Origin of the sequence: Yersinia sp. Marseille-Q3913 (assembly GCF_963892745.1) — a bacterium.
Classification (GTDB): domain Bacteria; phylum Pseudomonadota; class Gammaproteobacteria; order Enterobacterales; family Enterobacteriaceae; genus Yersinia; species Yersinia bercovieri.
In genome coordinates this window covers 57672-105674 of the sequence record NZ_CAWQAF010000006.1, presented here as the reverse complement: position 1 = coordinate 105674, position 48003 = coordinate 57672, and the positions used below count along the sequence as shown (strand labels likewise).

Genomic DNA, 48003 nt, shown 5'->3' with positions numbered 1-48003 from the left:
CGCGAATCAGACAACAACTGCGCGCAAAGTGCCGCTCTCCCCGCCTTAAGTTCGCTTACCGACGGCAATCAATATGTCAATTACACCCGCAGTTACACCTATGACCGTGCCGGTAACCTGCTGAAAATACAACATACCGGGGCCAGCCAGTACAGTACCCACATCACCCTTTCCGATACCAGCAACCACGGCATTCAACAGCAGGATGGCCTCACCGCCACTGATATCCGCAGTCAATTTGATGCCGCCGGGAATCAGCGGCAGTTACAGCCTGGCCAGCCGCTGCAATGGGATGCGCGCAACCAATTACAGCAGGTCACCACCGTGAAGCGAGGTGCGGAAAACAGCGCCAGTGATGACTATGAAAGCTACCTCTATGGCAGCGATGGTATGCGAGTCGTCAAGCAAAGCATTCAGCACACCAATAACACCGCTCAAACCACAACAGTTACCTACCTGCCAGGTCTGGAACTGCGCACTCAGTACAATGGTCAACAACTTACCGAAGATTTTCAGGTCATTACCCTCGGTGCCGCCGGCCGCGCACAGGTGCGAGTGCTGCTGTGGGAACACGGCAAACCGGAGGGCATTGATAACGGGCAGTTACGTTACAGTTTCGATAATCAGATTGGCTCCAGTTTATTAGAGCTGGACAATAATGGCGATATTATCAGTCAGGAGGAGTATTACCCGTTTGGCGGTACTGCGGTATTTTCTGCCCGCAATACCATGGAAGCGAAATATAAAACCGTGCGCTATTCCAGTAAAGAGCGCGATGCCACCGGCCTCTACTATTATGGTCACCGTTATTACCAGCCTTGGCTGGGCAGATGGTTAAGCGCCGACCCGGCAGGGACCATTGATGGACTGAATTTATATCGGATGGTGAGGAATAATCCAGTTACGTTGATGGATGAAGATGGGTTAATGGGAATTAATCTACAAGATGAATTCAATAAATCATCAGTTAATGGAGTTATTGCCCCTATGACTGGCGGTGCCATTTTCAATGACAGTTGGAAAAATTTAGAACTTAGCGTTGCTGTTAGTTATTTTAATTTATATTTAGAAGCCAGACAGACTGGAGCAGCAAGAGATTGGTTAAAAAGCATGCCTAAAGAACTAAAGCTTTCTAAACAAGCAAAACACAACTGGAAGCATGCGAAAAAAGGTAACGCATTTTCAGGTATGATTGATGCTAGAAATAAAGAGATTTATTTAATTCCTGCAACATCAAGAAATGAAAGAAAAGGTGGGGCCGGTCAAATACCTTGGGAATATAGCGAACTAAAAAAACAATGGTTTTATAGAGATAAACATCTTGCAAAAAACAATGAGAAGCCTTATTCAAACAAAAAATTAAGAAATTTAGATCATGGGCGAGCTGCTTTTTACTTAGAGGGAGAGGGAAAACCAGCGTCAAATAAAAAAAGTGCATTTGAAAATTGGATAGACACTCAGACTATATCGTCTCATTGGCTAGGCTTCTTTGTTCACTCGGATAGTGATGGAAATATGAAGCTAAACTTCAAATCTGCTCAGTTAAATTCACCAAATATTATTTTACCCAAATACAAAGCAGATGATATCTTCAGTAACAAAGAAGATATGAGCGGTATAAATATTTCCATTAATGATGATTCATTGAATCAAAATGAGCAAAAAGAGTATGTATCACAACTCCCTAGCAATATAAAAGAGATGGTTAAAATGGCAATGCACGAACTATCTTTATCAAAAAAAATTAATAAATCCAAATTCTTTATGTAATTAAAATTAATAAAGGAAAATAAAATGACTAACGCATTTAATCCCATTATTTATAACAACACCCCCACCAACGCCAGTGATGCACCCGATGAGATGATCACCCGTAATCGCTATAACGCACTCGAGTGAGTGACAGCCCTCCGTTATGTACTGTATTAATTGATTGGGAGTACAGATCGTGATTACGTTTTAAGTCGATGATATTTATGGTTTTGGTTGTCAGGGTTTTAAAAGCCGTAAATATCTCCTTTGGCTATATAACATCATAACAGTCCATAAAAGACATCTTTAAAAGAGCCATTAAAAATATCCTTTAATGGCTCATCAACGACCTTAAGCCGTGCCACCCACTGTCAGATTATCCAGCTTCAAGGTCGGTTGGCCGACCCCCACGGGCAGGCTTTGACCCTCTTTGCCGCAGACGCCGACGCCTTTATCCAGCGCCAGATCGTTGCCGACCATCGAGATCTGCTGCATCGCTTCAATACCGGAGCCAATCAAGGTCGCGCCCTTTACCGCGCGGGTGATTTTACCCTTTTCGATTAAGTAAGCTTCAGAGGTTGAGAACACGAATTTGCCGGAGGTGATATCCACCTGACCACCACCAAAGTTTGGCGCGTAGAGGCCATATTCCACACTGGCGATAATCTCTTCTGGTGTCGATTTGCCCGCTAACATATAAGTATTGGTCATACGCGGCATCGGTAAATGCGCGTAAGATTCGCGGCGACCATTACCTGTTGGGGCAACCCCCATTAGGCGCGCGTTCAACTTATCCTGCATATAGCCTTTCAGAATGCCGTTTTCGATCAATACGTTGTATTGGCCCGGCACACCTTCGTCGTCAATAGCCAGTGAACCACGGCGGCCTTGCATGGTGCCATCGTCCACCACGGTACACAGCTCGGAGGCGACCAGCTTACCCATTTGCCCGCTAAAGACAGAACTACCACGGCGGTTGAAATCGCCCTCTAAGCCATGACCAACCGCTTCATGCAACAGCACACCCGGCCAGCCGGCACCTAATACCACTGGCATGGCACCGGCAGGGGCAGCTATGGCGGAAAGGTTAACTAGCGCCATTCTGACCGCTTCATTGGCAAAGTTATCCGCGCGCACTTCGCCGTCATCGGTTTCCAGGAAGTAGTCATAGCCGAAACGACCACCGCCACCGCTGGCACCGCGTTCGCGTTTGCCGTTCTCTTCCACCAAGACGCTGACTGACAAGCGCACCAATGGGCGCACATCGGCGGCCAGCGTGCCATCAGTGGCAGCCACCAGCACCTGCTCATAGATGCCAGTTAAGCTAGCGCTCACTTCCTGCACCCGCTTATCGGCGGCGCGAGCGACTTTATCGACGCGATGCAACAGCGCGATTTTATCCTCCCGCGACAAGCTTTGCAGGGGGTCCAGCAGCGGATAGAGTGGCTGATAGGCAATTTCACCCAAGGTATGCACTTTGCCATTGCCAATATCGCGCACAATGCTGCGCGCAGCATGGGCACTTTGTTGCAAAGCATTCAGAGTAATTTGGTCTGCATACGCAAAACCGGTTTTTTCACCACTGACCGCACGCACACCCACGCCCTGATCAATATTGTAAGAGCCATCTTTGATGATGCTGTCTTCCAACACCCATGCCTCGTGGTAGCTGGACTGGAAATACAGGTCAGCATAATCGAGGCGGCGTTCAGCCAACTGCCCCAACACTGAGAACAAGTCCTGATGGTTCAGCTTGTTAGCAGCGAGTAATTGCTCACTGACAAACGAGAGGCTCATAGTTTTCACTCTTTAATTAGATGATGGTTTATGCGATGACGGCACCAGCGGCGCTAAAAAGCGATTGTGCTGCAATACCGGCATTTGATTACGGATAGTTTTCAAACCTGTGGTTTCAATTTTTACTTTTAAGGCAGCCACCGCATCGGGGTTCTGCCCCAATATTTTGCCCCAGGCATCGACCGCCATAGTGTGGCCCCAAGTACGACGGGTAGCACCGTGCCGCCCTACCTGGGCTGCAGCCAAAATCACGCACTGGTTTTCAATCGCCCGTGCGCGCAATAATATTTCCCAGTGAGCTTCACCGGTCATTTTGGTAAAGGCCGCCGGGACGGTAATAATCTCCGCGCCCTGCGCCCGTAAAGCCTGGAATAAGCCGGGGAAACGCAAGTCATAGCACACCGTCATACCTAAGCGGCCTACCGGGGTGTCCACCACCGTGGTTTCCTGCCCTGCCTGATAGGTATCTGATTCACGATAACGGCCATGCATATCGTTGATATCCACATCAAACATATGAATTTTATCATAGCGAGCTTTTAGCTCACCTTGGTCATCAAACAGCAAGCTACTGGTGGTGATAAGGTCCGGTGACTCACGGCTTATCATCGGCATAGAACCGATTTGGATCCAGACACCATAGCGGCGCGCCATCTCACGCACTTCTTGTTGCAATGGCCCGTCGTTGTGCTGCTCTGCATGGTGGCGATAAGAGGCGGCATTGGCAAATAACAGTGCATTTTCCGGCGTCAGAACCAGCTTAATACCCGAGTTTAACTGTTTGATCTGCTGCTCAATTTGAGCCAAATTATCACGGGTATTTTCACCACTGCATAACTGCAATAATGCAACATTGGCATTTTTCATGGCGCCTTACTCTCCTTTAACTGGCGTAATACTTCATGGATGGTCGGTTGATCCAAACTACCGGTGATCTGGTAGCGAATTAACGAAACCTTGCTCCATAATGGGCCTAAAATCTTCGAAGCGGCGAATACTGCAGCCCCCACCACCGGGTTGATGGCAAAGGCGGTGGCGACACCGACGGTCGCCGAAATCTCTGGCGTGATAACCGCTTCCATGGCGATCTGGCGTTTAACCAAGTCCACATTACCGCTCATGGCAATGTCGGCGGCTAATCCATCCACCACTAAATCATTGGTGTGCATGACGCCATTTTTGATATTGGCGGTGCCGCGAATAGAATCAAACGCGAAGTCACGACTAAACGTATCACTAAAGTCGAGCTGGAGCTTACGTAATAGTGCGTCGAAGCTGACCAGCCGCAGTAGCTGGCCTGCGCGCCCGCCGCCAAGATCCGTCAACAGCCCTCGCCCCAATCTACTCTTTAACGTCCCGTTTAGGCTATTAATCTGTGGCTGCCACGGCACCCCACGCCAGTTTAGATCGGCATTGATATCAAATGAGGCATCTTTTATTGGTGTCGTCAGACCAAAGAACGAGATGGTGTCATCGATTTTTGGCCCCGTCAGTGCAACATTGAGCGCAGTCTTATCGCCAGAGCTATCTTGTTGCCACTGCCCGGTTATTTTGGCCCGCCCATTACCCGCTTCAATCAGACCATTGGTCAGCATCAAAATATCGCCTTTGGGTGTCAGATCCGCATTAATCCGCCCGATATTTTGCCCCAAAATCCAGCAAGCTTTACAACGCAATTGCAGTGCTGGCCAATCGCGGAACGAGATTTTACTGGGGCTTTCTGGCGGCTGCAATGCCGCTTGCGCTAACGGATCTTGCGCCTCGCTCGCCGTCCATTGAGGGTTGTAATAGAGATAATCAATATCGGCGTGCCATGGCCCATGCTCTTCCATCAGCAGGCTACCCTCGACCTCCTCGCCTTTTGCCGTGACTTTGGTGCCGGTGATCAGTGGTTCGATCAGCAGTGTCAGTTGATGCCAGGCCTGCCCACCGACCAGTAATTGTGGCGTTTCTAATATCAGCCGCTTAGGGAGAGTGACATTGGAACTGCCGCCCTTGATTTTAGGTTGCGCAGATGAGGCAAATGGCGCAGTCACTGTTGCCAAATCCGGTGCCAGCAAGGCCAGCCAGCGCTCACCATCCAATGGCGGTAATTTGAGCACCAAACCTTTTTCATCCGGCAAAGGCGGAGCTTTTTTGCTATCCGTTTCCTGCTTAGCGCTTTGCCAAATAGCACGCGCCAGCTCAACATTATCTTTTAGCAGCAACCATTGGCTATTGAAATGGTTATCACTCCCCGCGCTGCCCGATAGCGTAAATGAGTCCAGTCCGCCGATGGCCTGCACATGAAGCGGTAGCGCCTGACCATTTGATTTATCTAGCGGCGGAGGTAAGTGACTACTCACTTTCTTTAGATCCGCAGTGACATCTATTTTGTAATCCGGCTTGCCATTTTTAGGTAATTGCACCACCACCTTGCCCTGCCAATTGGCACTACCACTGAGCAATTTCGCCACATCGTCCGGCACCCCCGGTAATTTAGCCGGTAGCCAGTCGCCATTTAGCCCAACATTCACCAAAAAGTTCTTTGGCTGCTCTTCGGTGGTGAAATCAACTGTTAGCGGCTGCCCGAACCAGTTGGCTGATAAGCTATCGCTATCGAGATTGCCATCATTGAAGCGGAACTTGCCGCTGATATTCTCCAGTTGGCTTTTCAGCGGCTTCACCAACAGGGTGTTATTCCTCAGTGTCACTTCGCCACTGGCGTGCGTGATACGGCCCTCTTCCAACGGAATGTCCAGGTGTAAGCGCCCACTAACCTTACCCCCCACCTGTAACTCCTCCAGTGTTTCAGCAACCGAATCATTGAGCGGCGTCTTGATAAAGTAGTCGTGAACATCGCGCCCTTCGCCAACCACCTCGGCATCAACATAGAGTTTTTCTTTCAGATAATCGGGAATGATGGCGCTGATATTGCTGCCAGTGACATTACCCAACATTGTATGGGGGGCGTCCATCCACAGACCTTCATTGAGGAAATTCAGGTCGATGGCTAAATTCTCTAATGCAGGCCAATCCGGTTGGAACTGGAAGGTGGCGTTACGCAGCGGCACATAGACCTGGAACTGGCCCTCTTTATGTTTATAAGGGAAATCATGAGGGTTGCCGTTATAAACCAGTGTGGCGTTGTCGACCTGCCCGCCCTGTAACGCCTCGGTCAGATAATCCACCAGCTTCTTGCCCATCAGGTGTTCAGGGAAGTAACGCCAGGCATCAGTGGCATCATACAGACGGATACCGGTCAGGATTTTAAGCCAGGGTTGCCCTTTATCAGGTTGTTGATAGTGAAAACTGCCATTGCCCCACAGCGATTTAGCCCTAACATCCAGTTGGTCACTCCACAGCTCCCAACCTTTATCATCAATCCGCCAGTTCACGGTGCCGCTGGCCTGACTCACTTCCAATGGCGCACGGAACATATCGCCATAAGGCAAGGTACTGTTTTTAAGATTAATCTCCAGCTGACCTTGCTCAGCAGAACCGCTTAATGCACCGGCGAAGTTATTTACGCCCGGCAGCAGTTCCCAGTGTTGCCAGCTGATATCGTGCCATTTGGCCTGAAAACGGCTCTTTTGCGGCTGGCTGATAGGAATGTCTAATGCCAGCGCATCAACCATGCCTTGCGGGCGCAAATCTGCCCAGCGATTCATTAATTCAGGGGTAAACAGTGACAGTGTGGGTAATAGCGGCCCTACACGTTCAAGCTGAATATTGGTGGCGCGAATGCGTAATTCTTGGGATTGGTCTGGGCCAATGAATTGAGTATTTTCAGGTAGCCATAGCGCCGAGAGTTGCCCTTTTGGCCAAGATTGCCCATCGGTTTTCAGGCTCAATTGCGGCGCATCAATTTGCCAGCCATTGCCCTGACGGCGGCCTTCCAACACAAAATTGTCTACCGCTAGCTGATGGCTTTCGTTACCGGTCGTCCAATTGGCTTGCCCCTCACTGAGCAGAACATTGCCACTGTAGATCTCGCCACTTTTAATGCTCAGCCAAGCCGCCAAGCTGAATTCAGCACTCTCCAGCCCGGTATTATTGTGCAACCAGCGGCTAATCCAAGGTTTTAGGTCGATATTATCGGCCTGCATATAAACCGTACCATTATTTAAAATTCCCTGATTATCATGTAGATCCATCCGCACCATCACCACGCCGTGCTGCCCATTAATGGTCGAAAGGCTAATTTGCCCCTCGGCGCGGTGCCGGTTACGGGAGTTAAGCCAGGTCAGTTGCGGGATCTCTAATTCGGCACGGGGGCCAGAGGGAGTGAGGAAGGAAACACGGCTGTTGCGCAGGTCGAAATGGTCCAACTGGCGCAGGAGTATATCGGTGATATTACCGGTTTCAAGATTGCGGCTGCTGTTTTGCTGCGCATCCAGCGTGGTATTCAGGTCAAGCTGCAACTGATAAAAGGTCATATCGCGAAACTGCCAGCGCCAGTGTAGCAATGACTGCCATACATCGAGCGCAAGGGTCACCCGTTGCACCTGCCAGTTGGCTTGCGGCAATTTAGCGCTAATATCGCGCAATTCCAGCGTCGGGCCAAAGGTTTCCCATGTCCCCTGCATGAACCCCACCTCCAGTGGGATCCCGCTTATGGACTGAACTTTGGCCACGATTTGCGGACGATAATCGTTGATGAGAGGCAGCATCATGCGTAGCCCACTGACCAACAGCGCCACCACAACAATTATTGTGGCGCCTGTCGCGAACATTATCCTGGGCAGTCGCCTCACACATCTCTCCTTGCCATCCGCTGCAGAGCTAGCAGCAGATCTTAATCGCATTCATCCCATGTAAGGCTAGAGGGCTCTTACATCATCACCACGTCAAACTGTTCTTGGTTATACAGTGGTTCAATCTGAACTTTGACCTGCTTGCCGACGAAAATTTCCACCTCGGCCAGTGCATGGGACTCTTCGCCTTTCAGCGCTTCTCCCACCGCTGGGGAAGCATAGACCAGGAAGCGATCAGAGTCATAAGCGTGGTGAACACGCACAATTTCGCGCAAGATTTCGTAGCACACGGTTTCCACTGATTTCACCGTTCCACGGCCACGGCAAGTCGGGCACTCATTGCATAAGACGTGCTCAATGCTCTCCCGCGTGCGCTTGCGCGTCATTTCGACTAAGCCTAGCTGAGAGAAACCATTAATACTGGTTTTTACCCGATCTTTACTCAGGGCCTGTTCCAGTGAATGCAATACACGCCGACGATGTTCTTCGTTGCTCATATCAATGAAATCAATGATGATAATCCCCCCCAGATTACGCATCCGCAGCTGGCGGGCGATAGCCTGAGTGGCCTCAATATTGGTATTGAAAATGGTTTCGTCAAGATTGCGGTGACCAACAAATGCACCGGTGTTGATATCCACGGTGGTCATGGCTTCTGTCTGGTCAATAATCAGGTAACCGCCTGATTTTAATTCAACTTTACGTTCTAATGAGCGCTGAATTTCGTTTTCGACATCGTAGAGATCGAAGATCGGTTGCTTACCGGCGTACAACTCCAGTTTTTCGGTCATTTCCGGAATATATTCGCTGGTAAACTCCACCAGCAAATCGTAAGTCAGTTTGGAGTCGACGCGAATTTTATCCAGCGCCGCTCCGGCAAAGTCGCGTAACACGCGCTGCGCCAGTGCCATCTCGCCATACAGCTTATATTTGGTGATATTGCGTTTTTTGCGCTCCTGAACCTTCGTCCACAAGCGTTTGAGAAACGCAGCATCAGCCGATAACTCCTCTTCGCCAATGCCTTCAGCAGCAGTGCGGATGATAAAACCGCCTTGCTCGTCGCAATAGGCTGCCACGGTTTTTTTCAACCGCTCGCGCTCAACTTCACTCTCAATGCGCTGGGAAACACCGACATGGGCGGCTCCCGGCATCAACACCAAATAGCGCGACGGCAAGGTGATATCGGTGGTTAAACGTGCGCCTTTAGTACCGAGGGGATCTTTCACCACCTGCACCATTAAATCCTGCCCCTGACGAACCAGTTCAGCGATATCGCGCACATTGAAATTTTTCTGCTCATCCCCGGCCACGCATTCGGTGTGGGGCATGATATCGGAAGCATGGAGGAAGGCGGCCTTCTCCAGACCTATATCGACAAAAGCGGCTTGCATCCCCGGTAACACCCGGCTGACTCGGCCTTTGTAGATATTGCCAACAATCCCTCGTTTGGCTTCACGCTCGATATGTATCTCTTGCAGGATGCCACCATCAATGTAGGCAACCCGCGTTTCAGACGGTGTAATATTAACCAGTAATTCAGCTGTCATGTATTCCTCTCACATTACGTAGCGCAATGAAATTACTTAGTAATTCATGGGTTTCTACCAACGGCAGACCGACCACAGCATGATAACTGCCGGTGATGGATCTGACGAAACAACCACCTTTCCCCTGAATACCGTAAGCGCCCGCTTTGTCCATGGGTTCACCGGTAGCAATATAATTACTGATTTCCAACTGGGATAACACACGAAATGTCACATCTGTCACAACCATGGCAGATAACATATCTTGCTGATCAGCCAGCGACACTGCCGTGATTACCTGATGTTGCTGCCCAGACAATGCACTCAGTATTTGCTGGGCATGTGCGGTATTCCGTGGTTTTTCTAAAACTTGCCCATTGAGCACCACGATGGTATCTGCCCCTAATACCGGCAGATCCTGTGGCGCGACCTCCACCCCTGCACGAGCTTTATCCTGCGCGAGACGCTGGACGTACTCTTGTGCGCCCTCTTCTGGCTGACGTTGCTCTTCAACCTCTGTTTTCAGCACCTCAAACGGGACATCAAGCAGGGCTAATAATTCACGGCGACGCGGAGAACCAGAAGCAAGATACAGGGCGGTCATGAGTCTTAAGTCCTTATTGCACCGCAAATTGGCGGCGAATTTTACGCATTAACAAAAATAGCCAAGGCCAAAGAATACCGTTAACTACACTACTCCAGAATACTTCTGGGCGGAATGAGACATTAATGACTAAAAACTCAGACCAAAACACCACCACATCCATGGTTAGCGAAAGCAGCATCACGATAAGTGCTTGTTGCCACAGCGCCATATTGCGAAATAGCTGAAACTTAAACGCCACTAGATAAGCGATGATACTCAGTGCCAGCGCCCGCACCCCAAGTGTGGAACCCAAAATAAGATCCATAATCAGCCCGAGTACAAAGCCGGTGCCAACATTCACACGGTGCGGTAGTGCCATCACCCAATAAATTAAAACCAACGCCAGCCATGAAGGGCGGAACATATAAATTTGTTCAGGCCATGGCATAATTTGCAGCACCATGGCAATCAGGAAAGATAACCAGATAACCCAACGCCCATTGCTACTGTAACGGTTCATGGCGAGACTCCCGGCGCAGTGATTGCGGTGGGTGCCGCCGCAGAAGGTGCGGGTGGCCCCATGGCATCAGCGGCGGGTAGCACTTGCGACATCATGGGCGCAAGACGTTCGTTTGCCACACGGCGGACTTCATCTGGCGGCAATGGCAGATCACCATTACGGTCAGCGCCCCACAAGAGCAACAGGTAACGTAAACGTTGTAGATCAGCCGTCGGGCGCGCCTGAATGACAGTATAGGCGCGCTGGTTGTCAACTTTGACCGAAGAGACCACCGCCACCGGGTAGCCTTCTGGGAAGCGGCCGCCCAAACCGGACGTCACTAACACATCACCAACGCGAATATCTGTATTGCTGGGGAGGTGTTCCAGTAATAAGTCATCGGTACAACCACTCCCTGCGGCAATAACCCGAATATCATTTCGTAACACCTGAATAGGTAACGCATGGGAGGCATCGCAAATCAATAATACGCGACTAGTTAATTTACTCACCGCGACAACCTGGCCGACGACACCCCGGTCACTGATAACCGGCTGGCCTTCGTACACGCCATTGTTAGAACCTTTATCGATAACCACTTGGTCACTATAGGGATCTGTCCCGCTGGACATCACCTGAGTCACCATTTTTTGTTCGTCCTGACGCAGCGGAGAACCCAGCAATTCACGTAAGCGGTTATTTTCCTGCTTAAATTGCCCGAGTAGCTGTAGGTCAGTGTTTTTCAGTAATAACTCTTGGCGCAACGCACGATTTTCCAGCTCAAGCTGCTCGCGAGTCGCCAGAGTTTCAGAAACATTGTCGAGAACTTTGCGTGGCCCATTGGCCAGAAAATAGAAAGGGCTTACTGCGGTGTCCATATAGGTGCGCACTTTAACAAACGTACCCAATCGGCTATCAGCGATAACCAAAATAATGGCGGCAAGTACGGCAAAGAACAACCGCAGTTGCAGGGATGGACCCCGGCTAAAAATCGGCTTCATAAATTATGCGTATTCCTCGACGACATGAGGAAGAAGCGCCAAATCTAAACCTATCCCCGACTTAACGTGGATATGGGTTCCTCGATCTGGCGTTTCTCCTTTTGGCTGACTATTCTTCGCTGAACAAATCGCCGCCATGCATGTCGATCATTTCCAACGCTTTACCACCGCCGCGTGCGACGCAGGTCAATGGATCTTCGGCGACCACCACTGGGATACCGGTCTCTTCCATCAGCAGGCGATCCAGGTTACGCAGCAATGCGCCACCACCGGTCAATACCATACCGCGCTCAGAGATGTCAGATGCCAGTTCTGGCGGACACTGTTCCAGAGCAACCATGACCGCGCTAACAATACCGGTTAGCGGCTCTTGCAGTGCTTCGAGGATCTCATTGGAGTTCAGGGTAAAGCCACGAGGTACACCTTCAGCAAGGTTACGGCCACGAACTTCAATTTCCAGAACTTCATCACCTGGATAAGCAGAACCGATGCTGTGCTTGATACGTTCGGCAGTCGCTTCACCAATCAATGAACCATAGTTACGACGCACATAATTAATGATGGCTTCATCAAAGCGGTCACCACCGATACGAACAGAAGAGGAGTAAACCACGCCGTTCAGAGAGATAACGGCCACTTCTGTGGTCCCGCCACCAATATCCACAACCATCGAACCTGTTGCTTCAGAGACCGGCAGACCAGCACCAATTGCTGCAGCCATGGGTTCTTCAATCAGGAACACTTCACGAGCGCCAGCGCCCTGAGCAGATTCACGGATCGCACGGCGCTCAACCTGAGTAGCCCCGACCGGTACACACACCAGTACGCGCGGACTTGGGCGCATAAAGCTGTTGCTATGAACTTGCTTAATAAAGTGTTGCAGCATCTTTTCGGTCACAAAGAAATCGGCGATAACACCATCTTTCATTGGGCGAATAGCTGCGATATTACCGGGGGTGCGCCCTAGCATCTGCTTGGCTTCATGGCCCACAGCTGCAACGCTCTTTGGTGAACCGGCACGATCCTGGCGAATAGCAACCACTGAAGGTTCATTCAGTACAATGCCTTGTCCTTTAACATAAATAAGGGTATTGGCGGTACCCAAGTCGATGGACAAGTCGTTGGAAAACATGCCACGAAATTTCTTAAACATAACGAAAGGATAATCCTGCAAGCTGGGGGCGGAAAATAAAATCCGCCTACTTTACCAACCACACGAACCAGCGACAAGGCGCAAAAACGTCCCGATTCGGTGAAAAAGTAGCTGCGTTATTGCGATATCGTTCCATTCAGAGTCCATATTGTTTGAAAAGGTTGAATAAAACCTTGGCACAACACGGATTCTGCGCAACGACCGGCGTAACACAGCACATAAAATCTAACATTTAACCTGATTCTCGCTGGAAGTAAGCGCCCACCAACGATTTACGGAAATGACCAACACATTCTACGTTAATTTTTGCTCAACGATCAGGCTAAACATAGCCTAATACGAATATTTTTTCTTTCCGGGAATCAAAGGCGTCGGTGGAGCAAAAAAATTGCCCTGTCCACCATAAATACCTTTCTCTTTCAGAGTTTGCCACTCTTCACGGGTAAGCACTTCCGCGGCAAAAACTTTTGCATGTGCGCCGGCACAAGCACCGGTAAGACTTTCTACAAACAACTGATTTTCATAACGTAAATTAATATTTCTGACTAATCCCGGATGAAGCTTAATCATCTCAATCCGTAGAGACTTAATATAAGAGGTGCTGACAACCGTCAATCCGGCCTGCGACACCATCACCTTGCAGCCCACACCAAGCAATAAACGTATCATCGGGCGGATGCGGTCGATATGTTGACACACATCAGCCTCTGCAAGTTCAAAGATAATCCGCGTTCTATCCGATTTTTTGCATTGTAATAGTGTATCCCGCAGCCAACGCTGGAAAGGACGCTGCAATAATGAATCAACGCAGATAGAAAATGCCAGAGTTTCGTCCGGCCATAAAGATAATAAAGGAATTATCCGATCAATTTTTTGGCGGTCATAACGCTCAGCTAAACCGAACAGTTGCACCAAGGGGGTAAATTCAGCCGCCAGCAGCTCCTGCTTACCATCAAATATACGACTGATGACTTCACGATGATGAATCTTGCCGTCAACAGTAATCACCGGGCGTTGATAGAGCCTTGGCCCCCCGCTCGCCAATGTTTGTTCTAATAAAGTACGCCATTTGACACTGCCACGCCCTCTCTCCGCCACTTGAGTATCGAATACATACCAACCATTCCCGCCATACATCGCCGCATTTCTGGTCGCTTGCCTGGCATTATCCATAATCTGTTCGGTAGACTCGCCACTGCGGTACGCCACAATCCCAATATGCAGCAGTGATTCACGGTCAATAATATGAGGCTCAGGTAAGGTCCCGACCGCATGGACCAGTTGCGCGGCCATGACATCGGCATATTTTAGGGTTTTATGCGGCAGTAATATGGCGATCTCATTTTGATGGTAACGCGCCAGTAACGCCGAGGGGTGACGGGCAACAAAGGTAGAAAGCATGTTAATCAGCGAATGCATCAACTCCTGTACTTGCTGATGATCATCCGTTTCATTTAAGCGGTCAAAATCTGGCAGTTGTACCATCATCACCACCCCGTGAGCACCAGACTCTTCCAGTTGCGTGGTCAGCTGATTATCAAAGAATTGGCGATTACTGAAACCGGTCTTGGCATCCTGCGCCGCAAAGGTGCGAATCAAGGTATCAACACGGTTGCGCTCTGCCCTCACCTCTGTCAGCTCAGCTAATAGATGATCAATGGCGCGGCTGGCACTGGGGGGCCATTCGTGGCCTTCGCTGCGAATCGCGTGTTCACGTTCGCCATTGAGAATGCGTTTTGCTCGCCACTCTAGCTTCTCCTGGCCGGCAGTCTGTTCGCGCAGCCACCGAAAACTCAACCATAGTGTGAGCGCGATCACCAGCACTGCCAGCGACAAAATTGCCACCGCATAAAGAGAGCGGGCATAGCTATTTAGGGGGTCGATATAGGTAAAATACATCGATGCACCCGGTTGATGCAGCATAGGTATAACCCGCGTGCGGTGCTGACTATTGCTATCCCAAGGTGTATAGGTGGCGGGGAGTTTGAGATGGTACAACGTACTGGTTTCGTTCCGGACACTCACCTCCACGACACCAATCGTTCGCATCATAATAGGTAGCCATTCGCGCGCGTGTTCAGCCGATTGCAGCAGCAGCGACTGATCATAAGCCGTCACAATACCTTGGAGACGATGCTCCATTTTTTTCTGACACAGATAGAAGAAACTTGCCGTGCTACCCAGTAGCACCAAACACATGCCCAATACGACCAGCAGTGTCACAAACGCAGAAAGTTTGGTTGTAAATCGCATCCCTTAGCCTTGCGAAGCGCATTATGAAGTAGAAAACTCAATTCCCTTGAGGAAAATACTATATGACAAAAACAGCTCATAAAACTGATTTTTTACTTCATAATGCGACAATAGCCCAATAACTCCGCCCTTTTTCCTGAAATTCGGGGGTTCCTCTTTCAAGGATAGTCATAGTCAAAATCAATGGCCTGATTTTTGTCCTTGATCAGGCTGGAAGGTTGATGTTGCCGCTATATTGGCCCACTCTTAACTTATCCTTTTTCTGTTTTCTGGAGTGCGATATGCGAGCGCTTGTTCTTGAGCAAACTGAAGGCCGTACCACCGCAGAAGTGCGTGAAATCTCCCCCTCACAGTTGCCGGCCGGTAATGTCACAGTTGATGTCAATTGGTCCAGCCTGAATTATAAAGATGCACTGGCCATCACGGGCCAAGGGAAGATCATTCGTGAATTCCCGATGGTTCCCGGTATTGATTTCGCAGGCACCGTTCACAGTAGCGAAGATCCGCGTTTTCACGTGGGTCAATCCGTGTTGCTGACAGGCTGGGGAGTTGGCGAAAACCATTGGGGTGGTTTGGCGGAGCAAGCGCGTGTGAATGGCGACTGGCTAGTACCCATGCCTGAAGGGCTGGAACCCCGTAAAGCGATGATTATCGGCACTGCGGGATTTACTGCAATGTTGTGCGTCATGGCGCTGGAAGAGGGTGGCGTCACACCTGAAAGCGGTGAAGTGGTCGTCACTGGTGCTAGTGGTGGCGTAGGTAGCACCGCGGTAGCCCTGCTTTCTGAGCTGGGCTACCAGATTGCCGCGATTTCGGGCCGTGACAGCAACAGCGAATACCTGAAAAGTTTGGGTGCGCGTCGGGTATTATCCCGCAATGAGTATCTTGATGCTTCGCGCCCGCTGGAAAAACAGCTATGGGCAGGTGCTATTGACACCGTTGGTGACAAATTGCTGGCTAAAGTGCTGGCGCAGATGAACTACAACGGCACTGTTGCGGCATGTGGGCTAGCGGGCGGTTATACCCTGCCGACCACCGTGATGCCATTTATTCTGCGTAATGTGTGCTTGCAAGGGGTAGATTCAGTGATGACCCCACAACCGCGCCGCCAGCAGGCCTGGCAGCGGCTGCTGAAGATCTTACCTGAAAGCTTCTACCAACAAGCATCACAATCCATCACGTTAGCCGATGCGCCGACCATCGCCGCTCGCTTGCTAGCGAATGAAGTCACGGGCCGAACCTTGGTTAAAGTGCGCTGATTAACTCGTTTTCTCATCAGCATCAGCACCGTAACACCGTTTTTCTATCAATAACGCCGGGGGGATGACTCTCCCGGTTTATCTCCTCCCCCCATTGTAATTATTTTTAAATTTTTCTTTGCTCTCTCGCACTTATCGCCATAAGCCGCCATGATTAATATCACCACAATCAATATGACACGCTGTTCGATGGAGTAACTCTATGCGCAACGTTTTCGCCAAAAATCACACTTCTCGTACCAATAATTCGCCGCGCAAATTGACGGAAGCGGACGTCACCCCTGAGAACATCTTTTACCAGCGCCGCAAGGTATTGCAGGCATTGGGAATTACTGCCGCCACGCTGGCGCTACCCACCTCAGCACAGGCCGATTTGCTAGCATGGTTTAAGGGCAATAACCGCCCCAAAGCCCCTTCGGGCAAGCCATTGGAGTTTACCCAATCCGCCGCCTATCACCCCAATCTGGCGATGACGCCGGAAGACAAGGTGACGGGCTACAATAATTTCTATGAATTCGGTTTGGATAAAGCCGATCCCGCCGCCAATGCCGGCACCCTGAAAACAGAAGGCTGGCAAATCAAAATCGACGGTGAAGTGGCTAAGCCTATGACGCTGGATATGGATGATCTGATGAAGCGCTTCCCACTGGAGGAGCGCATTTATCGTATGCGCTGCGTTGAAGCCTGGTCAATGGTGGTGCCGTGGATTGGTTTTGAACTGGGGAAACTGCTAAAGCTGGTTGAACCGACCAGTAATGCGCGCTACGTCGCATTCCAGACCCTCTATGCCCCAGACCAGATGCCAGGGCAGGAAGACCGCTTTATTGGCGGCGGCCTCAAATATCCCTATGTCGAAGGGCTACGACTGGATGAGGCGATGCACCCGCTAGCCTTCATGACACTGGGTGTTTATGGCAAAGCACTACCACCGCAAAATGGCGCACCACTGCGGCTGATTACGCCGTGGAAATATGGTTTTAAAGGGATAAAATCCATTGTTCATATTCGCCTGACCAATGATCAGCCCCCTACAACCTGGAATCTGAGTGCCCCAGGCGAGTATGGCTTTTATGCCAATGTGAACCCACATGTGGATCATCCGCGCTGGTCACAGGCCACTGAGCGCTTTATTGGTTCTGGCGGCATTCTTGATGTTCAGCGCCAGCCGACACTGCTGTTTAATGGCTATGCCGATCAAGTGGCATCACTCTATCGTGGGTTGGATCTGAGGAAAAACTTCTGATGCGCCTCAGCCTACAACACATTAAGTGGCTCAAGGTAGCTATCTGGCTGGCAGCAGCGCTGCCTTTCCTGTGGCTGGTCTTATCTGTCGACCAAGGCTGGTTCAGTGCTGATCCCGCCAAGGATATTCAGCATTTTACCGGGCGTATGACTCTTAAACTACTATTGGCGACACTGCTGGTCACGCCGCTGGCGCGCTATGGCAAACAACCGCTGCTAATCCGCTGCCGTCGCCTATTGGGCTTATGGTGCTTTGCCTGGGGCACACTGCATTTAGTCAGTTATTCCGTGCTGGAACTGGGGCTAAGCAACATTAGCCTGCTCGGTCGTGAACTGGTCACCCGCCCCTACCTAACCTTGGGTATCATTAGTTGGTTAGTGTTGCTGTCACTGGCAGCCACCTCCACCCTGTGGGCGCAACGAAAAATGGGACCCAACTGGCAAAAACTGCATAATTTGGTGTATGTTGTCGCCATTCTTGCGCCGATTCATTATCTTTGGTCGCTCAAAACCCTGTCGCCACTCCCCATTATTTACGCAGTGACGGCCGCAATATTACTGGTGCTGCGTTACAAAAAATTTCGCCAATGGTTGCGCTAAAAACGGGTGCTTATTGGTGGCGAATGCACAGTTCAGATTCTTTTCTATTGAATATCTTCGCTGATAAGACCAGTATTTAGCTGCTAATTGCTACGATATCATTATAATGCCCGACCTTAGTACCGATCGCAGTGTCAAATTCATCGTAAAAAGGTGACAAATCGGTAACATCAGGTTATTTTTTACGATGATGTACTTATTGCCGGAGATACCAGCACAATGTCGGATAAGTTTCACATTTTGCTTCTGAATGGCCCTAACTTGAATCTGCTTGGAACGCGTGAACCGGAAAAGTACGGTTCGACCACGTTGGCTGAGATTGTCAGCCAGTTAGAGACGCAAGCTCAGGAAGTGGATGTCGCGCTTTCCCATTTGCAGTCAAATGCAGAACATGTGCTGATCGAGAGAATCCACCAGGCGCGGGGTAATACCGATTTTATCCTGATCAACCCGGCAGCGTTTACGCATACCAGCGTAGCACTGCGCGATGCATTGCTAGGCGTGGAGATCCCGTTTATCGAGATCCATCTGTCTAATGTGCACGCCAGGGAGCCGTTCCGTCATCACTCATATCTCTCTGATATCGCGGTTGGCGTCATCTGCGGACTTGGCGCGGACGGCTACAACTTTGCTTTACAGGCAGCGGTAAATCGCTTGTCAAAATCCAACTAATTGCCACACAAAAAGAGTACGGAATCACACTCATGGATATTCGTAAGATTAAGAAACTGATCGAACTGGTTGAAGAGTCCGGCATTTCAGAGCTGGAAATCTCAGAAGGCGAAGAGTCAGTACGTATCAGTCGTGCTCCCGCCACACCAAACTACCCAATGATGCAACAGCCGTATGCGTTTGCAGCACCACAGCAGCCAGCTCTGGCCGCCGCTGTCGCGCCAGCACCTGCTGCTGAAGCCGCAACACCGGCAGCTATCAGCGGCCATATCGTGCGCTCCCCAATGGTCGGTACTTTCTACCGCACCCCGAGCCCGGATGCTAAAGCCTTCATTGAAGTAGGTCAGAAAGTTTCTGCTGGTGACACTCTTTGCATCGTTGAAGCGATGAAAATGATGAACCAAATCGAAGCAGATAAATCCGGTACTGTAAAAGCCATTCTGGTTGAAAACGGTCAACCGGTTGAATTCGACGAGCCTCTTGTCGTCATCGAGTAACGAGGCGTTCCATGCTTGATAAAATCGTAATCGCTAACCGTGGTGAGATTGCGCTGCGTATCCTGCGAGCTTGTAAAGAGCTGGGGATCAAAACTGTCGCAGTTCACTCCACGGCAGATCGTGATCTTAAACATGTGTTATTGGCTGACGAGACTGTCTGTATCGGTCCCGCGCCTTCTGTTAAAAGCTATCTGAACATCCCGGCAATCATTTCTGCTGCTGAGATCACCGGCGCGGTGGCTATTCACCCCGGCTATGGTTTCCTGTCTGAAAATGCTGATTTTGCCGAACAGGTAGAACGTTCAGGTTTCATCTTTATCGGGCCACGTGCCGAAACCATTCGCCTGATGGGCGATAAAGTTTCCGCTATCAGCGCGATGAAGAAAGCAGGTGTTCCTTGCGTACCCGGCTCTGACGGCCCACTGACCGACGACACCACCAAGAACAAAGCCTTTGCCAAACGTATCGGTTATCCGGTCATCATCAAGGCATCTGGCGGCGGCGGTGGTCGTGGTATGCGTGTGGTTCGCCACGATAAAGATCTTGAGCAATCCATTAACATGACCCGTGCGGAAGCCAAAGCGGCTTTCAATAACGACATGGTTTATATGGAAAAATACCTTGAAAACCCACGCCATATCGAAATTCAGATTTTGGCTGACGGTCAGGGTAGCGCCATTTATCTGGCTGAGCGCGACTGCTCTATGCAGCGCCGCCACCAGAAAGTGGTCGAAGAGGCACCAGCACCAGGTATCACTGGCGAAATGCGCCGTTATATTGGTGAACGCTGTGCGAAAGCTTGCGTGGAGATCGGCTATCGTGGTGCAGGGACTTTCGAGTTCTTGTATGAAAACGGCGAGTTCTATTTCATCGAAATGAACACCCGTATTCAGGTTGAGCACCCGGTTACCGAAATGATCACCGGTGTCGATTTGATCAAAGAACAGCTGCGTATCGCTGCTGGCCAACCTCTCTCCATCAAACAAGATGAAGTGAAAGTCCATGGTCATGCCGTCGAATGCCGTATCAACGCCGAAGATCCAAATACCTTCCTGCCGAGTCCGGGTAAAATTACCCGTTTCCATGCGCCGGGCGGTTTTGGTGTGCGTTGGGAGTCTCATATTTACGCCGGTTATACTGTGCCGCCATATTATGACTCCATGATCGGCAAGCTGATCACTTACGGTGAAAACCGTGATGTGGCGATTGCTCGCATGAAAAATGCGTTGGCAGAACTCATCATCGACGGCATCAAAACCAACGTTGAGTTGCAGCAACGCATCATGAATGACGAAAACTTCCAGCACGGTGGCACCAATATCCACTATCTGGAGAAGAAACTCGGGTTGCAAGAGACCTGATTTTTACCTTTCATGTGTTTTATACCCAAAATAGTTCGAGTTGCAGAAAGGCGGCAACTGAGTGAATGCCCAGGGGCTTACATCAGTAAGTAACTGGGGTGAACGAAGACAGCCAACGCACATACAGCTTGAAGTATGACGGGTATATCTTTTATATCAGGGCCGGTTAATCCCGGCCTTTTTTCTTTTTAAACTCTCTTTCGGCTTAGATGCCCTAAATAATTAGCACAACTACCATGCGGCAAACGAATGAAATCCGATCAGTCAATTCGGATAGCGGGAGCGGCCAGGCGGCTAACAACGCTGTAGCGCCAAGTACGAAGGGTATGGAGAAAACATGGAAACAAGATTCCTACAGGCAAACAAAGAAGCACGCTGGGCCTTTGGCTTAACGCTGGCTTATTTAGCTGGCTGGATAATAACAGCTTATTTACCGGGTAATATTCCCGGAATGACGGGCTTACCTGCTTGGTTTGAAGCCGCCTGTATTGCACTGCCGCTGCTGTTTATCGGGCTATGTTGGCTGATGGTGCGCGTGATTTTCCGCGATATCCCACTGGGGGACGACAATGCAAACTGATGTCATCCTGCCACTAGTGGGCTATTTGGCGATGGTATTTGGCTTATCCATTTATGCTTATACTCGCCGCCAAACCGGGAATTTTCTCAATGAATACTTCATCGGCAATCGCTCGATGGGGGGATTCGTATTGGCAATGACCCTAACCGCCACCTATATCAGCGCCAGCTCATTCATTGGAGGGCCAGGTGCGGCTTATAAATATGGCCTCGGCTGGGTCTTGTTGGCGATGATCCAACTGCCCGCTGTCTGGTTGTCCTTGGGCGTGCTAGGAAAGAAATTTGCTATTTTGGCGCGCCGCTATAATGCCGTGACCCTCAACGACATGCTGTACGCCCGCTATCAGAGCCGCTTACTGGTGTGGCTGGCCAGCCTCAGCCTACTGGTGGCGTTTGTCGGGGCCATGACGGTGCAGTTTATCGGCGGTGCGCGCTTGCTGGAAACCGCAGCCGGCATCCCTTACGACACCGGCTTATTGATCTTCGGCATCAGTATCGCGCTCTATACCTCTTTCGGTGGCTTCCGCGCCAGTGTGCTGAATGACGCCCTGCAAGGGCTGGTGATGCTGATTGGCACCATTTTGCTCCTGGTGGCGGTGATCCATGCTGCCGGTGGCCTGCATAAAGCGGTCGAGACGTTGCAACATATCGATCCGGCGCTGGTTTCCCCGCAAGGGGGCGATCAGATCCTTGATGTGCCATTTATGGCCTCATTCTGGATCCTGGTCTGCTTTGGGGTGATTGGTTTGCCACATACCGCCGTGCGATGTATTTCGTATCGTGATAGCAAAGCGGTGCATCGCGGCATTATTATCGGCACCATTGTGGTGGCGATCCTGATGTTCGGTATGCATCTGGCGGGTGCACTCGGCCGGGCGATCCTGCCAGATCTGAAGATCCCCGATCAAGTGATCCCAACACTAATGATCACCGTTCTACCCCCTTTCGCGGCGGGGATATTTTTGGCGGCACCGATGGCGGCGATAATGTCGACCATCAATGCCCAACTGCTGCAATCCTCCGCCACTATTGTGAAAGATCTGTACCTCAATCTGAGGCCGGAAGAGCTGAAAAATGAGGGTAGACTGAAGCGCATTTCCAGCATGTCGACACTGATCCTTGGGCTATTGCTGCTCCTTGCCGCATGGCGTCCACCAGAGATGATTATCTGGCTGAATCTGCTCGCCTTTGGTGGCCTGGAGGCAGTATTCCTCTGGCCATTGGTACTGGGGCTGTACTGGGAGCGCGCCAATGCCCACGGTGCCCTTAGCTCAATGATTGTCGGTGCGATATGCTATACAGTACTGGCCAGTTTCAACATTAAAATAGCCGGCCTGCACCCGATAGTACCTTCGCTGGTGCTCAATCTGCTGGCGTTTTATATCGGCAATCAGTTTGGCGATCGCACACGAACGCGGCAACCCGTTACCGCCAGCGCTGAATAAATCGCTATATACCGCTATTATTTACCGAAACCTATATTTTTTACCGAAACCTAATTGAGAAAAACCGATCCCAAAACGCAAGTTAAGGATCGGTTTTGGAAGAGAGAAGCTATGCCTTGGATCCAATTGAAGTTAAACACCACCGGTAATCAGGCCGAATCTCTGGGCGACGTGCTGATTGAGAGTGGCGCGGTTTCTGTCACGTTTCAGGATACCCACGATAATCCGGTGTTTGAGCCACTGCCGGGCGAAACTCGTCTGTGGGGCGATACCGATGTCATCGGTCTGTATGATGCCGAAACCGATATGGCCGAAGTGGTTACCATGCTGGAATACCACCCGCAGCTCGGGAAAGGTTTCATCCATAAGATTGAACAGTTGGAAGATAAAGATTGGGAGCGTGAATGGATGGATAACTTCCACCCGATGCGTTTTGGCGAGCGCCTGTGGATCTGCCCAAGCTGGCGTGATGTGCCCGACCCAACCGCCGTGAATGTGATGCTCGACCCCGGTCTGGCGTTTGGCACCGGGACTCACCCGACCACCGCGTTGTGCCTGCAATGGCTCGACGGCCTCGATCTGGCGGGTAAAACCGTTATCGACTTCGGTTGCGGCTCTGGCATCCTGGCGATTGCGGCGCTAAAACTCGGTGCAACGCACGCTATCGGCATTGATATCGATCCGCAGGCCATTCAGGCCAGTCGCGATAACGCGCAGCGTAACGGCGTTTCAGAGCGTTTGGCGCTATATTTGGCAAAAGACCAACCGGCTGATTTATCCGCTGACGTGGTGGTTGCCAATATTCTGGCAGGCCCGCTACGGGAGCTGGCACCGCTGATTAGCGTCTTGCCGGTTGCTGGCGGCCACCTTGGCCTGTCAGGGGTACTGGCAACACAAGCTGCGGGTGTCGCTGAGGCTTACGAGGATATGTTCACCCTCGACCCAGTGGCCGAGAAAGAGGAGTGGTGTCGCATTACGGGCGTGCGTAAGCCATAGCATAACCAGCAATATCCCCTGCTCTTGTTATGGGATAACAGCAGGGGGTTCTCTCCCTCATTCGAAATAGCACTTCCCGGTACCTTATCGCACACTATTTTTAGCCAAAATGAGATGCCCGACACATTTGCATCTGTGCTTTATCGTTGATTTGATGAATAAAACAGCACTTTCGACCAAGATTATGTGGCGGCACCAGTCAATAATTATGTTGTTTAGTAGAAAACACTAAAGCGCACAAATTAACCAATTAGCCTTAACGTCATGTTATATATGAATAAATAATTAATTAGCCAAGATTGAGTCGCAATTTACTGCTCTTTTTTCATCAATTGGTCAAAGTTTGGCCTTTCATCTGGGCGCAAAAATGCGTAATATACGCGCCCTTACGGACACAGTGTGGTCATTCTTTGTCTATGCGTATTGGACACTTCCAGCTTACAAATTGCCTGATTGCCGCCCCGATGGCCGGTATAACAGACCGCCCCTTCAGAGCGCTATGTCATGGCATGGGGGCTGGAATGGCAGTATCTGAAATGCTCTCCTCAAATCCTGAGGTATGGCGGACGGATAAGTCGCGTTTGCGCATGGTTCATAGTGATGAGCCTGGAATTCGTACCGTGCAAATTGCCGGTAGCGACCCAGATGATATGGCGGCGGCTGCCCGAATTAATGTGGCAAACGGTGCCCAAATCATCGATATCAATATGGGATGTCCGGCCAAGAAAGTGAACCGCAAGCTGGCAGGATCTGCGCTGTTGCAGCATCCCGATCTGGTCAAACAGATCCTCTCCGCAGTCGTCAATGCGGTAGATGTGCCAGTCACGTTGAAGATCAGAACGGGTTGGTCGCCAGAACACCGTAACTGTATAGAAATTGCCCAACTGGCCGAAAATTGTGGTATACAGGCCCTGACGATTCATGGCCGAACTCGTTCTTGCCTGTTTAATGGTGAGGCGGAATACGACAGCATTCGGGCAGTTAAGCAGACTGTTTCCATTCCCGTTATCGCGAATGGTGACATCACTGACCCGCATAAAGCCAGAGCGGTGCTCGACTACACTGGAGCTGATGCTCTGATGATAGGACGTGCCGCTCAGGGAAGACCTTGGATCTTCCGGGAAATCCAGCACTACCTGGACACTGGGGAGCTGCTGCCACCGATGCCACTTGGCGAAGTGCAGCGCTTGTTAAACGGGCATATACGGGAATTGCACGACTTTTATGGTCCAGGCAAGGGATTTCGTATTGCACGTAAGCACGTCTCTTGGTATCTCCAGGAGCACGCCCCTAACGACCAGTTTCGGCGCACATTCAACGCCATTGAGGATGCCAGCGAACAGCTGGAGGCGTTGGAGGCATATTTCGAAAATCTTGCGTAAACAGAAAAAAGAGCTGACAGAACTATGTTCGAACAACGCGTAAATTCTGACGTACTGACCGTTGCAACCGTAAATTCACAAGATCAGGTGACTCAAAAGCCTTTGCGTGACTCGGTTAAACAAGCACTGAAGAACTATTTTGCTCAACTGAATGGTCAGGATGTGAGTGACCTGTATGAGTTGGTACTGGCTGAAGTTGAACAGCCATTGTTGGACATGGTGATGCAATACACCCGTGGCAACCAAACCCGCGCTGCCCTGATGATGGGCATCAACCGTGGCACGCTGCGTAAGAAATTGAAAAAATACGGCATGAACTGATACTAGTCAGTTAACTTGTTGTTTAAAAAGGCGTACTCCACACGGAGCACGCCTTTTTTGTTGCTATGATTCAGTGCCCACTGGCGTGAATTTATCAACCAACCACTACCCGATTACGGCCCTGCTGTTTCGCGCGATATAGCGCCTCATCAGCCTGTTTCAGTGCATCTTCTGGCATACCTTCGCCACTCCAATAGGCGACACCCAGTGAAATCGTGATGGGCCGAATGTTTGCTATCGCCATCATTTCTACATTGTGGCGCAGCCGATTGGCAACCTGTGTCGCCACATCAAGTGTCGTCCCCGGTAGCAACATCAGAAACTCTTCACCGCCGCTACGACACAGGATATCGGTATCGCGAGAGTTATCACGGATCTGAGTCGCCAATTGTTTGATCACCTCATCACCGACATCATGCCCATAGGTGTCATTAATCAACTTAAAGTGGTCAATATCCAACGCAATAACTGAAAAGTGCTGTCCGAGTTGTCCGATAGGCTCAAGGGCGGTGGCCAATCCCCGTCGGTTATACAGGCCCGTCATCGGATCGGTTTGCGCCTCAAATTTCAATTTACCAATTTTCTTTTGCAGCAAGCTGATGCCTATCAACATCGCCCGCTTGAGTTGCGTAGACTCGAAATACCATGATGGTATCTCTTTGATACTAAATGCGATATCCGGTTTATCCATGTCGTTGGCACTGCCCGCCAGTAACCACAACGGGCGGGCAATCAGGCGAGATAGCAACCAGACCCCCAGCAAAGTGAGTAACGCCAGCGGTGCAATATGCCCCAAGCCCTTAATCATTAGCCCTTCCAACGGCTTCAAGGTTGATGCCTCAGGCCGCAAGGTAATAATTTCCCAACCTGATGGCTCCACGACAGCGTAACCCGCCAGCATCGACTCACCACTGGTATTGATCACCATCAAACTGCCATTACTTGCCGTTTTCACGGCCTCAGTGAGTGGCCTCGGCGGGAGCATCTCCCCGACACGGTTTGCATCCCGGTGGTAAAGGATGCGCCGATCGCTATCCAGCACCACAATATAGGAGCCATCGCGATAGTAGTGCTCACCCAATAACTCATTTAATATGCTTTGCTTGCGTAGATAAATACTCCCGCCGATATAGCCACGATAGCGCCCATCCGGCGTGATAATCGGGGTTGATATATTGACGACCAGATTATTAGCTGCCGATAAATAAGGTTTGCTAATTAGCGGGCGGCGCAATTTTAGCGCTTCCACCGACCCCGGAGAGGTCAGGGTTTGGCCCAGTAACTGGAGGCTATCTGGCGATGTGGCACGGATAACACCGTGCGCATCAGTGATGACCACCGAGTTGAAGTTATCGGTCTGGTATTTTAGCCGGGCAGTTTCTGCTTGCAGAATGGCGGGATCATCAAAATTCCTGGCGGCAATCATGCTGCTGTAATAGAGCTGCTTTTGCGCACTTTTCAAAAAAATCTCAGTGCTGGACGCCAGCTTGGTGGCATAAACACGATTGGCTTCCAATGTGTTATCAATCAATAGCTGCCGCTGCACCCGATAACTGGCATAGAAGCTGTTCGCCAGCGTTACAAACGCACTCATCACAGCCAGAATAAGGATTAGGCGACCTAAGTCGAGGCGGAAAATCTTGGTAGAAATAATCGAGCGTGACAAGACAGCATTCCTGAAGCGGTAGAAAGACCCTATTGAGCAATGACGGTAGCACGAAAAGAGAGCAAGAACTCGCCTATATATAAGCATATGCTCAATATTTATCTCCGCAGATCAATCGTTATCACGCTATAGTCATTATCAACGGCTATCTATAGTTAAAATAGCTGGCGTTTCAGCACAGCAGCGCACGAATGAACCCCGATGAGCTGATGCAAATCAGTAAGTTGGGAGAGCGAGCTGCAACGTCAAATAAGAAGGGTATGGCTGACTCATACCGACAATTAGGGGTTAATTATGAAAAAACTAGTCATTGCCGTAGCGCTCGCGACAACTGTATTAAGTGGTTGTGCCAACAACAGCACATCATCTGGTGATACTTTCACTTCCTCTCAGGCACGACAAGTCCATACCGTAACCTACGGGACGGTTATCTCTGCGCGTCCGGTCACCATTCAGGGTGGCGATAAGAATAATGTAGCAGGTGCCATTGGCGGTGCCGTAGTGGGTGGGTTCTTGGGGAATACTATCGGCGGTGGCCGTGGTAATAGCCTGGCAACAGCGGGGGGTGTGGTTGCCGGTGGTATGGCAGGTCAAGGCGTACAGAGTGCGATGAACCGCAGTGAAGGTGTGCAGTTGGAAATACGCCGAGATGATGGCAGCAATATTGTCGTGGTGCAGGCGCAAGGCCCTACCCGTTTCGGAGCAGGCCAACGCGTTATGATTGCCAGCGATCGTAGCGGCACAGTGACGGTTTCTCCTCGCTAAAACTAAATGCCGGGGGTTATTCTCCGGCATTTTGAGGGCTAATGACAGAAAACAGGTTAAAATTTAGCATCATTTTTAATCGGCGTAACAGACTGTTTAGTCACATAAAATCACCATTCCACTGCACAATTACAGCTGAAAAAACCATTCACATTAGTTATGGCAGTCAAATATAGTGTTGCCATGAGAAATGTATTGTGGTTAAATAGCTTCATCGGTTTGGAACACAGACCTTATGAAAGCAGTTTTAGTAAAGCAGTCCTCAGTTCAAGCGCTATCCTAGATATCCCTTCTCCGTGAGTCTCCTCCTAAGTGCCCATAAGTTACCCTCTGAAAGACAGACCACGTTCGCTGCAATATTGCGGCAAAAAATAATTGAAGGAAATATCTCTATGTCTAATAAAATGACTGGTTTAGTAAAATGGTTTGACGCTGGTAAAGGTTTTGGTTTCATCACTCCTGCTGACGGCAGCAAAGACGTGTTCGTTCACTTCTCTGCTATCCAGAGCAATGATTTCAAAACCTTAGATGAAGGCCAAAAAGTTGAGTTCTCTATCGAGAACGGCGCTAAAGGCCCATCAGCGGTAAACGTAGTCGCTCTGTAATACAGTGTGATTCTGGGTGTTGGCAACCGACAGCGATGACGGTTTAACCTGAGCAGTGTTGCCAACACTCAAGTAAGAAAGCAGTACCCGGTTGACAGTAACATTTATGCAAGCAGTTTTAGTAAAGCAGTTCCCCGTATTAGCGTTATCAGACAGATACCACTTCTCCGCGAAATTCCTTCTAAGTGCCCCATAAGTTGTGCCCAAGCCTATTCGCTCGCCTATGGCGGCAATCAAAAATAATTGAAGGAAGTATCTCTATGTCTAATAAAATGACTGGTTTAGTAAAATGGTTTAACGCTGACAAAGGTTTCGGTTTCATTTCTCCTGCTGACGGCAGCAAAGATGTGTTCGTTCACTTCTCTGCTATCCAGAGCAATGATTTCAAAACCTTAGAAGAAGGCCAAAACGTTGAATTCTCTATCGAGAATGGCGCGAAAGGCCCAGCAGCAGCAAATGTTGTTGCTCTGTAAGAGTTAATACCTGATGAATGATTTACGATAGCGATGAAGGTGATAGCCCTGAGCAGTTAAATCATTCTGAATAAAAGACCCGCCTTTGTGCGGGTCTTTTTGTTGCTAAGAAGAGTATGGCCCTGCGCAGAGAATATAAAATAGCAGCCGCGCTAAAAAGCGAATGTTCGGCAAAAAAGTGAAATGCCCAGTATTATTTCTTCTACTGTCCTTAATCTATACGATTTACCTGATCCTTTGGCTTATCCCCTCGGCTATTAATGTGAATTCACCTTGTTTTAACAGATAAAATTCTGTTATTTATAATTACGAAAGTAAAGTAATCGCTAAACTTTGTCTGAATTATCCTCACCAGAACAATATATTTTCCCCACCAATCACCACACTCCGTACAATATAAAAATGACTTCGATCAAAATGGTTAAGTTATTTTGTCTATACAGTTATTTCATATCTTCACAGCCTTAATAATTAATGCTCACCTGTTTTTATCGGTGACCATTAGTACCGCATATATAATTGCATCAGGGTAAATTATCATGTCGATATTCAAAACACGTATAGGAAGAATGCTGCTTATTCTCTTTATTGGGATAGGTATCTGGTTTAGCCCAGTACCGGGATCCGTTGATCCACGCGCCTGGCACCTCATGGCGGTCTTTGCGGCGACGGTTATTGGCCTGATCCTCTCGCCATATCCCTTGGGGGCGATGGCAATTTTCAGCCTGACGGTGGTCGCGGCGACGGGGCTGCTGAGCATCAAAGAAGTGCTCGCCGGTTTTGCCGATCCCACCATCTGGATGATTGCTTGCGCCTTCTTTATCTCACGCGGCTTTATTAAAACCGGTTTTGGTCGCCGAGTTGGCTACTTGTTTATCAGTAAGTTAGGTCACAGTTCATTGGGTCTGGCTTACGGTTTGGTGCTCACCGATTTACTGTTTGCCCCCGCCATGCCCTCTACCTCGGCGCGTTGTGGTGGCATCATCACCCCGCTGTTCCGCTCCATTTCAGAGGCCTATGAATCTACCCCGGAACGCGGCACCGAGCGCAAAATCGGGGCGTTTCTGGTGCAATGTATCTTCCAGTGTAATGCCATTACCTGTGCGATGTTCCTGACCTCAATGGCCGGTAACCCGATGATCAGTAAGCTGGCGGGAGAGATGGGCATTACCATCACCTGGACCAGTTGGGCGCTAGCCGCCATAGTCCCCGGCTTAATCTCTCTGGCAGTCATCCCCTTGTTGCTCTACCGCTTCTACCCGCCAGAACTGAAAAAAACACCGGAAATGCGGGCACTGGCGCTGGAGAAACTGAAAGAAATGGGGCCGATGAGCCGCAATGAGTGGATTGTTTTATCCGTCTTTATCGGGCTGGTAACCCTGTGGGTGAGTGGTGCGACATTGAATATTGATGCCACCATGACCGCCTTTATTGGCTTAGCCATTCTGCTATTGAGTGGTGCACTGACGTGGGATGATGTGATTGCCGAGAAAGAGGCGTGGCACACCGTGATCTGGTTTGCGGTGCTGCTGACACTCGCTAGCCAATTGAATAAATTGGGCTTTATTACCTGGTTTGGCTCCTCCATTGCCGGTTCGGTGCAGGGTATGAATTGGATACCGATGATGGGTATTCTGCTGCTGGCGTACTATTACAGCCACTATATGATGGCGAGCGCCATCGCACATATCAGCGCCATGTATGCCATTTTTGTTTCTATTGCTATTGCTGCGGGAGCTCCACCCATGCTGACCGTGCTGGTGTTTGGTATGTTCAGTAACCTGTATATGGCGACCACTCACTACTCCGGCGGCCCTGCCCCTATCTTGTTCGGCTGTAATTTTATCCCGCTGGCAACCTGGTGGAAAATTGGCTTCCTGATAAGCCTGGTGGTGATCCCTATCTGGTTGATTATCGGTAGCGCCTGGTGGAAAGTGCTGGGGTTCTGGTAACAAAAAGCCGTTTAAAAAATACCGCGCAGTCACACCGGCGCGGTATCAGGCTGCTGATAAACCCCAGTGACTCGATCGATAACGGTGAGAATGGGCAGGAGAGTAAAGCGTCCGCGCCACGGATGGCGCGGCTCGAGCCATCAGGGATGATTTTACGGCGTCTTTACGATCTGCCTGTTCTCTCCGCTTAGGCTACTTTGCCAATAACCTTGTATTTTTTGTCTCTTGTTTACTTATTTCTGCTTACGTAACTCAATACCGACATCCCCGCCGGGATGCACCGCCAGCAAGCTCTCTTTGGTAAATCCACTGCGGGCCATCAGGCAGGCACAGATGGCATCAAACAGCGCCAGCACCAAAACGATAGAGGTGGTCGCTAACATATTTAGCGGGTCAATCTCTTGCTTCACATGAGTTTTTAGCACCAAAGCGGAGGCTTGCGCGATGGTTGACTGTTCGTTTTCTGTCACACTGATGATCTTCACCTGCTTGCGTTGCAGCGTGGGGATCAGACGAGTCAGCTCGTCAGAATTGCCGCCTCTGGAGATCAAAATGATCATATCCTGCGCGCCGAGAAACCCCAGATCCCCGTGGGCGGCATCGGTGGCATTCAGGTAGATTGCGGGTTGCTCCACGCAGGCCAACATATGCGCCACTTTTCGCGCCGCGATACCCGATGTTCCCACCCCCGTCACCGCAATTTTGCCACGGCACTCTGCCAGCGCATCCAACACCTGCAACCACACCTGCTGATCAACATTCTCTTTTAAGGCCGCCAGTTCGCGACTGTAGGTCATCCATGCCTCGCTGGCAGTTTGCCATTCATCACTCTGGTTCATACCTCCTCCCGCATCAATTCCTGATAGCGCAGATGATCGTGATACATCTGGTGGAACACGCGATATTTGCGATCGTAATAGGCTTTGATTTTATTGGTTTGCGGCGTAACGGTTTTCCCGATGCGGCTCATGGCGGCCATCGCCTCCGGCAATGACTCAAATACCCCGGCGGCGACTGTGCCCATCATGGCACTGCCCAGCAACATCGCTTCGCTCTCTTCCGGCAATAACATGGCGCAGCCGGTGGCATTGGCGTGCTCCTGCACAAAAATGGGGTTTTTCGTGCCGCCACCGCTCGCCATCATGGTGTCAATGTTATAACCATTCTGATTCATGGTTTCGATGATATGCCGCGTCCCCAATGCCAGCGCCTGAATGGTGGCGAGATAGCGCAGCGCCATATCCTCCGGCGTGGTGGAGAGTTTCAGGCCGGTAATGATGCCGGTCAGATTCGGGTTGGCGCGCGGTGAGCGGTTGCCGTGGAAATAGGGCAGCATATGAATATCATTGGTCAGGAAGGCGATATTTTCCGGCTCCCCCGCCAATTGGCGCAAAATATGATTCAGTGCCTCATAGATAGTCTCCCCCTTGCTTTTGGCTTGCGCCAGCAGCTCTGGATAGCACGGATGTGACTGAATAATATGGTCAATCAAAGCCCCCGTCGCTGACTGCCCGCCCTCATTGAGCCAATATTCCGGTAGAATAGCCGAGTAGTATGGCCCCCAAATTCCGCCGATAAAATGCGCCGAACGTGACATCGCCATATGAGCCGTCGAGGTGCCGCCGATCAGCGCAATTCGCCGATCAAAATTGGCGTTCTCGCCCGTCACACCACTGGCACCGAGGATACCAATGGTGCCCGCGTGGGCATCAATAATCGAAACACTAACGGCAGTGCCGGGGATCAGACCCATTTCCGCTGCCGCTCGCTGGCTCAAGCCACGGCCCAAGGGTTCCCCCATCGGCTTAACCGTGGCCCCAATTTTGGCCGCATTGTTATCCAGCAAATCGCCTAGCCCCACCTGTTTGAAATAGGAGGGATCCCAGCGATCTTCATGGCCCAGATAGGTCCACTTGCAGACCGTGGAACAGAGCGAGCGAGTTTCATCTTTGGTCGCACGCCAGGTCAGGAAGTCAGGCAGATCAAACAGATGGCCGACATTGCTCCAGGTGGTCGGCATATGCTGCTTCAGCCACAGCAGTTTTGGCGTCTGCATCTCCGGTGAAATCACCCCGCCGACAAACTCCAGCACCGGATGCTTGGTGGCATTGATTCGTTCCGCCTGAATAATCGCGCGGTGATCCATCCAGACAATCACATTTTGCTCGCTGCGCCCTGATGGACTGACGGTCAACGGATTGCCCTCTTTATCCAGCACCACCAGCGAACAGGTGGCATCAAACCCCAGCCCTTTGACCTGAATCGGGTTGATATCGGCCTGACTCACCGCATCGCGCACCGCATTACACACCGCCAGCCAGATATTATCGGATGACTGCTCAACAAAATCTGCCTTGGGCTTAAACATGGTGATTTCACGGCTAGCCTGCCCGACCATGCGGCCCTGCAAATCGAATACTCCGGCTCTTGCGCTGCCGGTCCCTACGTCTACGCCGATAAAGTAACTTGCCATTGTTTTGTCCCTCAATTCTTAAGCTTTACGATTCTGTAATGCGATAAAGAGGATCAGCACCCCACCCCATAACGCCATGGTCAGGTAGCTACTCACCCCCAGCAAATTCAGGCCACTTTCCAGTAATTGCAGCACCACCAGCGCTAAGATCAGACCGATAATGCGACCAAAGCCGCCATCTGGGTTAATCCCGCCCAATACCGAGGCCAGAATAGTCACCAACAGATAGGACTCGCCATAACCGGCTTTGGCTGAGTTAAATTTCGCCATCATCAAAATGGCCGCCCCCCAACCCAATAGGGCTGACAGGATATAGACCGCGACCTGCACCCGATGGGTGTTCACGCCACTAAAGCGGGTCGCCTGCTCATTGGAGCCGACCAGATAGATACTGCGCCCCAGCGTGGTGTGTTCCAGCAATACCCACAGCCCCGCCGACACCAGCAAAAATAGGATCATCGCCACCGGAATACCGGCAATATCACCGCTGCCAATGTACTGGATCACTGGCGGGAAACCTGAGATAACATCACCGTTGGACAATAAGATATTGAGGCCAGTAATCAGTGTCATGGTGCCCAGGGTCGCCAGAATGGGCGACACACCGACGACCGAGATCAACAGCCCATTCAAGGTGCCAATCGCTACCGCCACCAGCAATCCCGCCACCAACGCCAGCAGCAGAAACAGCGGCTGATCGGGGTGACTGACAATTATGGCCGCCATCACTAACGCGCAGGCATTGGCACCAGCAATGATGGATAAGTTAATGCCGCCCGTCAGCATGGTTAGCCCCATACCCAGCGCCAACATACCTAAAATCGGCAACTGCGATGAGATCGACTGGAAGTTACCCAAGCTGAAAAAACGCTGCCCCAGGGTCAATGAGAAAGCCAACATCACCGCCACCAGAATCAACAGTTGCAGCCGGATAATGCGGTCATCGGGGATAATTCGGTTTATCCAGGTCATATCACTGCTCCCTCAACAACTTGCGTTTTTCATTCCATGCGGTGGTACTAATGCTCACCAAAATGATCACGCCGCTGAAAACCGTATGCCAGTAAGAAGAGACGCTCAGTAGCGTCAGGCCGTTTTGCAAAAATGCCAGCAGCATCACGCCCAGCACAGTGCCGGTCAGTGTTCCCCGGCCACCACTCATACTGGTGCCCCCCAGTACCACGGCCGCCAGCACAGTTAACTCGAATCCCATCAATGAGTTAGGTGCGACTGATTGGGAGATCTGCGCCTGAACCACTGCCGCGACACCTGCCAATATGCCCATGTAGCCATAGACATACAGATGCAGCCGCAGAATGTTAATCCCCAGACGAGAGGCGGCATCTTTGTTGCTGCCCATGGCGAAGATCTGCCGCCCGATGCGGGTGTAATTCATCAATACGCCAGTGAAAATAGTGGTGGCGGCCAGACAAAACAGCGGGAGTGTCAGGCCATAGTCGTAGCCATCACTGCCAGTAAACGAGAACCAGTTAATCCCGGTCATAAACCAGTCAGGGAAGCCGTACAACCAGGTGCCGTTGGTGATATAAACCAGCAGGCCGTAGAACAGATTCAGCGTGGCAATGGTGATAATTATCGCCGGAACTTTCAGCCAATAAACCAGCAACCCATTAATCAGCCCCAGAACCAAGCCGACTGCCATAGCCAAGATAAATGCCAGCGCGAAGCTGCCGCCATGGGTAATCACCCACGAGGCCATCACATATTGCGCAATCGCCGTGACAGCGGGGAAAGAGATATCGATACCACCAGCAATCAGCACCACAAACAGACCGCAGGCTAAAATACCCAAAATAGCATAGCTGGTGGCAACATCCGTTAAGTTCCCCAACGTCAGGAATTCAGGGCTTTTCACACTCAGACCGATCGCCAGTAACAACACCAGCAGACCCAGATAGAACTCATGGCGGCCCGTGAGTTGCCGCAGTTTTAGCTTATCCATTGACCACCTCGGCGATCTGTTGTTCGGTGCACTGATGCGGATAAAACTCAGCCACCAGTTCACCTTTGCGCATCACCAGCACCCGATGGCTGTTGTAGTACGCCTCAGGAATTTCGTCACAAATCATTAATACCGCCATACCCTGCGCCGCCAGTGCTTTGGCAATTTGGTAAATCCCCTCTTTGTTGGCGATATCAACCCCCACCGTCGGTGAGTCGAGAATCAAAATACGCGGCTGTGTCGCTACCCATTTGGCAATGGCAATTCGCTGCGCATTACCGCCGGACAGGGTTTTTACCGGCAGCGCAGTGTCGGAAACTTTGATATTCAGATCCCGCACCAGCTGCTTCACCAGCGCGGCAGCTTTGGGGTGATCCAGCAAGCCGCTGCGGGTATGCAATTGGTCGAAAATCGACACTATGGTGTTGTCGTAAATCGACTGTTCCATGATCAAACCTTGCGTCAGGCGATCTTCTGAGACATAGCCGATCCCCTGGCGGATCGCGTCGCGGTTATGGCGAAAACGAACCGGCTCACCAGCAACACGTATTTCGCCACTTGAAGGCTGGGTCATGCCAAACAGGCTCAGGCACAGCTCGGTGCGGCCCGCCCCCAGTAAACCAGTAATTGAAACAATCTCGCCCTCATGCAGGGTCAGATCGATGTTGCGGAACTGCTCGCCACGGCTCAGTTTTCTGACTTCCAGTAGCGGCGCGGCCTTGACCGCCAATGGCGGCAATTGGCTGTAAGTAAAGCGCTGGCCGGTCATGCGGAACGCCAACTCATGGCTATCTAATTCGCTGGCAGGCCAGGTGCCAATCAGTTGGCCGTCGCGCATCACGCTGATTCTATCGGCCACTTCCATCACTTCATCCAGGCGGTGGCTGACGAATACCACGCAGATGCCTTGCGATTTCAGGTCGCGCACCACGTTCAGCAAACCTTTCACTTCCTGACTGGTCAGCGAAGCGGTTGGCTCATCCATAATCACCAAGCGGGCGTCTGCGGCAATAGCGCGGCAGATAGCCACTAATTGGCGGTCAGCAATGGAGAGTTGCTCCACTTTTTTATCGGGATCGAGGGTCACACCCACGCGCTGCATGGCGGCCAGCGCCCGATCGCGCATACTTTTACGTTTCACCCAAAAGTCGCCGCCGGGCAGATAGCGGTGAACGGCAATGTTTTCTGAGACAGTTAAATTGGGGAACAGCGACAAGTCCTGATATATCACCTGTACGCCATAAAAGAATGAGAGTTGCGGCGTAAGCTGATGGAACAGCTTGCCGTCGATCAGGATACTTGCGCCTTTCTCCGGCTGATAAACCCCTGAAATCACTTTGATAATGGTGCTCTTGCCGCAGCCGTTCTGGCCTGCCAGGCAGTGCACTTCCCCTTTGTTCAGTGTGAGATTCACCTGATCCAGCGCCAGCACGCCGGGGAATCGCTTACTGATATTTTCAAGCGTGATAAATGCATTGGCCTGAGTCATGACAATACCTTCCCTAACGCCATAGGCATGGCGCTATTTTGCAGCCATTCGGTGGGGGTGGAGAGGGCAGTGGGGCTGCTTTCCCACTGCCTGTTTTGCTACTGAACCCAGCGAATTCGCTGGTTATTCCCTGATGTGGCGTCTGAAAATCAGAAACCTAAAGTTTTTGCATTGTCTTTGGTGACTTCAAGAATTTTATTAAAACGGATCACCCCTTTTTCGCTATCAACATCCGCTTTACCTAAGCCTTCAATGGTCAAATCCGGCGTCACTTTCTGCCCTTTCAGCAGTTGATCAGCAATCTGTACCACCGCAAAACCGGCATCTTTCGGGTCCCACAGCAGGGCTTTTTTGATATCACCGCGCATCAAATAAGGTGCCGCCTGTGCTGGCATCGCAATGCCGACAACTGCTATCTGATCCTTAGCCCGTTTCTTGGCGACCGCTTGACCGGCACCAATCGGCCCCAGAGAACCAAAACCAATGATCCCTTTCATTTGCGGATAGGTTTTCATCAGATCCAGCGTGGTGGAGTAAGACTTATCAATGTTCTCAGCCACTGGCAGACGTGGGGTGACTTCGAACATCTCAGGGTACTTTTCTTTCTGATATTTAATGGCGTAATCTGCCCAGGCGTTATGCAGTGGCACGGTCAGAGAGCCGACATAAATGGCATAGCCACCTTTGCCGCCCATGGCTTTTGCCAGTTCATCCATATTGGCCTGAGCATATTTTTCGCTATCGATAGTTTCAACATCCCACTGCCCAATGCGTTGATCCGGTGACTCATGAGTCAGCACCACGATGCCCTTCTCTTGGGCTTTTTTCAGTACCGGCTCCAGCACTTTGGCATCGTTCGGCACCACAATGATGGCATCCACATTTTTGGCGATCAGATCTTCAATAACTTTAACCTGTTGCGCAGGATCGGGCGTCGCTGGCCCCACTTGGTAAGCATTCACATCTAATTTTTTCGCGGCTTCATTGACGCCCACTTCCATGCGCGTAAACCATGGAATACCGGTAACTTTTGCCACGACGGCAATTTCAGGTTTTTTCTCTGCCATCGTTTGCGTGGTGAACAGCATGCATGCAGAAACAACACATGCATTCAGTAATGCGAGATTAAATTTCATAGCAATACCTTCTTGTTTTCTTTCAGATAACGGGTTGGTTGCAGGGTGAAGAGTCAGTGGTGTTGCAAAGTGAGTGTTTTATTTTCATGTGACTGCTTTTCACATACAGAAGATTAACAAAAGAACACAAGAGGCCGCGCGACGAGGTAGAGTGAACTGTGATACAAGCCCATTAAAGTAAAATTTATTGAGTTATTGAGTTAATAATTGGTTAATAAAATAATAGAAAGAACAAAAGCGATCAAAACAAGAGAAATACAACACCACTATTTAACAAAAAATTAACCAATTAAGTACAAAATGATTTTCCTGAGTATGATGTGGCACGCCAATAGCCACCTATTATCGGCGGCTAAAACCACCATTGATCGAAACTGAGATAAAGATCTCATTTCGTGCACAATGAATGAATAGAACACCTCTTTCAGAGCCTCATTTTCTACTCATAGCGGCAGCACGGGCGCAGTTTATATCGAGATAACTCACCCCATACCTCTTACGTTGATCTTTTTCTTTCATTTATTCCGAATATGATATAATCGACTGAAAGCTACATTCGCTAACCGATAGCCTGCCTTTATGACCATTCACGACGCGATCCCCGCTTTTAATGTAAAGATTGCGTCAATTGTCGTCTTTCCGAAAACAATAATTGACCCCCAGTGTCTGACGATATGTACCGCTATCGAGTTATATCCTTATGCGTTACACACTCGCACTTAACGCATCACGATAGAGTTCACATGATAAAACCGCAGAAATTTCATATTTCCCTGCTTCACCCGCGCTATTGGCTCACTTGGTTTGGCCTTGGTTTACTGTTTCTGTTAGTCCAACTGCCTTACCCGGTGCTCAACAAGCTGGGGCTTTGGCTGGGGCGCACCTCAATGCGCTTTCTCAAGCGGCGGGTTTCCATCGCACGACGTAATCTGGAGCTCTGCTTCCCTGATATGGACCAGCCAACCCTTGAGCGCACCATTGTGGGCAATTTTGAATCCTTAGGTATGGGGCTAATGGAGACCGGTATGGCCTGGTTTTGGCCCGATGCCCGTATTAAACGTTGGTTTACCGTCTCCGGCCTGGATAACCTGAAAAAAGCGCAAGAGGGTAACCGTGGCGTCTTGGTGATTGGCGTACACTTTATGTCGCTGGAGCTGGGTGGCCGCGTGATGGGGCAGTGTCAGCCGATGATGGCGATGTACCGCCCACACAACAATAAAGTGATGGAGCTGGTACAAACCTGGGGCCGTATGCGCTCCAATAAAGCCATGCTCGACCGCAAAGATCTCCGTGGCATGGTGCAGGCATTAAAGCGAGGCGAAGCAGTATGGTTTGCACCGGATCAAGATTACGGCCCGCGTGGCAGTGTGTTTGCGCCGCTGTTCGCCGTCGATCAAGCCGCGACCACCAGCGGCACCTTTATGCTGGCCCGTTTGGCAAAACCGGCACTGTTGCCGCTGGTTTTACTGCGCAAACCGGATGGCCGTGGCTATGAGTTGCTGATACAGCCGGCGCTGGAGGATTACCCCATCGACGATGAGATTGCCGCCGCCAGTTATATGAATAAGGTGATTGAGCAAGAGATTTTGCGCGCACCAGAGCAATATCTGTGGTTGCATCGCCGCTTTAAAACCCGCCCTACCGGGGAACCATCACTGTATTGAATGCATTAAATGTGTAAATGCATCCAACCTATAGAGCATCCAACAGCATAAAACCCGCGCTAAATGCGGGTTTTTTGTTGCCTGAACCCGACGACAGCTCTCTTTACATAACTGTACCCTCTTTTTTTGCCGCCACTGCACTAAAAAGCATCAACCTGCCGATAAATGCGCCCTTTAAGTGCATCCTGCTCAGTCAAAAACTACCTACAAAGAGGTAATCCCCAGTCATTCGCTCTCTAAGCAATGAAATGCAACTCTGGCATCCCATTTGCTAATACCAAACTGGCTACATGCCAACAGACAGCGACGGTGCATCACCGGTGCGCCACAAAATTAAAATAGGTTCGACTTTGCCTCACAGGACGCTTTCATGAAAAAAATTATCATTTCAACGCTGGTGGCTACCGCCTCATTAGTGGCATTAGCGGGTCAGGCCCACGCGGGTACTACTTTGGATGCGGTGAAGAAAAAAGGTTTTGTGCAATGTGGTATCAGTGATGGTTTGCCCGGCTTCTCTTACGCCGATGCCAGCGGTAAATTCTCCGGTCTTGATGTCGATGTCTGCCGTGGTGTTGCTGCCGCCATCTTCGGTGATGCAGAAAAAGTAAAATATACCCCGCTGACCGCAAAAGAGCGTTTTACCGCCCTGCAATCCGGCGAAGTGGATATTTTGTCCCGTAACACCACCTGGACCTCATCCCGCGATGCCGGGATGGGGATGTTATTTACCGGCGTGAACTATTACGACGGTATCGGCTTCCTGACCCACAATAAAGCGGGGCTGAAGAGCGCCAAAGAGCTGGATGGTGCCACTGTCTGTATTCAGGCGGGCACGGATACTGAGTTGAACGTCGCTGACTACTTTAACGCCAACAAAATGCAATACACCCCAGTCACCTTCGACCGCTCCGATGAGAGTGCCAAAGCACTGGACTCAGGTCGTTGCGACACACTGGCCTCTGACCAATCCCAACTCTATGCGCTGCGTATCAAGTTAGGTAAACCAGACGAATTTATCGTCTTGCCAGAAGTTATCTCGAAAGAGCCGCTGGGGCCAGTGGTGCGCCGTGGTGATGAAGATTGGTTCGCCATCGTCCGCTGGACACTATTTGCCATGCTGAACGCGGAAGAGATGGGGGTGACCTCGAAAAATGTCGAAGCACTGGCGGCGAAACCGACTACACCGGATATGGCCCACCTGTTAGGTCAGGAAGGCAACTACGGCAAAGATCTGAAAGTACCGAACGATTGGGTGGTTAAAATCGTCAAACAAGTGGGTAACTACGGCGAAAGCTTTGACCGCAACGTCGGTATGGGCAGTGAGCTGAAAATCAAACGTGGGCAAAATGCGCTGTGGAACAATGGTGGCCTCCAGTACGCACCACCGGTTCGCTAATACAGATGCAGTTTTTGATCTCTCCGGCAGGTTCGCCCTGCCGGATGTATGACCCAGACCGAGGCCCACACTATGTCACAACGCCCAGCCGTCAAAGGTGCCTTTTCGCTGACCAATCCAGCGGTGCGCGCCTGGCTGTATCAAATTATTGCGCTATTGATACTGATCGGATGCGGTACGTACCTGATTCATAACACTATTACCAATCTATCAACCCGGGGCATCACCTCCGGCTTTGCCTTCCTGAACAACAGTGCTGGTTTTGGCATTGTGCAGCACCTTATCGACTATGAGCAGGGCGATACCTATGGTCGCGTGTTCTTGGTTGGGCTATTCAACACCTTGCTGGTTTCAGTATTGTGCATCTTCTTTGCGTCGATACTGGGCTTCTTTATCGGGCTGGCGCGTCTATCTGACAACTGGCTATTACGTAAACTGTCGACTGTCTACATCGAAACCTTCCGCAATATCCCACCGCTGCTGCAAATTTTCTTCTGGTATTTCGCGGTATTACGCAATCTACCGGGGCCACGGCAGAGTATGGATGCCTTCGGTGTCGCATTTCTGAGTAATCGTGGCTTATATTTGCCGTCACCGGAATTTGCGGCCGGTTTTATCCCTGCACTGGTCGCCGTGCTATTGGCGGTTGCCGCCATCATCGCCCTCTATCGCTATAACCATTTCCGCCAGCGCCATACCGGCCAATTCCACCGCACCTGGCCACTGGGGCTGTTGCTGCTGATTGCCCTGCCCACATTGGCTCACTTAATGTTTGGCCCGGCGCTGCACTGGGATATCCCCGAATTACGTGGTTTTAACTTTAAAGGCGGGTTGGTGCTCATCCCTGAGTTGGCCGCCCTAACACTGGCGCTGTCAGTTTATACCTCAACTTTTATTGCGGAAGTGATTCGCTCCGGCATTCAGTCCGTGCCCTACGGTCAGCATGAAGCCGCGCGATCACTGGCGTTACCCAATACCGTCACCCTACGTCAGGTTATTTTGCCGCAGGCGTTGCGGGTCATCATTCCACCACTGACCAGCCAATATCTGAATATCGTCAAAAACTCCTCACTGGCTGCGGCCATCGGCTACCCCGATATGGTGTCGTTGTTCGCCGGTACTGTGCTGAACCAAACCGGTCAGGCGATAGAGACCATCGCCATCACCATGTCGGTCTACTTGGTTATCAGCCTATCAATTTCATTTTTAATGAATCTCTACAACCGGCGCATTGCGCTGGTAGAGCGCTAAGGGGAGCGAATGACGATGACATTAACCCGCGAACCACCCAGCACTGTGCGGCCAGGTAACTCATTGAGCCAGATGGTCTTTTGGGCCAGAAAGAATCTCTTCTCCAGTTGGATCAATAGCCTGCTGACCTTGCTCTGTATGTGGCTGATGTGGCAGTTGATCCCACCGCTGTTGAATTGGACGATTTTTAACGCCAACTGGCTAGGTACATCACGCACCGATTGCACTCGCGCAGGTGCTTGTTGGGTATTTATTCATGCGCGCTTTGGCCAGTTTATGTATGGCCTCTACCCCATTGAGCAGCGCTGGCGCATTAATACCACGCTAATCATCGGATTACTCACGCTGCTCCCACTGTTCTGGCGCGCTATGCCACGTCGTGGCCGCTATCTGACAGTCTGGATGGTGGCCTACCCGCTACTGGTTTGGGTGATGTTATATGGCGGTTTTCTGGGGCTGACCCGCGTGGAAACCCGCCAGTGGGGCGGCCTGACACTGACGTTAATCATTGCCGCCGTCGGTATTGCTGGCGCACTGCCGTTGGGTATTTTACTGGCGCTGGCCCGCCGCTCAAGTATGCCGGTCGTGCGCATTCTGTCAGTGGTGTTTATCGAGTTCTGGCGCGGGGTGCCGTTAATCACCGTGCTATTTATGTCCTCGGTGATGCTACCGCTATTTATGACCGAAGGCACCAGCATCGATAAGCTCATCCGCGCCCTGGTAGGGGTGGTGCTGTTCCAGTCAGCCTATGTGGCGGAAGTGGTACGCGGCGGGCTACAAGCTCTGCCCAAAGGGCAGACCGAAGCCGCAGAATCACTGGGGCTGGGCTACTGGAAAACCCAAGGGCTGGTTATCTTGCCACAAGCACTGAAAATGGTCATTCCGGGGCTGGTGAACACCATTATCGCCCTGTTTAAAGATACCAGTTTGGTGATCATCATTGGTCTGTTTGATCTCTTCAGCAGTGTGCAACAAGCCACTGTCGACCCGGCCTGGTTGGGGATGTCAACCGAGGGCTATGTCTTCGCCGCCGCAGTTTACTGGATTTTCTGTTTCAGCATGTCGCGCTACAGCCAGCATCTGGAAAAGCGCTTTCACACCGGACGTTCCACACATTGAGGCATAACATGAGCGACAATCAGCCAATTCTCGGCGATAAGATGATGATTACGCTGGAAAACGTCAATAAGTGGTACGGGCAGTTCCACGTATTGAAAGATATCAATTTGCATGTGCGCCCCGGCGAACGCATTGTGCTGTGCGGCCCTTCCGGCTCCGGAAAATCAACTACTATCCGCTGCATCAACCATCTGGAAGAGCATCAGCAGGGCAAGATCATGGTGGATAGCATTGAGCTGAATGATGATTTACGTAACATTGAGCGAGTGCGCACCGAGGTCGGCATGGTGTTCCAGCACTTTAATCTGTTCCCACACTTAACCGTGATGCAGAACTGCACACTGGCCCCAAGCTGGGTGCGCAAAATGCCGAAGCAAGAGGCGGATGAACTGGCGATGCACTATCTGGAGCGAGTGCGGATTGCCGAGCACGCCCATAAGTTCCCCGGTCAGCTCTCCGGCGGGCAGCAGCAGCGCGTGGCGATTGCTCGCTCTTTGTGCATGAAACCCAAAATCATGCTGTTCGACGAACCCACCTCGGCACTGGACCCAGAAATGGTCAAAGAGGTGCTGGATACCATGATAAGTCTGGCGCATGAGGGCATGACCATGCTATGCGTGACCCACGAAATGGGCTTTGCCCGCACCGTCGCCGATCGGGTTATTTTTATGGATCGTGGTGAAATCGTGGAGCAAGCACCGCCAGCGGAGTTTTTCTCTCATCCGAAATCAGAGCGCACACAGGCGTTTCTGGCACAAGTTATTCACTAAATTCATTACGTTGGGTGTTTTCATTGAATACTTATGGGTGAGGTCTCCTCACCCTTTTTCATTTCGCTACTGCGCAATATCCTCAAACAGAACGCGGTCATGGGTGATATGCGACTCTGGACACAAGAAGATGAATTCAACGTCTGTTTTGGCGGTAAGTTGATGGGCAGTATTAGGATAAATACAAAAGACCGAACCTTTGGCAAAGCTATCTACGCGCCTATTTTTTAGCTCACCAGCAATAACATCCGCCGTCCAAATAGCCCCCTCACCTGAGATAATAATGTACCACTCCTCATCGTCGGTATGGCTGTGACACCCCACACGGCTCCCCTGCACCAACTGGGTTCCATAAGCCCGCAAGCCCTCTTTTTTAATCATATCTGCAATTGAAATACCCACCATATTATCAGCTATCGCATTATTACAATTGAAATCAGAGAAATTTATCATGTAAAACCTCCTTGTTGAAAATTGAGAAATAGTGGGATTGAAAATAAAAGATAATCGTTATTTAATAAATTAACAATCGCTAAAAAACAAAACATCATTAATCATCAACTCACTTATTAATTAAGTGAATCAACGAGAGTAAAATAAAATGAAAGAAAATATATTACAGGCAATTAACGTATCAATACAATTCTGGGCTAACAGCTCAGAGCCTTGGGGAGTAAAAAATAATAAGTCACAGTTTATTTATGCAAATAAAAAATATCTTCAGTTACTGGCCTTGCCTGATGGTTTTTCCGTGGAAGGACGATTAGATGGTGAGCTACCGGCCCCCACCGCCGAGTTTCAAACTGAGTTTCAAGCCCATGATCGCAAAGTGGAATTATTAAAGGATCGCGTAACATCACTTGAAATACATGCATTTGAAGGCAATTCCTATATGCAACCTTGGTTTTTTGATAAATGCCCAATAATCGATGAAGATGGAGTATCGGTTGGAACAATATTCCATGGTCGAACAGTGGACAATATGGCATTAAGCCATTTAAGCAAAATAAAAATACCCACCTCACTGGTTTTTACGCCCCCCTCGACTCTATTTTCCAACCGAGAGTGGGAGGTGCTATTTTATCTTCTACACGCCTATCCCAGTGCGGAGATCGCCAATAAGCTGTTTCTATCAGTCAGAACCGTCTGTAATATTATCCAGAGTATTTATCGGAAAGCAAGTGTCTCCAATAAACAGCAAATCATCGAATATTGTGATGCACAAAACATTAATAATTATATTCCGCAAAGTTTTTTTAAAAGCACTGGCTCATTTCAATTTATGCCGAAAAATGCCAATGGTGATTGAGTTAATTATTTATGACGTCAGCAACTATTATCAGGGCATTATTTACCATAATAAATGGCCGATAAGCGGTGCACCAATCACCGTAATAATGCCGGCTAACATCATCACCAAACTAGATACCACACCCTCCTGTGGCCCCATTTCATAGGCTTTTGCCGTGCCCGCGCCATGGGAAGAGGCCCCCAGACCTGCGCCCTTTGCCAACCCACTGCGCACTGACAGCCGCAGGAACAGTAGATCCCCGACCGCCATACCAAATACCCCGGTAATCACCACAAACAGCGCCACCAAATCAGGTTGCCCACCCAGCTGTTTAGCCGCTTCCAGCGCAAAAGGCGTGGTAATGGAGCGCACCGCCAGACTGCGTTGCACCTCTTCCGACAGCGTGAGTAACTTCGCCAACCACACCGAACTGACCACCGCCACAGTGATGGCGGTAATCACCCCTGCGGTGAGTGATAGCCAATGGCGGTAATCACCCCTGCGGTGAGTGATAGCCAATGGCGGCGAATGATCGACAAATTCTCATACACCGGCACGGCAAAAGCGATGGTGGCTGGCCCCAATAGCCACAACAACCAATGCGTTTCACCAATATAATCCTGATAAGAGATATGGGTGACCACCAGTAGCAACACCAAAACCATAGGTGTCAGTACCAGGGCATCAGCAGCAATCAACGGCGGCGGCGATAGAGCTTTTTATTGGCAAAATAGAGTGCTAGTGTCGCCAGAAAACAGCTGAGACTAATGATAAAATCACTCATGGCGATTAGATTTGCGGCGTTGCAGCCACACCTCAAAGCGGTAAACCCGATCCACTACTAACCCGGTTGATTAGCGAATTTCGCCAAAGTTACCCCGGAGTGGAGCTGCAAATTGCCGAGTTCGGTGGCTTAACCGTGCAACAGGCCGTGCTCTCCGGTGAACTGGATCTCGCCCTCACCGCCCTGCCTGCTGACGCCGATTTACCCCTGACCACACTGCCACTGTTCAGCCATCCGCTTTGTGTGGTGGTGCCACGTACCCCGTTTTGGCTTAACCGCACCACCATCAGTATTCCCGAATTGGCAGAGCAATCTATCCTGATTTATAACGAAGATTTTGCCCTCTACCGCCAATTAATGGACGCCTTTACGGCGGGTGGTTTTATTCCCAAAATCGCGGTGCGCAGTGGTCAGTGGGATTTTTTAGCCGCCATGGTGCAAGCCAACATTGGCATCGCCATTTTGCCGGAACCGATTTGCCAGCGGCTGGATAAAAAAGCGCTGTTATGGCTACCGCTAGCTGTAATGACCTGCATTTGAAATCGGCCCGACCTGCATTTACCACTGATTTCCAGCCCAGATTAACTGCAAATGAAAACAGGTACGGACTCACATTAGCTGCAAATGAACCTGCATTTATCCCGCTTTGGCTCAGATTACGCTGTTATCGACCCACATTACCTGCAAATAAAAGTCTTCGCTATCAGCGTGCGCTTACAGTCCCCAAAACGGGTAAACGCGAGTCGTTACAGGTAGTTGACGTCTAATTGCGGCGGAATCTGACTTTTCGCCATTATTGCAACAGAGCTTAAATGAATTATCCTTATATTATGTCACTCCTATGATTTACGGAGAGTCCCACATGGTTATGTTCCTTCCTTTTTTGATTGCACTTATTGCGGCCATCAGTACTTTTGCTGGCAAAAAGAAACTCAGTTATTCCCTTTGGCTCATTTTGTTGGTCGTGACCATTTTCTGGTTTAGACATCATGCCACCGATGTGCTGAGTCTTTCTTTCTGACAGGAACTTCACTATGACTCAATCTACACAATCAAGGTACGATAATAATCTGAGCCAATGGCTGAATATTCTCAGTTTATTAGGTATTTCCGCCGTGCTGATCATCGCGTTTTATTATCAGTTTGCTTTGTTTGAACTCCCTTGCCCACTTTGCTTATTGCAACGAGTAGGTATGATCATGATTGGTATGGGTTTTATGTTTAATGTTGGTTTTGGGGTCAGAGGAGCACATTACGGGATCGCCCTGATAGGTTGCGTGATAACTGGGGTTATTGCTGCTCGCCAAATGTTTCTACATATTATGCCAGGTGATCTGGGTTACGGTTCTACTTTCTTGGGGCTACACTTCTATACTTGGGCGCTGATATTTTCCATTCTCGCTATTGTTGGTATATCTGTAATGTTAATGCTGAGCAGAAATGACATAGCAATTGAATCTCAAGCGGGGGACTTTTTCTGGGGGAAAATCGCTATAGTGCTGTTCTCTTTGCTAATCACCGCTAACCTGGTGTCCACGATTCTCGAATG

Annotated in this window: 41 protein-coding genes and 3 pseudogenes (1 of these 44 cut by a window edge); 25 read left to right on the top strand and 19 right to left on the bottom strand. The window is 50.3% G+C overall.

Annotation, left to right across the window (positions count from 1 at the left end; translation table 11 throughout):
- A partial coding sequence (locus AACW11_RS03420; protein ID WP_283050268.1) for an RHS repeat domain-containing protein occupies positions 1 to 1770 on the top strand: 1770 nt, incomplete at its 5' end.
- Positions 1771 to 2103: 333 nt separating this feature from the next.
- Here the strand turns inward: AACW11_RS03420 and tldD are convergent.
- From tldD to csrD, 9 genes are all read right to left on the bottom strand, one after another.
- Complete coding sequence (tldD, locus tag AACW11_RS03415; protein ID WP_212585956.1) at positions 2104 to 3549, bottom strand: metalloprotease TldD; 1446 nt, start codon at positions 3547 to 3549, stop codon at positions 2104 to 2106.
- Between the two features lie 12 nt (positions 3550 to 3561).
- Positions 3562 to 4416 carry a deaminated glutathione amidase gene (gene nit1 / locus AACW11_RS03410; RefSeq protein ID WP_212585955.1) on the bottom strand — a complete coding sequence of 285 codons (855 nt, stop codon included), beginning with the start codon at positions 4414 to 4416 and terminating at the stop codon, positions 3562 to 3564.
- Positions 4413 to 8285 (bottom strand): AsmA2 domain-containing protein YhdP, encoded by a 3873-nt coding sequence (yhdP, locus tag AACW11_RS03405; RefSeq protein ID WP_212585954.1) that lies wholly within the window; start codon positions 8283 to 8285, stop codon positions 4413 to 4415. The genes nit1 and yhdP overlap by 4 nt, the downstream gene beginning before the upstream one ends.
- A 77-nt stretch (positions 8286 to 8362) precedes the next feature.
- The gene (rng, locus tag AACW11_RS03400) at positions 8363 to 9832 is read right to left on the bottom strand and encodes a ribonuclease G (protein ID WP_032814841.1); all 1470 of its coding nucleotides are present in this window, start codon (positions 9830 to 9832) and stop codon (positions 8363 to 8365) included.
- Complete coding sequence (locus tag AACW11_RS03395; RefSeq protein WP_212585953.1) at positions 9822 to 10415, bottom strand: Maf family protein; 594 nt, start codon at positions 10413 to 10415, stop codon at positions 9822 to 9824. Before AACW11_RS03395 ends, rng begins: the two co-directional genes overlap by 11 nt.
- A gap of 13 nt (positions 10416 to 10428) precedes the next feature.
- Positions 10429 to 10917, bottom strand: a complete 489-nt coding sequence (gene mreD, locus AACW11_RS03390; protein ID WP_032814839.1) for a rod shape-determining protein MreD — start codon at positions 10915 to 10917, stop codon at positions 10429 to 10431.
- Complete coding sequence (mreC, locus tag AACW11_RS03385; protein WP_212585952.1) at positions 10914 to 11897, bottom strand: rod shape-determining protein MreC; 984 nt, start codon at positions 11895 to 11897, stop codon at positions 10914 to 10916. The genes mreD and mreC overlap by 4 nt, the downstream gene beginning before the upstream one ends.
- 109 nt (positions 11898 to 12006) lie before the next feature.
- Complete coding sequence (gene mreB / locus AACW11_RS03380) at positions 12007 to 13050, bottom strand: rod shape-determining protein MreB (RefSeq protein WP_004875762.1); 1044 nt, start codon at positions 13048 to 13050, stop codon at positions 12007 to 12009.
- A 333-nt stretch (positions 13051 to 13383) separates the two neighbouring features.
- Positions 13384 to 15303 (bottom strand): RNase E specificity factor CsrD, encoded by a 1920-nt coding sequence (gene csrD, locus AACW11_RS03375; protein ID WP_212585951.1) that lies wholly within the window; start codon positions 15301 to 15303, stop codon positions 13384 to 13386.
- A 281-nt stretch (positions 15304 to 15584) separates the two neighbouring features.
- Between csrD and acuI the strand changes: the two genes are divergently transcribed.
- From acuI to fis, 11 genes are all read left to right on the top strand, one after another.
- Complete coding sequence (acuI, locus tag AACW11_RS03370; RefSeq protein WP_212585950.1) at positions 15585 to 16562, top strand: acrylyl-CoA reductase (NADPH); 978 nt, start codon at positions 15585 to 15587, stop codon at positions 16560 to 16562.
- Positions 16563 to 16764: 202 nt separating this feature from the next.
- Positions 16765 to 17805: a protein-methionine-sulfoxide reductase catalytic subunit MsrP gene (gene msrP, locus AACW11_RS03365; protein ID WP_212585949.1), complete on the top strand. Its 1041-nt coding sequence runs from the start codon at positions 16765 to 16767 to the stop codon at positions 17803 to 17805.
- Positions 17805 to 18404 carry a protein-methionine-sulfoxide reductase heme-binding subunit MsrQ gene (gene msrQ / locus AACW11_RS03360; protein WP_212585948.1) on the top strand — a complete coding sequence of 200 codons (600 nt, stop codon included), beginning with the start codon at positions 17805 to 17807 and terminating at the stop codon, positions 18402 to 18404. Before msrP ends, msrQ begins: the two co-directional genes overlap by 1 nt.
- Positions 18405 to 18623: 219 nt before the next feature.
- Complete coding sequence (gene aroQ / locus AACW11_RS03355) at positions 18624 to 19076, top strand: type II 3-dehydroquinate dehydratase (RefSeq protein ID WP_032896624.1); 453 nt, start codon at positions 18624 to 18626, stop codon at positions 19074 to 19076.
- Positions 19077 to 19108: 32 nt separating this feature from the next.
- Entirely contained in the window at positions 19109 to 19573 is a 465-nt protein-coding gene (gene accB, locus AACW11_RS03350; protein ID WP_212585947.1) for an acetyl-CoA carboxylase biotin carboxyl carrier protein, read from the top strand.
- A gap of 11 nt (positions 19574 to 19584) precedes the next feature.
- The gene (gene accC, locus AACW11_RS03345) at positions 19585 to 20934 is read left to right on the top strand and encodes an acetyl-CoA carboxylase biotin carboxylase subunit (protein ID WP_005271359.1); all 1350 of its coding nucleotides are present in this window, start codon (positions 19585 to 19587) and stop codon (positions 20932 to 20934) included.
- 337 nt (positions 20935 to 21271) lie between these two features.
- Positions 21272 to 21514 (top strand): YhdT family protein, encoded by a 243-nt coding sequence (locus AACW11_RS03340; RefSeq protein WP_005271356.1) that lies wholly within the window; start codon positions 21272 to 21274, stop codon positions 21512 to 21514.
- A complete protein-coding gene (panF, locus tag AACW11_RS03335; protein ID WP_212585946.1) occupies positions 21504 to 22958 on the top strand; it encodes a sodium/pantothenate symporter in 1455 nt (484 codons plus the stop codon). The genes AACW11_RS03340 and panF overlap by 11 nt, the downstream gene beginning before the upstream one ends.
- Positions 22959 to 23069: 111 nt before the next feature.
- Entirely contained in the window at positions 23070 to 23954 is an 885-nt protein-coding gene (prmA, locus tag AACW11_RS03330) for a 50S ribosomal protein L11 methyltransferase (protein WP_212585945.1), read from the top strand.
- Positions 23955 to 24370: 416 nt separating this feature from the next.
- A complete protein-coding gene (gene dusB, locus AACW11_RS03325; protein WP_050125812.1) occupies positions 24371 to 25336 on the top strand; it encodes a tRNA dihydrouridine synthase DusB in 966 nt (321 codons plus the stop codon).
- Between the two features lie 24 nt (positions 25337 to 25360).
- A complete protein-coding gene (gene fis, locus AACW11_RS03320; protein ID WP_002210061.1) occupies positions 25361 to 25657 on the top strand; it encodes a DNA-binding transcriptional regulator Fis in 297 nt (98 codons plus the stop codon).
- 94 nt (positions 25658 to 25751) lie between these two features.
- Here fis and AACW11_RS03315 read toward each other — a convergent pair whose 3' ends face one another.
- Entirely contained in the window at positions 25752 to 27311 is a 1560-nt protein-coding gene (locus AACW11_RS03315; protein WP_212585962.1) for a sensor domain-containing diguanylate cyclase, read from the bottom strand.
- Positions 27312 to 27617: 306 nt separating this feature from the next.
- Between AACW11_RS03315 and AACW11_RS03310 the strand changes: the two genes are divergently transcribed.
- The 4 genes from AACW11_RS03310 to AACW11_RS03295 all read left to right on the top strand — a co-directional run bounded on the left by AACW11_RS03310 (position 27618) and on the right by AACW11_RS03295 (position 31118).
- On the top strand, positions 27618 to 28088 hold the full coding sequence (locus AACW11_RS03310; protein ID WP_212585944.1) for an outer membrane lipoprotein: 471 nt from the start codon (positions 27618 to 27620) through the stop codon (positions 28086 to 28088).
- 392 nt (positions 28089 to 28480) lie between these two features.
- On the top strand, positions 28481 to 28693 hold the full coding sequence (gene cspE / locus AACW11_RS03305; protein WP_005163090.1) for a transcription antiterminator/RNA stability regulator CspE: 213 nt from the start codon (positions 28481 to 28483) through the stop codon (positions 28691 to 28693).
- A 260-nt stretch (positions 28694 to 28953) separates the two neighbouring features.
- Complete coding sequence (gene cspG, locus AACW11_RS03300; RefSeq protein ID WP_005271336.1) at positions 28954 to 29166, top strand: cold shock protein CspG; 213 nt, start codon at positions 28954 to 28956, stop codon at positions 29164 to 29166.
- 539 nt (positions 29167 to 29705) lie between these two features.
- Positions 29706 to 31118, top strand: coding sequence for an anion permease (locus AACW11_RS03295; protein ID WP_212585943.1), 1413 nt, complete (start codon positions 29706 to 29708; stop codon positions 31116 to 31118).
- Between the two features lie 233 nt (positions 31119 to 31351).
- Here the strand turns inward: AACW11_RS03295 and AACW11_RS03290 are convergent, their stop codons facing one another.
- From AACW11_RS03290 to AACW11_RS03265, 6 genes are all read right to left on the bottom strand, one after another.
- On the bottom strand, positions 31352 to 31957 hold the full coding sequence (locus AACW11_RS03290) for a KpsF/GutQ family sugar-phosphate isomerase (protein WP_212585942.1): 606 nt from the start codon (positions 31955 to 31957) through the stop codon (positions 31352 to 31354).
- A complete protein-coding gene (locus AACW11_RS03285) occupies positions 31954 to 33591 on the bottom strand; it encodes an FGGY-family carbohydrate kinase (RefSeq protein ID WP_212585941.1) in 1638 nt (545 codons plus the stop codon). Before AACW11_RS03285 ends, AACW11_RS03290 begins: the two co-directional genes overlap by 4 nt.
- Positions 33592 to 33609: 18 nt before the next feature.
- The gene (locus AACW11_RS03280) at positions 33610 to 34563 is read right to left on the bottom strand and encodes an ABC transporter permease (RefSeq protein ID WP_212585940.1); all 954 of its coding nucleotides are present in this window, start codon (positions 34561 to 34563) and stop codon (positions 33610 to 33612) included.
- A 1-nt stretch (position 34564) separates the two neighbouring features.
- A complete protein-coding gene (locus AACW11_RS03275; protein ID WP_212585939.1) occupies positions 34565 to 35554 on the bottom strand; it encodes an ABC transporter permease in 990 nt (329 codons plus the stop codon).
- Positions 35547 to 37043, bottom strand: a complete 1497-nt coding sequence (locus AACW11_RS03270) for a sugar ABC transporter ATP-binding protein (protein ID WP_212585938.1) — start codon at positions 37041 to 37043, stop codon at positions 35547 to 35549. The genes AACW11_RS03275 and AACW11_RS03270 overlap by 8 nt, the downstream gene beginning before the upstream one ends.
- 149 nt (positions 37044 to 37192) lie before the next feature.
- Positions 37193 to 38179, bottom strand: a complete 987-nt coding sequence (locus AACW11_RS03265; RefSeq protein ID WP_212585937.1) for an autoinducer 2 ABC transporter substrate-binding protein — start codon at positions 38177 to 38179, stop codon at positions 37193 to 37195.
- 743 nt (positions 38180 to 38922) lie between these two features.
- Here AACW11_RS03265 and lpxP point away from each other — a divergent pair.
- From lpxP to AACW11_RS03240, 5 genes are all read left to right on the top strand, one after another.
- Entirely contained in the window at positions 38923 to 39843 is a 921-nt protein-coding gene (lpxP, locus tag AACW11_RS03260; RefSeq protein ID WP_212585936.1) for a kdo(2)-lipid IV(A) palmitoleoyltransferase, read from the top strand.
- Between the two features lie 370 nt (positions 39844 to 40213).
- Entirely contained in the window at positions 40214 to 41239 is a 1026-nt protein-coding gene (locus AACW11_RS03255) for an amino acid ABC transporter substrate-binding protein (protein ID WP_212585935.1), read from the top strand.
- Between the two features lie 72 nt (positions 41240 to 41311).
- On the top strand, positions 41312 to 42490 hold the full coding sequence (locus AACW11_RS03250; RefSeq protein WP_212585934.1) for an amino acid ABC transporter permease: 1179 nt from the start codon (positions 41312 to 41314) through the stop codon (positions 42488 to 42490).
- Between the two features lie 15 nt (positions 42491 to 42505).
- Positions 42506 to 43609 carry an amino acid ABC transporter permease gene (locus tag AACW11_RS03245; RefSeq protein WP_212585960.1) on the top strand — a complete coding sequence of 368 codons (1104 nt, stop codon included), beginning with the start codon at positions 42506 to 42508 and terminating at the stop codon, positions 43607 to 43609.
- An 8-nt stretch (positions 43610 to 43617) separates the two neighbouring features.
- Entirely contained in the window at positions 43618 to 44379 is a 762-nt protein-coding gene (locus tag AACW11_RS03240) for an amino acid ABC transporter ATP-binding protein (protein WP_283050237.1), read from the top strand.
- A 66-nt stretch (positions 44380 to 44445) separates the two neighbouring features.
- On the opposite strand, the gene AACW11_RS03235 is transcribed toward AACW11_RS03240, so the two are convergent.
- The gene (locus tag AACW11_RS03235; RefSeq protein WP_212585933.1) at positions 44446 to 44832 is read right to left on the bottom strand and encodes a cupin domain-containing protein; all 387 of its coding nucleotides are present in this window, start codon (positions 44830 to 44832) and stop codon (positions 44446 to 44448) included.
- Between the two features lie 148 nt (positions 44833 to 44980).
- Here AACW11_RS03235 and AACW11_RS03230 point away from each other — a divergent pair, with 148 nt between their 5' ends.
- On the top strand, positions 44981 to 45688 hold the full coding sequence (locus tag AACW11_RS03230) for a helix-turn-helix transcriptional regulator (RefSeq protein ID WP_212585932.1): 708 nt from the start codon (positions 44981 to 44983) through the stop codon (positions 45686 to 45688).
- 42 nt (positions 45689 to 45730) lie between these two features.
- Here the strand turns inward: AACW11_RS03230 and AACW11_RS03225 are convergent.
- Positions 45731 to 46454: pseudogene (locus tag AACW11_RS03225) on the bottom strand (LrgB family protein).
- Positions 46447 to 46524 (bottom strand): annotated as a pseudogene (locus tag AACW11_RS03220) (CidA/LrgA family protein); the annotation flags it as partial. The pseudogenes AACW11_RS03225 and AACW11_RS03220, both read right to left, overlap by 8 nt.
- Here AACW11_RS03220 and AACW11_RS03215 point away from each other — a divergent pair.
- From AACW11_RS03215 to AACW11_RS03205, 3 genes and pseudogenes are all read left to right on the top strand, one after another.
- Positions 46521 to 46973, top strand: a pseudogene (locus AACW11_RS03215) (LysR substrate-binding domain-containing protein); the annotation flags it as partial. The pseudogenes AACW11_RS03220 and AACW11_RS03215 overlap by 4 nt on opposite strands.
- A 322-nt stretch (positions 46974 to 47295) precedes the next feature.
- Positions 47296 to 47475: a DUF5993 family protein gene (locus AACW11_RS03210; protein ID WP_445285796.1), complete on the top strand. Its 180-nt coding sequence runs from the start codon at positions 47296 to 47298 to the stop codon at positions 47473 to 47475.
- 13 nt (positions 47476 to 47488) lie between these two features.
- Positions 47489 to 48003, top strand: the 5' portion of a protein-coding gene (locus tag AACW11_RS03205; RefSeq protein WP_212585931.1) for a disulfide bond formation protein B. The gene runs 55 nt beyond the window's last position; 515 of the gene's 570 nt are visible here — the first part of the coding sequence; the start codon lies at positions 47489 to 47491; its stop codon lies off the right edge, out of view.

Coding starts and splice junctions, on each gene's coding strand:
- tldD (WP_212585956.1), bottom strand. CDS start 3,549: ATGAGCCTCTCGTTTGTCAGTGAGCAATTACTCGCTGCTAACAAGCTG.
- nit1 (WP_212585955.1), bottom strand. CDS start 4,416: ATGAAAAATGCCAATGTTGCATTATTGCAGTTATGCAGTGGTGAAAAT.
- rng (WP_032814841.1), bottom strand. CDS start 9,832: ATGACAGCTGAATTACTGGTTAATATTACACCGTCTGAAACGCGGGTT.
- AACW11_RS03395 (WP_212585953.1), bottom strand. CDS start 10,415: ATGACCGCCCTGTATCTTGCTTCTGGTTCTCCGCGTCGCCGTGAATTA.
- mreD (WP_032814839.1), bottom strand. CDS start 10,917: ATGAACCGTTACAGTAGCAATGGGCGTTGGGTTATCTGGTTATCTTTC.
- mreC (WP_212585952.1), bottom strand. CDS start 11,897: ATGAAGCCGATTTTTAGCCGGGGTCCATCCCTGCAACTGCGGTTGTTC.
- mreB (WP_004875762.1), bottom strand. CDS start 13,050: ATGTTTAAGAAATTTCGTGGCATGTTTTCCAACGACTTGTCCATCGAC.
- csrD (WP_212585951.1), bottom strand. CDS start 15,303: ATGCGATTTACAACCAAACTTTCTGCGTTTGTGACACTGCTGGTCGTA.
- acuI (WP_212585950.1), top strand. CDS start 15,585: ATGCGAGCGCTTGTTCTTGAGCAAACTGAAGGCCGTACCACCGCAGAA.
- msrP (WP_212585949.1), top strand. CDS start 16,765: ATGCGCAACGTTTTCGCCAAAAATCACACTTCTCGTACCAATAATTCG.
- msrQ (WP_212585948.1), top strand. CDS start 17,805: ATGCGCCTCAGCCTACAACACATTAAGTGGCTCAAGGTAGCTATCTGG.
- aroQ (WP_032896624.1), top strand. CDS start 18,624: ATGTCGGATAAGTTTCACATTTTGCTTCTGAATGGCCCTAACTTGAAT.
- accB (WP_212585947.1), top strand. CDS start 19,109: ATGGATATTCGTAAGATTAAGAAACTGATCGAACTGGTTGAAGAGTCC.
- accC (WP_005271359.1), top strand. CDS start 19,585: ATGCTTGATAAAATCGTAATCGCTAACCGTGGTGAGATTGCGCTGCGT.
- AACW11_RS03340 (WP_005271356.1), top strand. CDS start 21,272: ATGGAAACAAGATTCCTACAGGCAAACAAAGAAGCACGCTGGGCCTTT.
- panF (WP_212585946.1), top strand. CDS start 21,504: ATGCAAACTGATGTCATCCTGCCACTAGTGGGCTATTTGGCGATGGTA.
- prmA (WP_212585945.1), top strand. CDS start 23,070: ATGCCTTGGATCCAATTGAAGTTAAACACCACCGGTAATCAGGCCGAA.
- dusB (WP_050125812.1), top strand. CDS start 24,371: ATGCGTATTGGACACTTCCAGCTTACAAATTGCCTGATTGCCGCCCCG.
- fis (WP_002210061.1), top strand. CDS start 25,361: ATGTTCGAACAACGCGTAAATTCTGACGTACTGACCGTTGCAACCGTA.
- AACW11_RS03310 (WP_212585944.1), top strand. CDS start 27,618: ATGAAAAAACTAGTCATTGCCGTAGCGCTCGCGACAACTGTATTAAGT.
- cspE (WP_005163090.1), top strand. CDS start 28,481: ATGTCTAATAAAATGACTGGTTTAGTAAAATGGTTTGACGCTGGTAAA.
- cspG (WP_005271336.1), top strand. CDS start 28,954: ATGTCTAATAAAATGACTGGTTTAGTAAAATGGTTTAACGCTGACAAA.
- AACW11_RS03295 (WP_212585943.1), top strand. CDS start 29,706: ATGTCGATATTCAAAACACGTATAGGAAGAATGCTGCTTATTCTCTTT.
- AACW11_RS03290 (WP_212585942.1), bottom strand. CDS start 31,957: ATGAACCAGAGTGATGAATGGCAAACTGCCAGCGAGGCATGGATGACC.
- AACW11_RS03285 (WP_212585941.1), bottom strand. CDS start 33,591: ATGGCAAGTTACTTTATCGGCGTAGACGTAGGGACCGGCAGCGCAAGA.
- AACW11_RS03280 (WP_212585940.1), bottom strand. CDS start 34,563: ATGACCTGGATAAACCGAATTATCCCCGATGACCGCATTATCCGGCTG.
- AACW11_RS03275 (WP_212585939.1), bottom strand. CDS start 35,554: ATGGATAAGCTAAAACTGCGGCAACTCACGGGCCGCCATGAGTTCTAT.
- AACW11_RS03270 (WP_212585938.1), bottom strand. CDS start 37,043: ATGACTCAGGCCAATGCATTTATCACGCTTGAAAATATCAGTAAGCGA.
- AACW11_RS03265 (WP_212585937.1), bottom strand. CDS start 38,179: ATGAAATTTAATCTCGCATTACTGAATGCATGTGTTGTTTCTGCATGC.
- lpxP (WP_212585936.1), top strand. CDS start 38,923: ATGATAAAACCGCAGAAATTTCATATTTCCCTGCTTCACCCGCGCTAT.
- AACW11_RS03255 (WP_212585935.1), top strand. CDS start 40,214: ATGAAAAAAATTATCATTTCAACGCTGGTGGCTACCGCCTCATTAGTG.
- AACW11_RS03250 (WP_212585934.1), top strand. CDS start 41,312: ATGTCACAACGCCCAGCCGTCAAAGGTGCCTTTTCGCTGACCAATCCA.
- AACW11_RS03245 (WP_212585960.1), top strand. CDS start 42,506: ATGACATTAACCCGCGAACCACCCAGCACTGTGCGGCCAGGTAACTCA.
- AACW11_RS03240 (WP_283050237.1), top strand. CDS start 43,618: ATGAGCGACAATCAGCCAATTCTCGGCGATAAGATGATGATTACGCTG.
- AACW11_RS03235 (WP_212585933.1), bottom strand. CDS start 44,832: ATGATAAATTTCTCTGATTTCAATTGTAATAATGCGATAGCTGATAAT.
- AACW11_RS03230 (WP_212585932.1), top strand. CDS start 44,981: ATGAAAGAAAATATATTACAGGCAATTAACGTATCAATACAATTCTGG.
- AACW11_RS03210 (WP_445285796.1), top strand. CDS start 47,296: ATGATTTACGGAGAGTCCCACATGGTTATGTTCCTTCCTTTTTTGATT.